Source organism: Bradyrhizobium sp. FW305-F6, assembly GCF_058782905.1.
On record NZ_JBYSYD010000002.1, the window covers coordinates 1,614,936 to 1,670,456 of the forward strand.

Consider the following 55,521-nt stretch of genomic DNA (forward strand, 5'->3'; position numbering starts at 1 on the left):
CAGCAAGATCGACGAAGCCAAGCAGGTGAACTTCAAGGCCACCAATGGCTGGCTCGGCATTACTGATAAATACTGGGCCTCCGCGCTGCTGCCGGACACCAACGCCCAGCTCCAGGCGCGTTTCTCGTCGAACCCGGTCGGCAAGGCCCACACCTACCAGACCGACTATCTGCTCGACCCCGTCACCGTCGCGATCGGCGGCACCGCGACGGCGAACGCGCGGCTGTTCGCAGGGGCCAAAGAAGCCGGCGTGGTCGGCATCAACTTCCCGCTCGTAGGCCTCGGCGGCTACAACAAGGCGCTTGGCCTCAATCAGTTCGACCTGCTGATCGACTGGGGTTGGTTCTACTTCCTCACCAAGCCGATGTTCCTCGGCCTCGACTTCTTCTTCCGCTTCTTCGGCAATTTCGGCATCTCGATCCTCCTCGTGACCGTGATCGTGAAGCTGTTGTTCTTCCCGCTGGCGAACAAGTCCTACGCCTCGATGGCGAAGATGAAGTCGATCCAGCCGCAGCTTTTGGCGCTGAAGGAGCGCTACCCCGACGACAAGGTGAAGCAGCAGCAGGAGATGATGGAGATCTACCGCAAGGAGAAGATCAATCCGGTCGCCGGCTGTCTTCCCGTGCTGATCCAGATCCCGGTGTTCTTCGCGCTCTACAAGGTGCTGTTCGTCACCATCGAGATGCGGCACGCGCCGTTCTTCGGCTGGATCAAGGACCTCTCGGCGCCGGACCCGACCAATCTCTTCAACCTGTTCGGGCTGATCCCATTCGATCCGACCACGATTCCGGTGTTCGGCCATTACCTCGCGCTCGGAATCTGGCCGATCATCATGGGCATCACGATGTGGTTCCAGATGAAGCTGAACCCGACGCCGCCGGATCCGACCCAGCAGCTCATCTTCAATTGGATGCCGCTGATCTTCACCTTCATGCTGGCCGGCTTCCCGGCAGGTCTCGTGATCTACTGGGCCTGGAACAATCTGCTCTCGGTGATCCAGCAGAGCTACATCATGCGCCGCAACGGCGTGAAGGTGGAGTTATTCGACAATCTCAAGGCGACGTTCGCACGGAAAGCGACGTAGGTCTCTCCCTCAGTCATTCCGGGGCGATGCAAAGCATCGAACCCGGAACCTCGAGATTCCGGGTCTGGTCCTTCGGACCATCCCGGAATGACGGTGCAACAAAAGAGCTTCGCATGACTGACGACAAAGATGCGAAGCTGATCGAGGCCGGGCGAAAACTGTTCGCACGCGACTGGCAGTTCATCTGGGCCTCGCCTTCGATCGAAACGCTGCCGCCGATGGCGGGGCTGGAGATCGCGTTTGCGGGGCGCTCCAATGTCGGCAAGTCGAGCCTGATCAACGCGCTCACGGGGCGCAACGCGCTGGCGCGCACTTCGCATACGCCGGGCCGCACCCAGGAGCTGATCTTCTTCGAGGTGCCCGGGAAAACCGACCTCCGCCTCGTCGACATGCCCGGCTACGGCTATGCCAAGGCGCCGAAGAGCCAGGTGGCGTCCTGGACCGAGCTGATCCACAAATTCCTGCTGGGACGCGCGTCCCTGGCGCGCGTCTACGTGCTGATCGACGCGCGGCATGGGATCAAGGATGTCGATCTCGACGTGCTGAAGACGCTCGACCGTTCCGCCGTCAGCTACCAGATCGTGCTGACCAAGACAGACCAGGTGAAGGCCGCCGAGCTGCAAGCGCGCATCGCCGAGACCGAGGCGGCGCTGGCCAAGCATCCGGCCGCGTTCCCGACCGTGCTCGCGACCTCGTCACGCAGTTCGACCGGCATGGAGAGCTTGCGCGCAGCGATGGCGAAGCTCTTGGAAGAGCGGAGCAAGTAATGGTGGCCTACCGCCTCCTGATCGGGCTTGCCGGATTGATGGGCGCCGCCGGCGTCGCGCTGGCCGCGGCCGCCGCCCACGGCGCGGATGCGAGCCGGCTCGCTTCCGCCAGCGCCATGCTGCTGTTTCATGCAAGTGCCGTATTGGCGACCGCAGCTCTGCTGGCGCGCAGCCTTCTGCACGGCGGAATTGGCCTCGTTGCGGCGTTCGGCCTCGTAACCGGCGCCGCGCTGTTCGCGGGCGACCTCACCTTGCGGCAATATGCCGGGCACGCGCTGTTTCCGATGGCGGCGCCGACCGGCGGAACGGTGATGATCGCGGGCTGGCTGGCGCTGACGCTGGCGGCGGTGGTGGCGAAAAAGTAGCTCGCTCTTTCTTACCCTCCCCTGGAGGGGGAGGGTCGGCTCATGTTGAGCATAGCGAAATATGAGCCGGGGCGGGGTGATCCCTCCACTCGGGCACTGCTCATCGCGGAGAGACCGTCACCCCACCCCGCTCGCGCTGCGCGCGATCGACCCTCCCCCTCCAGGGGAGGGTAAGAGCGAACACCACGCTTTGCGCCTCGCGTGCCAATCGGATAGAACGCGCACCATTCGACCCGCCAGCGAGACCGCGACATGACCGACATCTCCCCGCTCGACCAGGCCCGCATCCTGTCCGAAGCGCTGCCGCACATGCAGCAGTATGACGAGGAAACAATCGTCATCAAATATGGCGGCCATGCCATGGGCGACGAGGAGACCGCGAAGAACTTTGCCCGCGACATCGTGCTGCTCGAGCAGACCGCGATCAATCCGGTGGTGGTGCATGGCGGCGGGCCGCAGATCGCGACCATGCTCAAGCGGCTCGGCATCGTCTCCGAATTCGCCGCGGGCCTCCGCATCACCGATGCCGCGACCATCGAGATCGTCGAGATGGTGCTGGCCGGCTCGGTCAACAAGCAGATCGTCGGCTACATCAACGAGGCCGGCGGCAAGGCCGTGGGCCTGTCCGGCAAGGACGGCAACATGGTGAAGGCGTCGAAGACGACGCGCACCATCGTCGATCCCGATTCGAACATCGAGAAGGCCATCGATCTCGGCTTCGTCGGCGACCCCGAGAAGGTCGACCTCACGCTGCTCAACCAGCTGATCGGCTACGAGTTGATCCCGGTGCTGGCGCCGCTCGCGACCTCCAAGGATGGCCAGACGCTGAACGTCAACGCCGACACCTTTGCCGGCGCCGTCGCGGGCGCGCTGAAGGCCAAGCGCCTGTTGCTGCTCACCGACGTGCCCGGCGTGCTCGACAAGTCGAAGAAGCTGATCCCGCAGCTCTCGGTCAAGGACGCACGAAAGCTGATCGCCGACGGCACCATTTCGGGCGGCATGATCCCGAAGGTGGAGACGTGCATCTACGCGCTCGAGCAGGGCGTCGAGGGCGTCGTCATCATCGACGGCAAGATGCAGCATGCGGTGCTGCTCGAGCTCTTCACCAACCAGGGCACGGGCACGCTGATCCACAAGTGATAGACGAGAACCCGAGAGGTGCCGTGATCGCCGGGCTTGTTCCGCCTGCGCGGCCGAAGCCGCTTCGGCGGGGCGAAGGCCCGGGCATCCACGTGTCTCGTCTTACACAGTCATTCCGGAGTACCCGAAGGGCGAATCCGGAATCTCGAGATTCCGGGTCTGGTCCTTCGGACCATCCCGGAATGACGGGATCGCAGCGACCCCGCCGTTCCCCCCTCACCCGCTTCCTGATGACGCTGCCGGCCGCAGCAGTCTCGTTCCTTTTCTCCTCCGCGCCCGCGATCGCCGATCTCAAGATCTGCAACCGCATGTCCTATGTTGTGGAGGCCGCGATCGGCATCGACGACAAGGCGGCGACCGCGACGCGCGGCTGGTTCAGGATCGATCCCGCCACCTGCCGGGTGGTGGTGCAGGGTACGTTGACGGCCGACCGCATCCTGCTCAACGCCCGCGCCCTCGGCGTCTACGGCGCGTCCCCGATCCCGCAGAGCGGCAGCGACATGCTCTGCGTGGCGCAGGACAATTTCGTCATCGCCGCGGCGCGGCAGTGCCGCAGCGGCCAGACCCAGGTTCCGTTCACGCAGGTGACGCCGACCCAAGGCGCGGACGGCAACCTTATTGCCTATCTCGCCGAGAACTCGGAATATGACGACGAGCAGGCGCGCCTCGCCGGCATCCAGCGGCTGCTGGTGATCGCCGGCTACGACGCAGCGCCGATCGACGGCGTCGACGGGCCGAAGACGCAAGCTGCGCTCGCCGCGTTCCTGAAGAGCCGCGGCTTGTCGCCGGACATCGTCAGCTCGCAAAATTTCTTCAAGACCATGGTCGATGCGGTGCAGACGCCGTCCGCCAGCGGTCTCACCTGGTGCAACGACACGCCGCACAAAGTGATGGCGGCGATCGCGACCGACGACGGCAAGTCGGTGACGAGCCGCGGCTGGTATCGCATCGATCCCAGGACCTGCCTGCATCCGGACGTATCGGGCCAGCCGAAGCAGATCTTCAGTTTCGCGGAAGCGGTGGACGCCGACAACCGCGTCGTCAAGCTGAAGGACCGGCCGCTGAACTGGGGCGGCGACAGGCAGCTCTGCACGCGCGAGACCAAGTTCGAGACCAGCGAGCAGGCCGATTGCGGCGCCCGCGGATTTGCCGCGACGGGCTTCATCGCCGTGGACATGTCGAGCGGCGGCAAGACGCTGCGGTTTGCAGTGCCGTGATCGAGAGGATTCGATGAACTTGCCCCGCACTTTCGACCACGTGGACACCTGGGTGTTCGACCTCGACAACACGCTCTACCCGCATCACGTCAATCTGTGGCAGCAGGTCGATGCGCGGATCGGCGAGTTCGTGTGCAACTGGCTGAACGTCGACCGGGAGGAAGCGCGCAAGATCCAGAAGGACTACTATCTGCGCTTCGGCACCACGATGCGCGGCATGATGACCCTGCACGGCGTCTCCGCCGACGACTACCTCGCCTATGTCCATGAGATCGACCACTCGCCGCTGGAGCCGAACCCGGAGCTCGGCGCGGCCATCGCAAAGCTGCCCGGCCGCAAGCTGATCCTTACCAACGGCTCGGTCGACCATGTCGACGCCGTGCTGGCGCGGCTCGGCTTCGCCGGCCATTTCGACGGCGTGTTCGACATCATCGCCGCTGGGTTCGAGCCGAAGCCGGCGGAGCAGACCTACCGCAAATTCCTCAGCGATCATTCGGTCGATCCGACCAGCGCCGCCATGTTCGAGGACCTCGCCCGCAATCTCACCGTCCCGCACGCGCTCGGCATGACCACCGTGCTGGTGGTGCCCGATGGCACCAAAGAGGTGGTGCGCGAGGACTGGGAGCTGGAGGGCCGGGACGCCGCCCATGTCGACCACGTCACGGATGATCTGGCGGGGTTTTTGGCGGGGCTCTCGCGCTAGGTCCGTAGCCCGGATGAGCGAAGCGACATCCGGGATCGGCGCGGGCGGTCCCGCATGTCGCTTCGCTCATGCGGGCTACGAGCTCCGAGTCTTCGCCAAACGGCTGACTGTGGCTATGGGTCCCGGGCTCGCGCTTCGCGCGCCCCGGGACGACGGCGGAGTTTGCCTTGACTCCTCCCGCCAAATCCCGAAAAAGCGCTCCAATTGATGCGAAACCACGCTTCCCCAGAGGAAATCCCGATGTCCCTTGCAGCCCTCGAATCCACCATCAACAGCGCCTTCGACGCGCGTGACGGCATCTCGACCACGACCAAGGGCGAGGTGCGCGAGGCCGTGGACCAGTCGCTGGAGATCCTGGACAAGGGCGAGGCCCGCGTTGCCGAGCGCGGCACTGATGGCAAGTGGAAGGTCAATCAATGGCTGAAGAAGGCGGTGCTGCTGTCCTTCCGCCTCAGCGACATGGGCGTCATTCCCGGCGGTCCCGGCAAGGCGAACTGGTGGGACAAGGTGCCCTCGAAGTTCGAGGGCTGGGGCGAGAACCGGTTTCGCGACGCCGGCTTTCGCGCGGTGCCGGGCGCCATCGTCCGCCGCTCGGCCTTCATCGCCAAGAACGTCGTCCTGATGCCGTCCTTCGTCAATCTCGGCGCTTACGTCGATGAGAGCACGATGGTCGACACCTGGGCCACCGTCGGCTCCTGCGCCCAGATCGGCAAGCGTGTGCACATCTCCGGCGGCGTCGGCATCGGCGGCGTGCTCGAGCCGCTGCAGGCCGAACCCGTCATCATCGAGGACGACTGCTTCATCGGCGCGCGCTCCGAGGTGGCTGAAGGCGTGATCGTGCGCAAGGGCGCGGTGTTGTCCATGGGCGTGTTCCTGGGCGCCTCGACCAAGATCGTCGACCGCGAGACCGGCGAGATCTTCATGGGCGAAGTGCCCGAATATTCGGTGGTGGTGCCCGGCGCCCTGCCCGGCAAGCCCATGAAGAACGGCGAGCCCGGCCCCAGCCTCGCCTGCGCCGTGATCGTCAAGCGCGTCGACGAACGCACGCGCTCCAAGACCAGCATCAACGAGCTGCTGCGGGATTGAGTTCGCGCCGCGAACCCGAACCTTTCCCCGTCACCCTGAGGCGGCCGCTCCTTCGGCGGCCCTCGAAGGGCGACGGCTGGCGGCTGCGTCTCGGCCGTTCATCCTTCGAGGCTCCCGGCGCGATGCTTCGCATCGCGCCACTCGCACCTCAGGATGACGGGTTTGGTACTGGATCGAACCCACGTTCCCTCCATCGCGACCAATGTCCGGGCGGCCCGTTCCGCCCGGAGCCACTCGCTTGGACTGGACCTGGTACCTCTTCCGCTTCAACGGCCGCATCGGCCGCGCCAAATATTGGCTGGCCGGTCTGATCATCCTCTGCTGGATGATCTTGATGGCCGCGATCATAGCGGCGTTCGACTCCCGCCCCTTCCGCTTTTCGGTCGACGACATCTTCAAGGTCGTCGATCCCGAAACCTATCGAGATGTATCTCGGACCGACCTCCCGCTGATCCTGGTCAAGCTGATCGGCACGCCGCTTTTCACATGGGTGTTCGCCGCGACCTCCGTCAAACGGCTTCATGACCGCGACAAGAGCGCCTGGTGGGGGTTGCCCTTCTTTGTCGTGCCCGGACTCATCAACCAGTTCCTGGACCGGATCAGCAACGATCATATCGGCTTCACGCTCGGGCTGATCTCGTTCATCCTCGCGACCTGGGGCGGCATCGAGTTGCTGTTCTTCCGCGGCTCGAAGAAGACCAACCGCTTCGGCGCCGATCCGCTCCACGTCGCGCCCAAGGGAAGGCCGGGCTGGGATCAGCAACGTGAGCTCGAAATGCCGGCGCAGAAGGCTGGCCCACCGCCGCAATGGCGTGTTAAGCCGGAAGCATGACCGATGCTCTGTCCATTGCCCGCGACCTGATCCGTTGCCCCTCAGTCACTCCGGCCGATGCCGGTGCGCTCGGGGTGCTCGAAAAAGCTCTCGGCTCGGCCGGCTTCACCTGTCACCGCGTGACGTTCAGCGAGGAAGGCACCGCCGACGTCGACAATCTATACGCGCGGATCGGCAACGAAGGCCCGCATATCACCTTCGCCGGCCACACCGACGTGGTGCCACCGGGCGACGAAAGCGCCTGGAGCGTGGGCGCATTCTCCGGCGAGGTGAAGGACGGTATCTTGCATGGCCGCGGCGCGGTCGACATGAAGGGCGGCATCGCCTGCTCGGTCGCCGCGGCGCTGGAGCATCTCGCGTCAAATGGCGGCAAGCCGCGCGCGGACGGAACGGGCTCGATCTCCTTCCTGATCACCGGCGACGAGGAAGACGTCTCCATCAACGGCACCATCAAGCTGCTCAAATGGGCCGCCGAACGCGGCGAAAAATTCGATCATTGCGTGCTCGGCGAGCCCTCCAATGTCGAGACGCTCGGCGACACCATCAAGGTCGGCCGCCGCGGCTCGCAATCGGGCACGCTCGTGGTCGACGGCGTGCAGGGGCACGTCGCCTATCCGCATCGCGCGGCCAACCCGGTGCCTGACATCTCCAGACTCATCGTAGCGATCTCCGACGAGCCGCTCGACCATGGCAGCGCGCAATTCCAGGCCTCCAATCTCGAATTCGTCTCGGTCGATGTCGGCAACAAGGCCTTCAACGTGATCCCCGGCGAGGCCCGCGCCAGATTCAACATCCGCTACAACGACAACCACACCCAGGCGAGCTTGCGCGAGCTGGTCGAGACGCGCCTCGCAAAGGCCTGCGGCAACCGCATCAAGGCCCGCATCGTCTGGGAGACCTCGAACTCCAACGTGTTCGTCACCAAGCCCGGCCCGTTCACCGACCTCGCGGTCGCCGCGATCGAGGAGGTGACGGGCCGCAAGCCGGAGCTGTCGACATCAGGCGGCACCTCGGACGCGCGATTCATATCGAGTTACTGCCCCGTGATCGAGTTCGGGCTGGTCGGCCAGACCATGCACCAGATCGACGAGCGCGTGCCGGTGACGGATCTGGAGAAGCTGACGCGGGTGTATCGCGGGATCCTGACGCGGTATTTTGCTTGAGGCACTGTTGCCTCCACAAAGAGAGCTGTCATCGCCCGACTTGAATCGGGCGATCCAGTATTCCAGAGACAGTTTTGATTGAGCCGCGAGGCCGCGGCGTACTGGATGCCCCGCCTTCGCGGGGCATGACACTGAGGGTGTGGCAGCAGCGCGCCTCACCTCAATAATCCACCTGCATCAGATACAGCCCTTCCGGCGGGGCGACGATGCCGCAGGCGGCGCGGTTGCGGGCGGCGAGAGCGGCGGAGAGATCGTCTGCCGTCCAGCGGCCCTCGCCGACCCAGACCAAGGATCCCACCATCGAGCGCACCTGGCTGTGCAGGAACGAGCGCGCCGAGGTGATCACGGTGATCTCGCGGCCGTCGCGGATCACGTCGAGCTGGTCGAGCGTCTTCTCCGGCGATTTGGCCTGGCACTCGGTATCGCGGAACGTCGTGAAATCGTGCTTGCCGAGCAGGCGCTGCGCCGCCACATGCATCGCCTCAGTGTCGAGCTTGCGCGGCACGCGCCAGGCGTGGCCTATATCGAGCGCGAGATTGGCGCGGGTGTTGACGATGCGATAGCGGTAGTGGCGCTTGATGGCCGAGAAGCGCGCCTCGAAACTGTCGGGCACGATCTCGGCTTCCAGCACCGCGATCGGATGCGGGCGCAGATGCGCGTTGAGCCCGTCGCGAAAGCGTCCCGGCGGAAACTGCTTGTCGACGTCGACATGCGCGACCTGCCCGCGCGCATGCACGCCGGCATCGGTGCGGCCCGCACCATGCACGCGCAAATCCGTGCCCGTCATGGCTTTCACGGCAGCCTGTAGCGCGCCCTGCACCGACGGCAGCGTCTCCTGCACCTGCCAGCCGAAGAACGGCGCGCCGTCATATTCGATGGTGAGCTTGTAGCGGGGCATCTATCCGATCTTGTCCGGTGTCATTGCCGGGCTTGACCCGGCAATCCATCGCCGAGGAAAGACTCTTGTTAGAAGATGGATACGCGGGTCAAGCCCGCGTATGACGAGGTGGCTAGCCGAACTTCGATCCCGCCTTCAGCGGCACGCCGCGCAGGAAGTCCGCGGCCTGCATGCGGGCCTTGCCCTCGCGCTGCAGCTCGATGATGCGGATGGCGCCGTCGCCGCAGGCGACGGTAAGCTGATCGTCGAGCACGTCGCCAGGGGCGCCGGCGCCTTTCGTCAATTCACAGCGCAGGATTTTTACGCGCGCACCGTCGAGCTCGGCCCAGGCGCCGGGAAACGGCGACAGGCCATGGATGTGGCGCAGCACCGCGCGCGCCGGCTTGGTCCAGTCGATCCGCGCCTCGGCCTTGTCGATCTTGGCGGCATAGGTGACGCCGTCCTCGCTCTGCTTTTTGAGCTGGAGCCCGCCGCGGTCGAGCGCGGCCATGGCGCGCACCATCAGATCGGCGCCCAATCGGGAGAGCCGATCGTGCAAGTCTGCCGCCGTCATGCTATCGGTGATCGCGACGCGCTCGGCCATGGCAACGTCGCCGGTATCGAGGCCGACGTCCATCTTCATCACCATGACGCCGCTTTCGGCATCATCAGCCATGATCGCGCGGTTGATCGGCGCGGCGCCGCGCCAGCGCGGCAGCAGCGAGGCATGCAGATTGTAGCAGCCGAGCCTGGGCGCATCGAGGATCGCCTGCGGCAGGATCATGCCGTAGGCGACGACGACGGCGGCGTCGGCCTCGAAGGCGCGAAACTCGTCGAGCACCTCCTGCGTCTTCAGCGTCTTCGGCGTCAGCACGGGGATGCCGAGTTTTCGCGCGGCGTCCTCGACCGGGGTCGGCTGCAATTGCAGGCCGCGCCGGCCGCCCGGCTTCGGCGCGCGGGTGTAGACCGCCGCGATCTCGTGGCCATGCGCGACCAGCTCGAGCAGCGTCGGCACGGAGAAATCGGGCGTGCCCATGAAGATCAGGCGGAGGGGCATGTGGCGAGACAATCCTCGAAACGAGCAAGGTACTCGTCATGGCCGGGCTTGTCCCGGCCATCCACGTTCTTCCTGCTCGCGGCGGCAAAGAACGTGGATGCCCGGCACAAGGCCGGGCATGACGGCGAAGGACGTGGCCTACTCCACCGCGCGCTTGGCGGCTTTCTCGAACTTCTTCATGACACGGTCGCGCTTGAGCTTCGACAGATAGTCGACGAACAAGACGCCGTTGAGATGGTCGATCTCGTGCTGGATGCAGGTGGCGTAGAGGCCCTCCGCATCCTCCTCATGCACCTTGCCGTCGAGATCGGTGAAGCGCACGCGCACCTTCGCCGGACGCTCGACCTCCTCGTAATATTCGGGGATCGAGAGGCAGCCTTCCTCGTACACCGATAGTTCCTCGGACGAGGCGATGATCTCCGGATTGATGAAGACGCGTGGCAGCGGTTTGGTCTCGCCGTTCTCGTCGCGCTTGGCGAGATCCATGGTGATCAGGCGCAGCGGCTGCGCGACCTGGATCGCGGCGAGGCCAATGCCCGGCGCGTCATACATGGTCTCGAACATGTCGTCGGCAAGCTTGCGGATCTCCGAGGTGACCTTCTCGATCGGCTTGGAGACCAGACGCAGCTGCTTGTCGGGCAGGATGATGATTTCTCTGAGGGCCATGGCCGCGATTTAAGCCCCAGGCTGAATGCGGTCAATGCGGGCAGGAACCTGTTAACCTCTCGCTAACCATAAAACTTCAGACGTCGTTAACCATAAAAATTAGGGGTTGATTAACCATAAATGTTCCCTCTTCGTTCGCGAATGCCGGCGAATCGCGCTAGAAGGGCACATGAACGAGATCATCTTCCTGCTCGGCGACTGGCCGGTGCGCACGATCGATGCGCTGATCGGCTTTGGCATCCTCGTCCTCATCCTCTTGGTGGTGATTGCGGTCGTGATCGCGCGCTCGGGGCGGCGCGGCGCGGAACTCGCCATGGCGAACGCGATCCGGGCCGACGAGCTTGAGGAACGGCTGAGCGAGGTGCTGCGGGCGCAGAGTGAGTCGTCGGGCCGGGTCGATGCCATGACCCAGGCGCTCGCCGGCCGCCAAGCCGAGATGGCGCGCGCCGTCAACGAGCGGCTTGATTCGGTGACGCATCGGGTCGGCCAGTCCATGGAACATTCGACCCGCAACACCATGGACAGCCTCCGCGCGCTGCATGAACGGCTCGGCATCATCGACAGCGCTCACAAGAACCTCACCGACCTCACCACGCAAGTGACCACCTTGCGCGACGTGCTCGCCAACAAGCAGTCGCGCGGCGCCTTCGGCCAGGCGCGGATGGAGGCGATCGTCCAGGACGGGCTGCCGAAGGGTGCCTACGAGTTCCAGTTCACGCTCTCCACCGGCAAACGCCCGGACTGCGTCGTGTTCCTGCCCGATCAGCGCCCGCTTTGCATCGACGCCAAGTTCCCGCTGGAGGCGATGACGGCGCTGCACGACGCCCGCACCGACGAGGAAAAGCGCGTCGCCACGCAGCGGCTGCGCGGCGACGTGATGAAGCATGTCAGCGACATCGCGGAGAAATATCTCGTCGCCGGCGAGACCCAGGAGATGGCGCTGATGTTCGTGCCGTCGGAATCGGTTTACGCCGAGATCCATGACGGCTTCGACGACGTGATCCAGAAGGCCTATCGCGCTCGCGTCGTGCTGGTGTCGCCCTCGCTGTTGATGCTCGCGATCCAGGTGATGCAGCAGATCATGAAGGACGCGCGCATGCGCGATGCCGCCGACCAGATCCGCACCGAGGTGATCAAGCTCGGCGACGATCTCGGCCGCCTGCGCGATCGCGTGCTGAAGCTGCAGAAGCATTTTGCCGACGTGAACGAGGACGTCCGCCAGGTGCTGATCTCCGCCGACAAGATCGAGAAGCGCGCAGGCCGAATCGAAGAGCTGGATTTCAGCAAGAGCGATGCGCCGGAGGCTCCGCGGCTGGTGGCGACGGGAACGGCAGAGCTGTTCCCGCGGAAGCTTCAGGCGGGGGAGTAGGGCACACTGTCATGCCCCGCGAAGGCGGGGCATCCAGTACGCCGCAGCGGAGGTGATTGAACCGGGTCGCCGGTGAGTACTGGATCGTCCGCCTTCGCGGACGATGACGGCGGATGGGAGGCGGCAGATGGGCGCACGCTGCTACTACGTGTACATCCTTGCCAGCAAGATTGGTGGAACGCTCTATATCGGGGTGACGAACGATCTCATCCGCCGCGTGGCGCAGCACAGGTTGAAGGTCATCGAAAGCTTCACGGAGATGTACGACGTCACCCGACTTGTTTACTTCGAACAATTCGACGATCCCGAGAACGCGATCAAGCGGGAGAAGCGGCTGAAGAAGTGGAATAGAGCGTGGAAGATTCGATTGATCGAGCAGCATAACCCAAACTGGGATGATCTCTATCCCGGGATAGCCGGACCACCATAACGCCGTCATCTCCCACGACTGTCATGCCCCGCGAAGGCGGGGCATCCAGTACGCCGCGGCAGTCGTGATTGAGTCGAGACGTTGGCGATTACTGGATCGTCCGCCTTCGCGGACGATGACCGCGGTGAGGTGGAGAGAGCATCCGCCCCACTGAGCTTCGAAGAGTCTTTTCCCCCAGAATCTGCTAACACGCCCCCCATGACCGCACCCGACGCGACTTCATCCGCCGCAAGCTCGGCCCCCGCGCCCTCCTGGCGCGACAGCCTTGCCGTTTACCTGCAGCCGCGGGTGCTGATCGTGCTGTTTCTCGGCTTCTCCTCCGGCCTGCCGCTGGCGCTGTCAGGATCGACATTGCTGGTGTGGATGGCCGAGGCCGGGGTCGATCTCGGAACCATCGGACTGTTTGCGCTGGTCGGAACGCCCTACACCCTGAAATTCCTGTGGGCGCCGCTGGTCGATGCGCTGCACGTGCCGTTCTTCACCCGCGCCTTGGGACGCCGCCGTGGCTGGCTGGTGTTTTCGCAAGCCCTGCTGATCGGCGCGATCCTGCTGTTGGCGCTGACCGATCCGGCGCGCTCGCCGCTGTTCGTCGCGCTTGGCGCGCTCCTCGTCGCGACGATGTCCTCGACGCAGGACATCGTGGTCGATGCCTTCCGCGTCGAGAGCCTACCCGAGAGTGAGCAGGCCGCCGGCATGGCCGCCTATGTCGCGGCCTATCGCATCGGCATGCTGATATCGACCGCGGGCGCCTTGTTCATCGTCACCGGCTTCGAGGCGATCGTTCCCCGCGGCGCCGCCTGGATGTGGGGCTATGTGGTGATGGCGGCTCTGGTGCTGATCGGCACGGTGACGGCGCTGGCCGCCACCGAGCCCGCACAATCCGAGCGCGCCGAGGCCGCCGCGCGGGGAGAGGACGCGCTCACGCGGGTGTTCCATGCCGCGCTTGGCGCGTTCTCGGAATTCTTGCGACGCAAGGAAGCATGGGTCGTGCTCGCCTTCGTCGTGTTGTTCAAATTCACCGACGCGTTTTCCGGCAACATGACCGTGCCGTTCGTGATCGACATCGGCTTCACGCGGAACGACTATGCCGTGATCGTCAAGGGCGTCGGCATCGTGGCGACCCTGGCCGGCGGTTTTGCCGGCGGCTTCGTGGCGCGGCGCTATTCGCTCGCGACCAGCCTGTGGATCGGCGGCATCGTGCAGGCGATGTCCAATTTGTCGTTCTCGTGGCTGGCGCTGGTCGGCGTCAACGAATGGGCGCTGACCCTCGCCATCACCTCCGACAATTTCTGCAACGCCATCGGCACCGTGATCTTCGTCGCCTATCTCTCGGCGCTATGCCAGAACCCGCTGCACACCGCCACTCAATATGCGCTGCTGACGGCGCTCGCCGCCGTGGGACGCACCTATCTGTCATCGGGCGCAGGCTATCTGGCGAAGGCCACGGGCTGGCCGATGTTCTTCGCGATCTCCGTCCTCGTCGCCATCCCCAGCCTGATGCTGCTGGCTTACTTGCAGAGGCGCGGGCATTTCGAGACGCTGGAGCAGGTGCGGGTCTAGAATTCCCCTCTCTCTTTCGTCATTGCGAGCCACCGGGTCCGCGCGAACGCGCGGCCCGATGACAGGCTCCGCGAAGCAATCCAGACTGTCACCGCAGTGGCAGTCTGGATTGCTTCGTCGCAAGGGCTTCTCGCAATGACGGCGGAGACAGCGGCGCGCGCCCCTTACTGCTTCCTGACCAGACTCCATTTCGTGATCACGGCCTCGCTCATCTGGCCGGCATCGCTGGCGCAGGCGATCTCGTCGACCTTCACGGAGATTTCCTTGCCGACGAACGATTTCAGCTGCGTGGTCTGCGCTTCGCTGGAGGTGACGAGCTGGAAGGTCTCGGGGCCGGTCTCGAGATTGCACAGCCCGTTCGGCGGCGGCAGGCGCCGCGGCTCAGAGGTGATCTGGTAGGTCGCGACGCGCTTGCCGTTCTTGACGTCGCGGACCTTCATCGCGTTCAGCTCGCCTGAGAGCACGTCGCCGGTGTTGATCGGCTTGCCGGGCTTGGACGGCGGCGTCTCGTCACCCTGCTGCGCCGAGATGGCCGGGCTCACCAGCACCGTCATCATCGCGACCAAAGCCATGCGCGTGGCGAAAAGTTTCGTCATGTCGTCCGTTCCGTGAATCTATGGAGGGGAATTCTTGTTATGACGCGTTTTCTTCACGCGAACCGGTACCCACTTCGCTCGAAAACGCTCTAGAACAGGGTCCGCTGCCGCATGGCAGCCGATAGCGTACCTTCATCGAGATAATCAAGCTCGCCGCCCACCGGAACTCCATGGGCGAGCCGCGTCACCTTCACATTGGCGTCCTGAAGGAGATCGGTGATGTAATGCGCCGTGGTCTGGCCGTCCACCGTCGCATTCAGCGCCAGGATGATCTCATGCACCTGCGAATCATGCGCGCGCGCCACCAGCGCGTCGATGGTGAGGTCCTGCGGGCCGACGCCATCGAGCGGCGACAATGTCGCGCCCAGCACGTGATAGCGCCCCTGGGTGGCATTGGCCCGCTCCAGCGCCCAGAGGTCGGCGACATCGGCGACGACGACGATGATGGCAGGATCGCGCTTCGGATCGGTGCAGACGGTGCAGGGATTTTGCGTATCGATGTTGCCGCAGGTCTTGCAGACCTGGACCTTGTCCAGCGCCACCTGCATGGCCGAGGCCAGCGGCATCATCAGTGCTTCGCGCTTCTTGATCAGGTGCAGCGCCGCGCGCCGCGCCGAGCGCGGGCCGAGGCCCGGCAGCCGCGCGAGCAGCTGGACCAGCCGCTCGATTTCAGGACCTGCAACAGCGCCCATCTGCTAAACCATGTTGCGATCATTGCGCCGCAAGGACGGTCGCAAACCTCTCCCATCGGGAGAGGTCGCGCCGAAGGCGCGGGTGAGGGGTTCCGTACCCTCGTGGGAGCTGAGGCCCCTCACCCGATTTGCGCTGGACGATGCTTCGCATCGCCAGGAGCAAATCGACCTCTCCCCGATGGGGAGAGGTGAGCCGAGACCGCGGACAGATCGATTCAACGAAAAGAATCCCATTACTGGCCGAACAACCCCGGGGGCAGGCCGAGGCCGCCGGTGAGGGCCTGCATCTTCTCCTGCATCGCGGTCTCCGCCTTGCGGCGGGCATCCCCGAAGGCGGTGACGAGCAGGTCTTCCAGCACCTCGCGCTCCTCCGCCTTCATCAGCGAAGGATCGATCTTGACGCCCTTGACGTCCATCTTGGCAGTCATGCGCACGGCGACGAGACCGCCGCCGGAGATGCCTTCGACCTCGACGTTGGCGAGTTGGTCCTGCATCTCCTGCATCTTGGATTGCAGCTGCGCCGCCTGTTTCATCATGCCGAGAAAATCAGCCATGGGTGCTCGTCCTTGAATGAATGGCTCAGAGATCGTCGTCGCCGTCGGAACCGTCGGGCGGATCGTCACTGCCATAGTCGGCATTGATATTGGTCTCCGGCGCCTCTGGGGCAAGCCTGCGGACCTCGACGACCTTGGCGCCGGGGAAGCGCGACAGCACCTCCTGCACGCGCGGATCGGCTTCCGCGGTACGGGCATGCTCCTGCTTGGCGGCCTGGTTCACCGAGCGCAGCGTCGGCTGGCCCTGCTCGTTGGAGACCACGATGGTCCAGCGCCGGCCGGTCCACAGCTCGAACTTCTTCGCAAGCTCCGAGATCATGGTCTTGGAGGCATTGGGCTCGAGCGCGACCTCGAGGCGGCCCTCCTCGAAACGGACGAGGCGCATGTCGCCTTCGAGCGCGCTCTTGGTCATGATGTCGCGCTTCTGCCCCGCTAGCGCGACGAGCTGGGTGAAGCTCGTGATCCGCAACTGCGGCGCCGCCCCTTGCGTGTCAGGCGCAGGCGCTGCCATCTGCGGCCGGGCGCCACCGCCGAACGCTGATGGCGACGATGTCGCCATGCGCACAGGCGCGGCCGAGACCGGCGCTGCAGAGACCGGCGCAGCGGAAGCCATCGGAGCGGCCGGCGCACCGCTGCGCGCGCTGCCGCCGCTTGCGACCGGCGAGCCGCCGCCGTTCTGCTCCAGCATCCTGATGGCTTCATCCGGCGTCGGCAGGTCGGCGACATAGGCGATGCGCACCAGCACCATTTCGGCCGCGGCGGCGGGCCGCGTCGCGGCCTGCACCTCGGCGATGCCCTTGAGCAGCATCTGCCACATCCGCGACAGCACGCGCATCGAGATCTTCGAAGCGAAATCCTTCGCGCGCACGCGCTCGGTCTCGCCATAGGCGACGTTGTCGGCGGTCGCCGGCACGATCTTCACGCGGGTGACGAAGTTGACGAATTCGGCGAGGTCTGACAGCACGACGACGGGATCGGCACCGACATCGTACTGGTCGCGAAATTCCTTGAACGCCGCGGCGATGTCGCCGCGCGCCAGCGAATCGAAGAGGTCGATGACGCGGGTGCGGTCGGCAAGGCCCAGCATCTGCCTGACCGCGTCGGCCTTCACCTGGCCTGCCGCGTGCGCAATGGCCTGATCGAGCAGCGACAGCGAATCGCGCACCGAGCCTTCGGCGGCGCGCGCGATGATGCCGAGCGCCTCCGGTTCGATCTCGACGTTTTCCTTGGCTGCGATGTTTGCGAGGTGCGTCATCAGCACGTCGGCCTCGACGCGGCGCAGGTCGAAGCGCTGGCAGCGCGACAGCACGGTGACCGGGACCTTGCGGATCTCGGTGGTCGCGAACACGAATTTGGCGTGCTCCGGCGGCTCCTCCAGCGTCTTCAGGAAGGCGTTGAACGCCGCCGTCGACAGCATGTGGACTTCGTCGATGATGTAGACCTTGTAGCGGGCGCTGGCGGGGGCATAGCGCACGCTGTCGTTGATCTGGCGGACGTCGTCGACGCCGGTATGCGAGGCCGCGTCCATCTCCAGCACGTCCATGTGCCGGCTTTCCATGATCGCCTGGCAATGCACGCCAAGCGTCGGCATGTGAATGGTCGGGCCCTTCACCGAACCATCCGGCATCTCGTAGTTGAGCGCCCGGGCCAGGATGCGGGCGGTGGTGGTCTTGCCGACGCCGCGGACGCCGGTGAGGATCCAGGCCTGCGGAATGCGCCCGGTCTCGAACGCGTTGGAGACGGTGCGGACCACCGCCTCCTGGCCGATCAGGTCGTCGAATGAGGAGGGACGGTATTTGCGCGCCAGCACCCGGTAAGGCGCGTTGCCGGCCGGGCCGGCGCTATCAGGATTTTGGGGGGCGCCAGCGTCGGTCATCGGTCGATCCGCAATAGAAGTCTCTCTCGGCCGGCTTTTGCGGAAAGGAGCGCGCTGGCGGGAGACCCGCCGGCGCTGGTTCGCTCGGAAAAACAGGTAGGAGACTGACGAGCGACCCGATCCGGACCTCGTTAGGGCTGCTTCCTTCCGGACCTGACCCGGTTGGCGAGTGGCTCGTCCACCGCCAATCTCCCGGTGCCTATTTGGGGCCAAAGGGAGCGGAAAGCAAGCGGGTATCGGCTCGAACCATTGAGGTCTGCCCAGACTCCGGGCAATTCCCGGCTTGCCTAGCTGCCAGGCTGTGCTTTCGTCGCATGGACCAGCTTGCTAAGAACGCCCGGTGGAACTCCAGCCAACCAGAAAAGCGATAGATCCCAATGGTTACACGTCGTGATGTTGCATCGATTGTCGGACTTGGTGCCATGACCGCGGCCGCGCTGGCTGCGCCGGCCGTGGCCCAGACCGCCGATCCCAGCGAATCGACCTTCGCCCGCATCCGCCGGACCAAGAAGATGCGGATCGGCGCCGTCGGGGGCGGCGCGCCCTATTACATGAAGGACCTCACCTCAGGCCAATGGAAGGGCTTCTACATCGACATCGCCAAGGGGCTGGCCGACGACATGGAGGCCGAGCTCGAGATCACCGAGACCACCTGGGGCAATTCGGTGCTGGACCTGCAGGCCAACAAGATCGACATCTTCTTCGGCCTCAATCCGACCCCGAAGCGCGCGCTGGTGGTCGATTTCTCCGTGCCGGTGTTCAACAATGCCTTCGGCATCCTCTGCAAGAAGGACTTCAAGCCAAAGAGCTGGGCCGAATTGAACTCGCCCGACATCAAGATCGCGGTCGACCAGGGCTCCTCGCACGACCAGGTGGTGAGCCGCCTGACGCCGAAGGCGCAGATCACGCGGCTCAAGACCGCCGACGATGCTACCGCCGCGCTGCAGACCGGCCGGGTCAACGCGCAGTGCCTGATCACCATGCTGTCGCTGACCGTGCTGAAGAAGAATCCCTCGCTCGGCCAGCTGGTGCTGCCGACGCCGATCTTCGCGACCACGTCCAATGCCGGCTTCCGCCGCGAAACCGACAAGACCTGGCGCGACTACGTCAACACCTGGATCGACTTCAACAAGGGCCTCGGCTTCATCCGCAACGCGATCATCACGAATATGGAGTTGGTGGGCGTGACGGAAGCGGACATTCCGCCGGGGGTTTCGCTGTAAAGTGCGATGAGTTTGGGTCGAGCTCCGTCGGCACGCTCTGCTCCGCTCCCTCTCCCGCTTGCGGGAGAGGGCGGGGGAGAAGGTGTCTCCGCTGGAAAGACTCCCCAAGAGGATAGAGCCCTCACCCGGCGCTTCGCGCCGACCTCTCCCGCAAGCGGGAGAGGTGCGCCGAGCCCGAGGCTCGCGCTGTCCAAGCCACTTCGCGACTGAGGTCCGAATAAATATGTATCAGTGGGACTTCGGCATCCTCTGGAGCTATCGCTGGCTCTTTCTCAACGGGCTCGGCGTTACCGTCGGCTTCACCATCGTCATCGTGGTTTGCGGGCTGCTGTTCGGCCTGCTCGGCGCGTTCGGCAGCCTGTCGCGTTTCAAGGCGTTGCGCCTTCTCGCGCTCACTTTCATCGAGGCGTTTCGCTGCACGCCGATCCTGGTGCAGCTGATCTGGTTCTATTACGCGCTTCCGATCCTCGCCGGTGTCGAGATGACACCGATCACGGCTTCCGCGCTGGCGCTCTCGCTTTATGGCGGCTCGTTCTATTCGGAGATCATCCGCGGCGGCATCGTCTCGATCGACAAGGGCCAGTCGGAAGCCGGCGCCGCGCTCGGCATGACTCCGAGCCAGAGCATGCGGCGCATCGTGCTGCCGCAGGCGATCAAGCGCATGATTCCGGCGCTGATGAACCAGTCGATCATCCAGTTCAAGAACACCTCGCTGGTCTCGGTGCTGGCGGTGCCGGACCTCGTCTATCAGAGCCAGGTCGCGGCCCATGACAGCTACCGGCCGCTGGAAACCTACACCGCGGTTGCGGTCGCCTATGCGGCGATCCTGATTCCGCTCACCATCCTCGTTCGCCGCGGCGAGAAGCGATTGGCGGTCGGCGAATGAGCGAGATGCCGAAAATCGAGATCCGGTCCTTGCGCAAGAGCTTCGGCAGCAACGAGGTTCTGAAGAACATCAATCTCGATGTCGCCAAGGGCGGTGTGGTCGCGCTGATCGGCCCGTCGGGTTCCGGCAAGTCGACCCTGCTCCGCTGCATCAATCTGCTGGTCGTGCCCGACGGCGGCAGCGTCCGCGTCGGCGACACAAGCTTTGCATTCGGCGACGGAGCGAAGCTTCCTGATGTGAAGGCGCTGGCGAAATTCCGCGCCACCACCGGCATGGTGTTCCAGCACTTCAACCTGTTCCCGCACATGACGGCGCTGCAGAACGTGATGGAAGGACCGGTCACCGTGCGGCGCATGGCCAAGGCGGACGCCGAAACGCTCGCGCGCGCACAACTTGCCAAGGTGGGGCTCGCCGAGAAGGCCGACCAATACCCCGCGACGCTCTCCGGTGGGCAGAAGCAGCGCGTCGCGATCGCGCGAGCGCTCGCCATGGAGCCTGACGTGATGCTGTTCGACGAAGCGACCTCGGCGCTCGATCCTGAACTGGTCGGCGAAGTCCTGAACGTGATCCAGCAGCTGGCATCCGAAGGCATGACCATGGTGATCGTGACCCACGAGATCGCCTTTGCCCGCGAGGTCGCCGACCGCCTGATCTTCATGCGCGACGGAATCGTGGTTGAGGAAGGTCCGGCGCGGCAGGTGATCGACAGTCCCAAGGAAAGCGCGACACGTGCCTTCCTCAGCCATTTCCACCGCACCGGCGCGCTGCCGCCGGCAAATACAGTATCGTGATGTCCGAAATCGATCGCGTCTATCTCGTCACCGGCGCCGCCAGCGGCATCGGCCGCGCCACTGCAAAACTGCTCGCCGCGCCCGGCATCGGGCTTGTGCTGCACACCCGATCCAACGAGGACGGACTTAAGGCGACCAAAGCGGATGCCGAAGCACGTGGTGCGGCCGTTGCAACATGCCTCGGCGATCTCGCCAACGAAGTCGCCGTGACGCTTGCGTGCGCGACGGCGCACCTCGATTTCGGTCGGCTTGACGGATTGATCCTGATTGGAGGCCACGCCCGTCGCGGCAGCGCGATCGGCACGCCGGCCGATCAATTCATGCAGGCAATGGACGAATCCGCTCTCGCCTTCACGCGTTTCGTGAAGCTTGCGCTTCCGCAACTCCGTGCTGGGCGCGATGCGCGGATCGTCGCCGTATCTTCCTTCGTCGCGCACGCGATCCGGCCCGAATTCGCGCCCTTCGCAGCGACGGCCGCCAGCCGCTCTGCACTGGAGGCGCTGGTACGCCTCACCGCGATCGAGCTCGCGAAAGACGGCATCACCGTCAATGCGGTGTCGCCGGGCCTGATCGTCAAGGACAGACCGGGCGAGAGCCGCCTCTCGCCGGAGCAGATCGCCGCCACCGAGGCCTTGATTCCGATGGCCCGCCGCGGCCGTCCCGAGGAAGTCGCAGAAATCATCGCCTTCCTGGCGTCACCGAAGGCGTCCTACGTCACCGGCCAGGTTTGGCACGTCAATGGAGGCCTGACATGACCGAAGCAACCGTCGAACGTCTCAGGCTGTTCCTGATCGAAAGCCCGATCAGGATGGCGCGCCTGCAAGGCGTCGGCAACGTCAAGGGCACCGTGAAGCGCGTGCTGATCGAGCTCACGTCAAGCGACGGCGTGGTCGGCTGGGGCGAAGCGGCGCCGTGGGAGGTCTTTACGGGAACGCCGGAAGCAGCCTTTTCGGCGCTCGATATCTACTTGAGGCCGATCGTGCTTGGCAGGCCGGCGCGGCGTATTCGCGCGCTGATGGCCGAGCTCGACCGCGCGCTGGTCGGCCATGCCGAGGCCAAAGTCGCGATCGAGATGGCGCTGCTCGACATCGTCGGCAAATCGTCGGGCCTCTCCGTCGCCGACCTCCTGGGCGGCCGCGTGCGCGACACCATCCCCCTTTCCTTCTCGATCGCCGATCCCGATTTCGCCGCCGATCTCGAGCGCATGCGCAAGATGGTTCCGGATGGCAACGTCATCTACAAGGTCAAGACCGGCGTGAAACCGCATCGCGAGGACCTCGCGCATCTCGACGCAATCCGGAAGGAGTTCGGCGACAAGGTCGATCTGCGCGTCGACTACAACCAGGCGTTGGCGCCGTTCGGCGCCATCAAGATCCTGCGCGACGTCGAAGAGTTCGCGCCGACCTTCATCGAGCAGCCGGTGCCACGCAAATATCTCGACGTGATGGCGCAGCTCACCGCGGCGCTGGAAACGCCGGTGCTGGCCGACGAGAGCTGCTTCGACCGCCGCGACATGATGGAGGTGGTGCGCCGCGAGGCCGCCGACGCGGTCTCGATCAAGCTGATGAAGGCCGGCGGCCTGTTCGAGGCCCAGGCGATCATGGCGATTGCCGATATTGCCGGCCTGCCCGGCTATGGCGGCACGCTGTGGGAGGGCGGCATCGGGCTTGCCGCCGGCACCCAGCTGATCGCGGCAACACCGGGCATCTCGCTCGGCTGCGAATTCTACATGCCACATCACGTGCTCACCGAGGACGTGCTGGAAGAACGCGTCGCCAACCACGCAGGCCACGTGGTCGTGCCTGACGGCCCGGGCCTCGGCATTCGCGTCAGCGAAGCCTCGGTCCGCGCCAACGCAAGAGTGCTGGCGGAGGCGTAAGGGCACCCCCACGACCACAAGCTCTGTCGTCGTCCCGGGGCGCGCAAAGCGCGAGCCTGGGCGCTTGTCCGGGACGACGAGCGTGTATGCAGTTGGCAACCTTCCCCTTGCTAACGCCCTATCGTATGGTCGCTCCAAACAAAGCCCGCTCCCATCGGGCCGTCCGGAAACGCATATGCCCGAACCCGCCTGGTCGCTGCACTCCCGCCTGAAAGAGGACACGATCGACATTGGCGATCTGCCGCTGTCGAAGGTGCTGGTCATCAAGGACGCCCATTACCCCTGGCTGCTGCTGGTGCCGCGACGACCCGATGCGGTCGAGATCATCGATCTCGACGAGGTGCAGCAGGCGCAGCTGATGACCGAGATCTCCCGCGTCTCGCGCGCGCTGAAGGAGATCACCAAATGCGACAAGCTCAACGTCGCAGCCCTCGGCAACCTCGTGCCGCAGCTGCACGTCCACATCATCGCACGCCGAACCAGCGACGCGGCCTGGCCGCGGCCGGTGTGGGGCGTGATGCAGCCGCTGGCGCACGACGCCACTGAAGTGCAGAATTTCATCAGCGCGCTTCGCCGCAAGATCTGGTTAGGTTGAAAGAACGAGAAATGTCAGCATTCGATGCGTTTCCGCTGGGGCAGCCGGCCTTCGTCACCAACATTCTCGACCGCGCCGCGCATCTGCGCCGCGACGACGAGAAGCTGTTCGCGCTGGAGCAGAAGCCGTCATCGCGCGCTTACGTCGTCCATCGCGACTCGCTGCTGGTGAAGCGCGAGGGCGACAAGGTGCGCGCGCTGCTCGGGATCGACGAGGCGCTGAAATGCGGCGCAAATCCAGGCACGATCTTTCTGGGCCTGCGCGATGGCGCGGCCGTGTTCGGCATGGGGATGTCGCAGGCGGCGGCCGAGAAGCTGGTGGGACGCGAGGACTACACCACAACCGAGCTGCGCGGCATGGCGATGCAGGGCGCGATCCCACCCGAGGAGCTTTCGGCGATCGCAATGGCAAAGTCGATGGTGAGCTGGCATCAGCGCCACGGCTATTGCGCCAATTGCGGTGCGCGCAGCGCGATGAAGGAAGGCGGCTGGAAGCGCGACTGCCCGGCTTGCAAGGCCGAGCATTTTCCGCGCACCGACCCCGTCGTGATCATGCTGGTGGCGTCCGGCGACAAATGCCTGCTTGGCCGGCAGAAGCAGTTTCCGGCAGGGATGTATTCCTGCCTCGCCGGCTTCGTCGAGGCGGCCGAGACCATCGAGGACGCGGTACGCCGCGAGATCTTCGAAGAGTCCGGCATTCGCTGCACCGACGTGCAGTATTACATGACCCAGCCCTGGCCCTATCCGTCGTCGCTGATGATCGGCTGCAGCGCGCGAGCGCTGAACGACGACATCATCGTCGATCGCATGGAGCTGGAAGACGCGCGCTGGTTCACGCGCGATGAGGCGGCCAAGATGCTGACGCGGACGCATCCGGACGGGCTTGTCGGGCCGCATCCGTTCGCCATCGCTCATCATCTGCTCGGCCGCTGGGTGCACGACAAGAGCAGTTGAGTCGAACGACGATGGCCGGCACCGCGCCGCGCATCCTTTGCATCGGCATGCCGGTGCGCGACGTCATCCTGCGGGTCGAGGCACTGCCCGAACGTGGCAGCAAGGCGAACGCCAGCCATCTCGCCGAGGTTTGCGGCGGCAACGCGCTGAACGCCGCCATCGCGATGGGGCGACTTGGCGGCCGCATCGCGTTCGCAGGTCCCATGGGCGATGCGCGGGAGACGTCGAGCGCTTTCATTCTGGCGCAGATGGCGCAGGAGGGCATCGACACCACGCACATCGTGCGCATGCCTGGCCTGAGCACGCCGGTCTCGGCGATCATGATCGAGCCCTCCGGCGAGCGGACGCTCACCATCTATCGCGATCCCGCGCTGTGGACCGTGATGCTGCCCGAGGCCGATGCGTTGCTCGCCGATTGCCAGGCGGTGCTCGTCGAAAGCCGCTGCGCGGCGTTCGCGACCTCGCTTTGCGCCGAGGCCCGCCGGCGCGGCATTCCCGTCATCGTCGGCGTCGACCGCGCCATGGCGCCGCAGGACGGCCTGCTCACGGCCGCCTCGCATCTGCTTTTCGCCAGCGCGCAGCTGCAGGAGACCGCTGGCATCGCTGACGACGGCGCGGCCTTGAAGCGCCTGGCGGAGTTGACTCCGGCCGTCCTCGCGGCCACCCGGGGCCCGCGCGGCACGATCTGGCTGAACCAGGCGGGCGCGCTGGAGGAGGTGCCGGCGTTCCCGGTCCAGGCGGTCGATACGCTCGGCGCCGGCGACGTCTTCCATGGCGCATTCGCGCTCGGCCTCGCCGAGGGCAAGGGGTTGGGGGAGGCGATGCGATTCGCCGCGGCCGCCGCAGCGCTGAAATGCACCCGCCATGGCGGCGGCTTTGCCGCCCCGCAACGCCTTGACGTTGAAGAGTTTTTGCGGGGCCGCCGATAGAGCTATTCCACCGCCGCGCCGGGATTCTAGGCTTGCGGTGGAATGATTTTCTCTATATCACGGAAATCGGCCCCTGAAATGGAACAAAGTTCTTCAGATGACTGATGCCGCCGTCCAGCTCCCCGAGACCAGCCGCCGCCTCGATGCCATCGACCGTAAGATCCTGATGGTCCTTCAGGAGGATGCCTCTCTCTCGGTGGCCGAGATCGGCGACCGCGTCGGCCTGTCCTCGACCCCCTGCTGGAAGCGTATCCAGCGGCTGGAGGCCGACGGCGTGATCATCAAGCGCGTCGCCCTCGTCGACCAGAACAAGATCGGGCTCGGCATCTCCGTGTTCGTGTCGGTCGAGAGCTCCGACCATTCCGATGCCTGGCTGAAGAAGTTCGCCGAAGCCGTCAGCGCCATGCCGGAGGTGATGGAGTTCTATCGCATGGCCGGCGACGTCGACTACATGCTGCGCGTCGTGGTCGCGGACATGCAGGCCTATGACGTGTTCTACAAGAAGCTGATCAGCGCGGTGCCGCTAAAGAACGTCACCTCGCGCTTCGCGATGGAGAAGATCAAGTCCGTTACCGCGTTGCCGATTCCCGCAGTGGTGACGGCCTGACGCCGATTACCCCCCTCGACCGAAAACGCTTCAAGCCGGCTGAAACACCGGAAGGGTGACGCTGACGCGCGTGCCGCCGCCCGGCGCCGCGTCGATCGCGATCGTCCCGCCATGGGCCTCGACCAGGCTGCGAACAACGGCGAGACCAAGACCGGCGCCGCCGGTTGCGCGATTGCGCGACTTCTCCAGCCGGTGGAACGGTTCGAGCACGGTCTGACGCTGATCGGCGGGAATTCCGGGACCCTCGTCGCCGATCGACACCACGACGGCACCGTCCTTGAGGGCCGTGCGCACATGCGCGGCATGGCCATAGGCGAGCGCGTTGTCGATGATGTTGGCGAAGACCCGCCTCAAAGCGAGTTGGTCGCCGAGCACGACGACGTCGCGCGCTCGCTCGTCCGTGACCAGATCGACCGCCGCTCCCTGGGCATGCCTGTCGTTCACCTCAGCGGCCACCAGCGCGGCGAGTTCGACCATCTCCTGAGATAGTCCGCCGGCACCCGCCCGCGTCGACAGCAGCGCGTCATCGAGCAGGCGGATCATGTCGTCGATGTCGGCGACCGCCCGCTGCCGCTCGGCGTCGTCGGGAATGTGCTCGACGCGCAGCCGCAACCGTGTCGCAAAAGTCCTGACGTCGTGGGCGATGCCGCCAACCAGCGTCATGCGCGCACGCAGCATTTCGGCAAGCCGCCCCTGCAAGCGGTTGAACGCGGCGATGACGGCACGGATCTCCGGCGCACTGCGACGCGCATCCGGCAGCGGCGGCGGATCGGCCGACAGATCGACACGGTCGACGGCGGCGGCGAGCCGCGCCAGCGGCCGCGTCTCGCGCTGCATGACCAGCAGCGCCAGCAGGGCAACGATCGAGCCGAACAGGCCTGCGCCGAAACCCACGGGCAGCCCGAACTGGGTCACCGGCAGGCGGGTATAGGCGTCGATGACCAGCAGATCGCCGCTGCGCAGGCCGATGCGGAATTCGATCGCGTTGGCCATCAGCCGCGCGAGGCGGGGAAACAGCCGGCTGCCCCGATGATCCGACGGCGGCACGATCTCAACGGGGCGGCCCGCAAGGCCCGCCGCATAGGTCTCGCGCAGTTCCTGCTGATCCGGCGGCGTCTCGCCGCCGACCGGCGTGCCCGACGGCACGATCCGCACGGTGAACTGCGGCGAAGACACCGCGTCGAGCACGGCCTGCCGCGAACCCGCATCCGTTCGCTCCAGGAGCGCCGCCAGCGCATCGAGACGCGCGGGCGAAGGCCGGGTCAGCTCGTTCTCGCGGAGGGTCGTCCGGTAAAATATCGCGACGACCACGGTAGTCACCAGGGTAATCCCCACCAGTCCGATCAGGGCGAGCCGCGCCGCAAGCGTCACGCGCAGCATCACGACACCTGCTTGACGGTCGCGGTGAACAGATAGCCGCCGTTGCGCACCGTCGTGATCAGGTTGGAGCCGGGACTTGCACCGTCGAGCTTGCGGCGCAGCCGCGAGATCAGCATGTCGACCGTGCGGTCGAACGGCTCCGCCGAGCGGCCGCGGGTCCAGTCGAGGATCTGGTCGCGCGTGAGCACCCTTCGCGGCCGCTGCACGAAGCAGCCGAGCAGATCGAACTCGGCGCTGGTCAATTGCAGCTCAGGCGCCTCGGCCTCGGTCGTCTCGACACTGCGCGCGTCGAGATCGATCACGAAACGGTCGAAGGCATAACGCCGGACCAGCGGCTTGGCCGGAGCTCCGTTGGCCCTGCGCAGGATGGCGCGAACCCGCGCCAGGAGCTCGCGCGGCCCGAACGGCTTAGTCAGATAATCGTCCGCGCCCATCTCGAGGCCGACGACGCGATCGATCTCATCGCTCTTGGCGGTCAGCATCAGGATCGGCAGGGAATCGTCGGCGCGCAGGCGGCGGCAGATCGACAGCCCGTCCTCGCCCGGCAGCATCAGATCGAGGATGACGAGATCGGGCCGCAGGCGCTGGAGCATCGAATCCATGGCCTTGCCGTCGGCGACACAGGCGATCTCGAACCCCTCTCGCCGCATGAAATCGGCAACGAGGCGGCTGATCTCGGGATCGTCCTCCACCATGAGAATCGTGGCTGCTTGCGCGTTCATGGCTGCATTGTGGGCAACGGCTCGCGTCAGGCAAGGGCGCGCGCGCCGTTGTTACATAGTGTTACACGGGTCGGACAAAGCCATAAAAATCGTTTCGTTTCGGCAATGCGGCGCACACGCAGCAGCCCCAGTCTCCTCCGCACGGCTACCCCTCTCGGCAGCCCCAGAAGGAGACGACGACCATGACCAAGCTTTTCCTCACCTCCCTCGTCCTCGGCACCCTGTCGGTCGCGGCGGCGGCCGACGCCAATGCCTGGACGCGGTCGGCGACAGCGACCGGGCCGCGCGGCACCTCGCACGTCACCGCGACGGGAAGCTGCGCCAACGGCAGCTGCACGCGCAACGTGACGCGCACCGGTCCCGCCGGCAACACCTACACCCGCACCGGCACGGTTTCGCGCTGACGCAACGCAGCCGTCGCCGCGTCAGCCCCGCGCGGCGACGGCCGACCTCATCCAATCAGAAAGGATCCGCGCCGTGCCCTCGATTTTCCGTTCTCTGCCGCAAGCCGCAACCATCGTCGTCCTCGGCCTTGCAACCTCGACCCCCGTGCTCGCCCAGACGCAATTGCAGACGCAGATCACGCCGCAGATGCGCAGCGAAGCAAGGGCCATCATGCAGGCGTGCCGCACCGACCTTGACCGCCTGTGCAGCGGCATTGCACCGGGTGGGGGGCGCATCATCGCCTGCCTGCAATCCCACGCCGGCCAGCTCTCCTCGTCCTGTGCGCAAGCCCTGCCGCGCGCGCAGGCGCTGCGGGACAATGCCGTCAGTACCGGCGCGGTGCCGAAATAGGAGAATGCCGTGGGCTACGCTTCGCTTCTGCTCGACCCGATTCTCAGGCAACTGATCCTCGCAACCGCGCTCGGCCTCATGCTGCTCGAATACGGCATCGGACGGCTTGCGCATCGCGACACCCACGACTGGCGCGAAAGCGCCGCCTCGTTCGGCGTTGCGCTGGGACAGAACCTGCTTCGCGCCATCGAGGCCGGCCTCGTCGCCGTGCCGTTCGCGTTCCTGTACGAGCACCGGCTGTTCGACTTCACGCAGACCGCCCCGCCTGCGCTCGCGGGATTATTCCTGGGCAGCGAGTTCCTGTATTATTGGCAGCATCGGGCCTCGCATCGCATTCGCTGGATGTGGGCGACACATGCGGTGCATCACTCGACGACGCGGCTGAACTTGACTGCGGCGATCCGGCTCGGTTGGACCGGCAACATCTCGGGCAATTTCCTGTTCTTCCTGCCGCTTGCGCTGATCGGATTTCATCCGATCGCGATCGTGGCAATGCTCGGGATCAACCTGCTCTATCAATTCTTCATCCACAGCCAGTTCGGGCCGAAGCTCGGTGTCCTGGAATGGGTGCTCAACACGCCGAGCCACCATCGCGTGCACCATGCCTGCAACGAGACGTGCCTCGACAAGAACTACGGCGGCATCCTGATCGTGTTCGACCGCCTGTTCGGGACCTTTGCCGAACATCCCTCCGACCAGCCGCTCCGGTTCGGCCTCGTCGGCGGCGTGCAATCCTTCAACCCGATCCGGATTGCGCTCGGCGAATGGATCGCGATGCTGGGCGACGCCTGGAAGGCACGGGGAGCGGGCGCGAAGCTCCGCGCCCTGTTCGGCCCGCCCGGAGGCTGAGCGCGTTAGAGCATGATCCGGAAGAGTGCGAAGCGGTTTTCCGAAAAGACCATGCGCAAACAACAACCTAAAGCGCGATGACGATTCATCCAAATCTCATCGCGCTTTAGCGCTCAGATCTTCTGATTGTACTCGCCGACCTCGGGATGCGTGCGCAGCACGCTGTTCACCATCTCGAACATGTCGTGCATGCGCTGCTCGGAGACCGGGCTCTCGACCACGACGACGAGCTCGGGCTTGTTGGAGGAGGCGCGCACCAGGCCCCAGCTGCCGTCCTCGACCGTGACGCGCACGCCGTTGACGGTGACGAGATCTCGGATCGCCTGGCCCCCAATCTTCGCGCCTTTGGCCTGCAGGCTTTCGAAGTGCTTCACCACTTGGTCGATGACGCCGTATTTGGTCTCGTCGGCGCAGTGCGGCGACATGGTCGGCGACGACCAGGTTTTCGGCAGCGCATTCTTCAGGTCGGCCATCGACTTGCCGGGCGCACGGTCGAGCATGTCGCAGATCGCGATCGCCGAAACCAGGCCGTCGTCATAGCCGCGGCCATAGGGCTTGTTGAAGAAAAAGTGGCCCGACTTCTCGAAGCCGGCGAGCGCGCCGGTCTCGTTGGTGCGGCGCTTCATGTAGGAATGGCCGGTCTTCCAATAGGCGGTCTTGGCGCCCTGCTTCTGCAATACGGGATCGGTGATGAACAGGCCGGTCGATTTCACGTCGACGATGAACTGCGCGTCCTTGTGGATCGCCGACATGTCGCGCGCCAGCATCACGCCGACCTTGTCGGCAAAGATTTCCTCGCCGGTGTTGTCGACGACGCCGCAGCGGTCGCCGTCGCCGTCGAAGCCGAGGCCGACATCCGCCTTGTGATGCAGCACCGCATCGCGGATCGCGTGCAGCATCTCCATGTCCTCGGGGTTCGGATTGTATTTCGGGAAGGTGTGGTCGAGCTCGGTGTCGAGCGGGATCACCTCGCAGCCGATCGCCTCCAGCACCTGCGGCGCGAAGGCGCCGGCGGTGCCGTTGCCGCACGCTGCGACCACCTTGAGCTTGCGCTTAAGCTTCGGACGGGATGTGAGGTCGGCGATGTAGCGCGCCGGATAATTCTCGTGGAACTGGTAGGAGGCGCCGTCCTTGTTCTTGAACTCGGCGTTCAGGACGATCTCCTTCAGCCGCGTCATCTCGTCCGGACCGAAGGTGAGCGGACGGTTGGCGCCCATCTTCACGCCGGTCCAGCCATTGTCGTTGTGCGAGGCCGTGACCATGGCAACAGCGGGCACGTCGAGATCGAATTGCGCGAAATAGGCCATCGGCGTCACCGCGAGGCCGATGTCGTGCACCTTGCAGCCCGCCGCCATCAGGCCGGAGATCAGCGCATATTTGATCGAGGCCGAATAGCCGCGGAAATCGTGGCCGGTGACGATCTCCTGCTTGACGCCGAGCTCGGCGATCAGCGCGCCCAGCCCCATGCCGAGCGCCTGCACACCCATCAGGTTGATTTCCTTCTGGAACAACCAGCGCGCGTCGTACTCGCGAAAGCCCGTCGGCTTCACCATCGGCTCGGATTCGAAGGCGTAAGTGTTGGGCAACAAGACGGATTTCGGCTTCGGGAACATGGAAACGGTCTCGTCAAAAGAGCGGGAATTGATGCAGCCTTAGCGAATGCCGGGCCGCAGCGGAAGGCGGGAATGAAGGCTTATGGCCGATAATTGCGGCAGTTTGGTAACGAAGAAACGTTACCGCGAGGGCGGTCAGGACAAAGATATCTTCCTGATCTGACGGTCGTGCGGGCCGATGAGAGCGGCCTATTGCTCCAGCACCATCTGGCCGTTGGAATACTCGAAACGCTTCAGGCGGGACAGGAAGGAGAGGCCGAGGAGGTTCTCCGAGAGCGCCGCATCCGGCAGCACCATGGCATCGACGTCGCGCACGATGAGGCCGCCGACCTCCAACATGGCGATGCGGGTGCGCGCGGCCTTGATGGTGCCGTTGGCGGTCGTGACGGTCGCATTGTACTCGCTGCGCGACGGACGGAGCCCGAAGCGCGCGGCCGAGGTCTCGTTCAGCGCAACCACGGATGCGCCGGTATCGACCATGAAACCCATGCGCTGGCCGTCGATCCGGCCCTCGGTCTGGAAATGACCGCGGCCGTCGCGCGGGATGCTGAGGCTGCGACCACCCGCCGGTGCAGGGGTCGCGACCGCGACGGTGGTGCGAGGCGCCGAGGTTGCCGAAGCAGAGCTCATCTTGTCCGCCATCTGCGCCATGAAGGTGCCGAGGCCGATCATGATGGCCGCTAAGATCATTATGTTACGCATCACACCACATCCGGGCCGAAAGCCCGATTTCACCACGCGCCACGCCCGTCCGCGAGCGGAGCCAGGCCGGAGCCGATGTCATTTTGACGAAAAGGATGAGCGGATGGTTAACGGGCCGCCCGTGTTATCACGTTCCGCGCGGCTTCGCCCGCCTTGTCGGCACGGCGCTGGCGGGATCGTCGGGCCAGGGATGGCGCGGATAGCGGCCGCGCAGGTCGGAGCGCACGGCGGCGTAGCTGCCGCGCCAGAAGCCGGGAAGGTCGCGCGTCACCTGCACCGGACGCTGCGCCGGCGACAGCAATTCCAGCACCAGAGGCACCTTGCCGGCCGCGATCGAGGGATGGGTGTTGAGGCCGAACAATTCCTGCAGCCGCACCGCGATGGTCGGCCCCTGCTCGGCCTCGTAGTCGATCGCCAGCACGCTTCCCGTCGGCGCCTCGAAATGCGTCGGCGCCTCGCGGTCGAGCCGCGCGCGCATCTCCCATGGCAACAGCGCCATCAGCGCGTCGGAGAGATCGCCGGCCGAGATGTCCTTCAGTGCGGTCTTGTCGTAGAGCGCGGGCACCAGCCAGTCGTCGCGCCGCGCGATCAACCCGGCATCGGACAGATCCGGCCAGCTGTCGCCCTCGGCCTTGCGCAGGAACATGACACGGTCGCGCCACTGCTTGGCGGCCTTCGACCAGGGCAGCCGGTCGAGTCCCGCCGCGATCAAGCCATCCGCAAGGATGCGCGCGGTGTCCTCGGATGGCGACACGGCGAGGGTCGCTTCGGACAGCGTGATCGCATGCAGCACGCGCTTGCGCCGCGCCCGCAGCGCCATTGCGCCGCGGTCGAACGAGATCTCGTCGGCGGTCTCGATATGCTCGGTGAAATGGCTTTCGATCTCGTCCTGCGTGATTTGCGCCGCGAGCAGGACGCGTCCGCTCGCCGCGGTGCCGGTCATCTCGCCGATCGCGATATAGGGCGCGCGGGCGAGCGAGGAGGTCTGCTCGACAGACGCGCCACGGCCGTTCGCGAGCACGAAGCTGCCATTGCCCCGGTTGCGCGCGACCCGGTCAGGAAAGGCATAAGCGAGCATCAGGCCGGTCGAGAGATCCTGCGGCGGACCGGGCTGCTCCGAGGCCGCCACCTGCGAGGCCCAGCGCCGCGCGAGGTCGCGGGCGCTCGCAGCACGCGGCGAGCGGTCGCGGCGGAACTGGTCGCGCCGATGCTCGAGATCGACACTGTCGCCGCCGAGGCCGCGCTCGGTGATGATGGCGGCGATCTCGGCGGCAGCCTCGCCTTCACCCGCGCGATGCGAATCCACGATCATGCGCGCCAGCCGCGGCGGCAGCGCCAGGGCACGCAGGCTCTTGCCTTCTGCGGTGATGCGGCCGTCGCCGTCGAGCGCGTTGAGCTCGGTGAGAAGACTCTTTGCCTCCTTCCACGCGGGTCCAGGCGGCGGATCGAGGAACGACAGGGCCGCGGGATCGCTGACGCCCCATTGGGCGAGATCGAGCACCAGCGACGACAGGTCGGCGCTGAGGATTTCCGGCTGGCTGTAGGGCGCGAGCGAGGCGGTCTGCGGCTCGTCCCAGAGCCGGTAGCACACGCCCGGCTCGGTGCGGCCCGCGCGGCCGCGGCGCTGGTCCACCGCCGCGCGCGAGGCGCGCACGGTTTCGAGTCGCGTCAGCCCGATATCGGGCTCGTAGCGCGGCACGCGGGCAAGGCCGGAATCGACCACGATGCGCACGCCCTCGATGGTGAGCGAGGTCTCGGCGATCGAGGTCGCCAGCACCACTTTTCGCGAGCCCTTCGGCGCCGGCGCAATGGCACGGTCCTGCACGGCGGCATCGAGCGCGCCGAACAGCGGCACGATCTCGACGGAGGCGTCCTGCACGCGCTCGCCGAGGAAGTTCTGGGTGCGCCGGATTTCGGCGGCACCCGGCAGGAAGGCGAGCACCGAGCCGCTGTCGGCGCGCAGTGCAGAAGCGATCGCATCCGCCATCTGCCGCTCGATCGGCGCATCCGCCTTGCGGCCGAGATAGCGCGTCTCGACCGGAAAGGCGCGGCCCTCGCTCTCGACGACGGGCGCATCGCCGAGCAGCCTCGCCACGCGCGCGCCATCGAGCGTCGCCGACATCACGAGGATGCGCAGGTCCTCGCGCAGACCCGCTTGCGCATCGCGCGCCAGCGCGAGGCCCATGTCGGCATCGAGCGAGCGCTCGTGGAATTCGTCGAACAGGACGGCGGCAACGCCCGACAGTTCGGGATCGTCGAGGACCTGCCGCGTGAAGATGCCTTCGGTCACCACCTCGATGCGTGTGGCGCGCGAGATCCTGGAGCCGAAGCGGACGCGATAGCCGACGGTGTCGCCGGTGCGCTCACCCAGGGATTTCGCCATGCGGTCGGCGCTGGCACGCGCAGCGATGCGGCGCGGCTCCAGCACGATGATCTTCTTGCCCTTGGCCCAGGGCGCGTCCAGCAGCGCCAGCGGCACGCGCGTGGTCTTGCCGGCGCCGGGCGGCGCCACCAGAACGGCGGCATTGCTGGCCTCCAGCGTGCGCGAGAGGTCGTCGAGCACGGCATCGATCGGGAGGGGCGTATCGAAGCTGCGGGGCAAGATCTATCCACTCGTCATGCCCGGGCTTGTCCCGGCCATCCACGTCATCGACCAGAAAACAGACGTGGATGGCCGGGACAAGCCCGGCCATGACGAATTTATGTGGAGCTGGGAACGATCAGCCCTGCACCGGCGGCCGACCGACGCTCTCATAGGTGAAGCCCGCGGCTTCCATGTCCTCGGGGCGGTAGATGTTTCGCAAGTCGACGACGACCGGCTGCGTCATGGTTGCCTTCAGCCGGTCGAGATCCAGCGCGCGGAACTGGACCCATTCGGTGACGATGACCAGCGCATCCGCGCCCTGCGCGCAGGCATAGGCGTCCTCGCAATAGGTGATGTCAGGCAGCTCGCCCTTGGCCTGCTCCATGCCGACGGGGTCGAACGCCTTCACCTTCGCGCCCATGTCGATCAGGCCTGTGACCAGCGGGATCGACGGCGCATCGCGCATGTCGTCGGTGTCGGGCTTGAAGGTGAGGCCGAGCACCGCGACGGTCTTGCCTCGCAGATTGCCGCCGAGCGCCTGGCTCACCTTGCGCGCCATCGCGCGCTTGCGGTTCTCGTTGACCGCGAGCACGGATTCGACGATGCGCAAGGAGACGTCGTAGTCCTGCGCGATCTTAATCAGCGCCTTGGTGTCCTTCGGGAAGCAGGAGCCGCCGAAGCCGGGACCAGCATGCAGGAACTTGGTGCCGATGCGGTTGTCGAGGCCGATGCCGCGCGCGACCTCTTGGACGTTGGCGCCGGCCTTCTCGGAAAGATCGGCGATCTCGTTGATGAAGGTAATCTTGGTCGCGAGGAACGCGTTTGCGGCGTACTTGATCATCTCGGCGGTGCGGCGCGCAGTGAACATCAGCGGCGCCTGGTTCAGCGACAGCGGGCGATAGAGGTCGCTCATCACCTTGCGACCGCGCTCGTCGGAAGTGCCGACCACGATGCGATCAGGGAACTTGAAGTCGCGGATGGCCGCGCCTTCGCGCAGGAATTCGGGGTTGGAGGCAACCACGACGTCGGCGCTGGGATTGGTTTCGCGGATGATGCGCTCGACCTCGTCACCGGTGCCGACCGGAACGGTCGACTTCGTCACCACCACGGTGAAACCCTGCAGCGACTGCGCGATCTCCTTCGCAGCGGCGTAGACGTAGGAGAGATCGGCATGCCCGTCGCCGCGGCGCGAAGGCGTGCCGACCGCGATGAAAACGGCATCGGCATCGGCGACCGGCTTCTTCAGATCAGTCGTGAAGTCCAGCCGCTTGGCCCTGACATTGTTCGCAACCAGCTCGTCGAGGCCGGGCTCGTAGATCGGAATCTCGCCGCGGTGGAGCGCTGCGATCTTTTTCTCGTCCTTGTCGACGCAGGTGACGTCGTGGCCGAAATCCGCAAAGCAGGCGCCGGACACCAGTCCCACATAGCCCGTGCCGATCATCGCAATACGCATGAAAAGTCCCTGTCTTAGATTTGGTTAACGAAAATGAAACCCCGACGCGGGGCGGTTTAGCATTTTCCCGAGGGGAAGGAACAGTCCGCATGAAAAAAGGGCGGCACGGGACTTGAACCGGTAAAGAAGTCGGAAACCGTGGAGGCCCCACACTGCCCCACACCCGCACAGGACGGGCGGAACACGCCTCGAAAAGAGACATGATGGCACCATCAGGCACAATCCCAGTCAGCGGAGGCGTTAACGCCAAAGCTGCCGCACGTGTCGACTGGGTCGATTACGCCAAGGGCATCTGCATCATCATGGTCGTGATGATGCATTCGGTGCTGGGGGTCGAGCTTGCCGCTGGGCAGACCGGATTCATGCACGTGCTCGTCGCCTTCGCAAAGCCGTTCCGGATGCCGGATTTCTTCCTGATTTCGGGCCTGTTCCTGTCACTGGTGATCGATCGGGACTGGCGAACCTATCTCGACCGCAAGGTGGTGCACTTCGCCTATTTCTATGTCGTCTGGGTGACAATCCAGTTCGGCTTCAAGGCGCCGGCCTTCGCGGCGGAGACGAGCTGGGGCGCTGTCGGCTTGCTGTACCTCGAATCTTTCGTCGAGCCGTTCGGCACGCTGTGGTTCATCTATCTGCTGCCGATCTTCTTCGTCGTCACGAAACTGACACGCAAAGCTCCGCCGCTCGCGATCTGGCTCGTCGCCGCCGCACTGGAGACGGCACGGATCACGACCGGCTGGACCGTCATCGACGAGTTCTGTGCGCGCTTCGTTTATTTCTATTCGGGCTATCTGTTCGCGCCTTACGTGTTCGCGCTGTCGGATCGGGCGCGCAGTCATCCGGCACTCGCGCTTGCCGCGCTCGCGACCTGGGCACTGGTCAATGCCGGCCTCGTCGCGTCGGGCGCCAGCGAGTGGGCGATCGTCTCGCTCGTGCTCGGCTTCGCCGGCGCCTGCGCCATCATCGCGACCGGCGCGCTGCTCGCGCGCGCGCAGTGGCTGAACTTCCTTCGCTTCTGCGGCGAGCATTCGATCGTGATCTATCTCGCCTTCTTCCTGCCTATGGCGGCGACCCGAACGCTGCTGCTGCGCACCGGCGTCATCCCCGACATCGGCACCGTGTCGTTGCTCGTCACCATCGCCGGCGTGCTCGGAGCGCTGGCGATCTGGCAGGCCGCGCTACGCCTCAACGCCCGCTTCCTGTTCGAACGGCCCGACGCGTTCTGGATCGCACCGAGGAAAACGGGAGCGGTGTTGCAGGCAGCGGAGTAGCCGCACTCTTGGTGACCGGGCGATCCAGTACGCCGAGGCGCCAGCAATTGAACCGAGAAGCCGCGGCGTACTGGATTCCCCGCTTTCGCGGGGAATGACAGCGGAGGGTGCGGGAACGACGGTGGGGATAGCGGCAGCATCAAGCCAAAAATCCACCTCCGAAGGCTGTCAAAATCCGCAAAAATTCATACATTGCGGTCCATGCCCAAGACATCGCAGAAGACCACCGCCAAAGCTGACACCAAGGCCGCGCCGAAAGCTGCCGATACCAAGCCCGCCGCGACAGCTGCTGCCAAACCGGTCGCGGCGCGGGCGGCCGGCAAGGGCGACCACGTCTTCCTGGTCGACGGTTCCTCCTACATCTTCCGCGCCTATCACGCGCTGCCACCGTTGAACCGCAAATCCGACGGGCTCCAGGTCAATGCGGTGCTCGGCTTCTGCAACATGCTGTGGAAGCTGCTCCGTGAGATGCCTGAGGACAACCGGCCGACGCATCTGGCCATCATCTTCGACAAGTCGGAAATCACCTTCCGCAACAAGATCTATCCCGACTACAAGGCGCACCGGCCGCCGGCGCCGGATGATCTCATCCCGCAATTCGCGTTGATCCGCGAAGCCGTGCGCGCCTTCGACCTGCCCTGCCTGGAACAGGTCGGCTTCGAGGCCGACGATCTCATCGCGACCTATGTGCGGCAAGCCTGCGAGCGCGGCGCCAGCGCCACCATCGTGTCTTCCGACAAGGATTTGATGCAGCTCGTCACCGACTGCGTCACCATGTACGACACCATGAAGGATCGCCGCATCGGCATCCCCGAGGTGATCGAGAAGTTCGGCGTGCCGCCGAACAAGGTGGTCGAGGTGCAGGCCCTCGCGGGCGATTCCACCGACAACGTGCCCGGCGTACCCGGCATCGGCATCAAGACCGCGGCGCAGTTGATCACCGAGTATGGCGATCTCGACCAGCTGCTGTTCCGGGCCGGCGAGATCAAGCAACCGAAGCGCCGCGAGGCGCTGCTCGAGAATGCCGAAAAGGCGCGCATTTCCCGGCAATTGGTGCTGCTCGACGACAAGGTCGACCTCGAGGTACCGCTCGACGACCTCGCGGTGCACGAGCCCGATGCGCGCAAGCTGATCGCCTTCCTGAAGGCGATGGAATTCACGACGCTGACGCGGCGCGTCGCCGAATATGCGCAGATCGATCCCGCGAACGTCGATGCCGACCCCGGCTATGCCAGTGGAGCCAGCGTGTTCACGCCGCTGCCGCCCTCGGACGTCGTGCCCGCGCCGGGCGCCGACGCGCCGGTGCAAGCCCGGCCGAACCAGCCCAACAGATCGGCCGGCAAGGAAGACAAGGCCGCGAGCCCGAAGGGCGCGCCGGTCTCGCTTGCCGCCGCGCGGGAAGAGGCGCTGCGCAAGCTACCGGTCGACCGAGCCAAGTACCAGACGATCAAGTCGCTGAAGGAGCTTAACGCCTTCATCGCGCGCATCCACGATACCGGCCATGTCGCGATCGGCATCAAGGCCAATTCGATCGATCCGATGCAGGCCGATCTCTGCGGCATCGCCCTGGCGCTGGCGCCGAACGATGCCTGCTACCTGCCGCTGGCGCACAAGCAATCCGGCGGCGGAGCAGGCCTGTTCGATGCAGGCCTCGCGCCCGATCAAGTCAAGCACGCGGATGCCATCGAAGCCCTGCGGCCGGTGCTGGAATCGGCCGGCATCCTCAAGATCGGCTTCGACGTCAAGTTCACCGCCGTGATGCTGGCGCAGCACGGCATCACGCTGCGCAACATCGACGATGCGCTGCTGATCTCCTACGTGCTCGATGCCGGCCGCGGCTCGCATGCGCTGGAGCAGCTGTCCGAGCGTTGGTTCGGCCATGCCATGCTGAAGGAGGGCGAACTGCTCGGCAGCGGCAAGGGCAAGATCACCTTCGACCAGGTGCCGATCGACAAGGCCGCGCCGCTGTCGGCGGAAGCCGTCGACGTCGCCTTGCGCGTCTGGCGCGTGCTGAAGCCGCGCCTGGTCGCCGAGCACATGACCGCGGTCTACGAGACGCTGGAACGGCCGCTGGTCTCCGTGCTCGCGCGCATGGAGCGCCGCGGCATCTCGATCGACCGTCAGGTGCTGTCACGCCTCTCCGGGGACTTCGCCCAGACCGCAGCCCGCGTCGAGGCGGAGATTCAGGAACTCGCGGGCGAGCCCGTCAATGTCGGCAGCCCCAAGCAGATCGGCGATATCCTGTTCGGCAAGATGGGACTATCCGGCGGCACCAAGACCAAGACCGGCGCATGGTCGACCACCGCCCAGGTGCTCGACGACCTCGCCGAACAGGGCCACGATTTCCCGCGCAAGATTCTGGAGTGGCGCCAGGTCTCGAAGCTGAAGTCGACCTACACCGACGCGCTGCCGACCTATGTCAATCCGCAGACACATCGCGTCCACACCACCTACGCGCTGGCCGCAACCACCACTGGGCGGTTGTCATCGAACGAGCCGAACCTTCAGAACATCCCTGTTCGTACCGAGGACGGCCGCAAGATCCGCCGCGCCTTCATCGCCACGCCCGGGCACAAGCTGGTGTCGGCCGACTATTCGCAGATCGAGCTGCGGCTGCTCGCCGAGATCGCCGACATCCCCGTGCTGAAGCAGGCGTTCCGCGACGGGCTCGACATTCACGCCATGACGGCATCGGAAATGTTCGGCGTGCCGATCAAGGGCATGCCGAGCGAGATCCGCCGCCGCGCCAAGGCGATCAATTTCGGCATCATCTACGGCATCTCGGCGTTCGGCCTCGCCAACCAGCTCGGCATCGCGCGCGAGGAGGCCTCGGCCTACATCAAGAAATATTTCGAGCGCTTTCCCGGCATCCGCGCCTACATGGACGAAACGCGCGACTTCTGCCGCAGCCACGGCTACGTCACCACGCTGTTCGGCCGCAAGTGCCACTACCCCGACATCAAGGCCTCGAACGCCTCGGTCCGCGCCTTCAACGAGCGCGCCGCGATCAACGCGCGGCTCCAGGGCACCGCTGCCGACATCATCCGCCGCGCCATGACGCGCGTGGAGGAGGCGCTCGCCGAGAAGAAGCTGTCGGCGCAGATGCTCCTGCAGGTGCATGACGAATTGATCTTCGAGGTGCCGGACGCCGAGGTCGAGGCGACGCTCCCGGTCGTGCAGCGCGTGATGCAGGACGCGCCATTCCCGGCCGTGCTGCTGTCAGTGCCGCTGCATGTGGACGCGCGCGCGGCCAACAATTGGGACGAGGCGCATTGATCTTTTCTTCATCTCTCCCCGCAAGCGGCAGGGCAACCGCATATGGTTTTTCGAAAGACCTGAGCACGCGCCTCGCCCTTCGAGACGACCGCTTCGCGGTCCCTCAGGGTGAGGCTAAGCAGCACCGGTGCCGTTGAAACCAGCGAAACGCATGCGGTCCTCATCCTGAGGGCCCGCCAACGGCGGGCGTCTCGAAGGATGGCCACAGGCGAGATCACTCCCATATGCGATTGCCCTGCCGCCTGCGGTCTGAACACGGGGAGAGGTCGGATCGCCCTTGCGATCCGGGTGAGGGGGTACAGGTCTCACCATCATCTCACGTGTGGAGAGAGCCCCTCACCCCCACACTCTCGGCGCGAGCGCAGCTCGTCGCGGCCCCGTAAGAACGGGCGAGGGGGCGCACCGAGCTCGACGCACCACCACACCCGATTGTCCTCCGAGCAATTGCGCGATGGCCCGGCAAGACCTTGCATATTAGAACCGTGCCGTCCCCCGCACCGGTTCGCCCATGCCCCACACCTCCGCCCTGCTCGGCTTCGCCCTCGTCAGCCTCGGCCTCGTGCTCACGCCGGGACCGAACATGATCTACCTGATCTCGCGCTCGATCACGCAAGGGCCCGCGGCGGGCATCGTCTCGCTCGGCGGCGTCGCGCTCGGCTTCGTGTTCTACATGCTGTGCGCGGCGTTTGGCATCACGGCGCTGCTGCTGGCCATTCCCTTTGCCTATGACGCGCTGCGCTTTGCGGGCGCCGCCTATTTGCTCTGGCTGGCCTGGCAGGCGGTGAAGCCGGGAGGTCGCTCACCGTTCCAGGTCAGGAAGCTCGCAGTCGACAGCCCGCGCAAATTGTTCGCGATGGGCTTCATCACCAACCTGCTCAATCCGAAGATCGCGATGCTGTATCTGGCGCTGCTGCCGCAGTTCATCGATCCCGCCGCCGGCAGCGTGCTGACACAGTCGCTGGTGCTTGGAGCGATCCAGATCGCGATCAGCGTCAGCGTCAATGCGATGATCGCGCTGGCCGCCGGATCGATCGCGCTGTTCCTGGCGAACCGGCCGAGCTGGATGCTGGTGCAACGCTGGCTGATGGGCACGGTGCTGGCCGGGCTCGCGGTGCGGATGGCGGTCGAAGCGAAGAAGGTGTGAGGCGCAACGCTGTCATGCCCCGCGCAGGCGGGGCATCCAGTACCCCGCGGGGTCTCGGCTCAATCACTGGCGTCACGGAGTACTGGGTCACCCGCCTCCGCGGGTGACGACAACGCTCAGCGTCAATCCAGCTTTGCCTCCATGCCCCGCTTCACCGCCGGGCGCGCCATCAGCGCCTCGTACCAGCGCTTGACGTTGGGGAAATCGGCCAGATCAACCTTGTGGCGAGGATGACGCCAGGCCCAGCCCAGGATGGCAAAATCGGCAATCGAGAGCTCGCCGGCAACGAAGTCGCGCCCGTCCAGACGGCGGTCGAGCACGCCATAGAGCCGGCGCGTCTCGGCCATGTAGCGCTTCAGGCCGTAGGCGCGGTCCTGCTCGTTCTCCAGCGCGATGAAATGGTGCACCTGGCCGGGCATCGGGCCGAAGCCGCCCATCTGCCACATCAGCCATTCGTAGACAGGGATGCGCTGGCCAAGCGATTTCGGCAGGAATTTGCCGGTCTTTTCGCCGAGATAGAGCAGGATGGCGCCCGATTCGAAGATGCTGACCGGCTTGCCGTCCGGCCCCTCGAGGTCGACAATCGCTGGGATCTTGTTGTTCGGGGAGAGCTTGAGGAACTCAGGCGCCATCTGCTCCCCCTTGGTGATATTCACCGGGATCACCTTGTAGGGCAGCCCCATCTCCTCCAGCGCGACCGAGATCTTGCGGCCGTTCGGCGTGTTCCAGGTGTGCAGCTCGATGGTCATTTTGGGCACTTCCTCCCTGAGAAATCTGGGCATCCACCTAGCGCAGAAGGTCGCGCCCCCACAACCGGCGGCCGCGGGATGGCCGATCCCTGTTGACGGGGAGCGCCCCCTCTGGAATGTCGCCGCCGTGCCGGATAAATTCCGCTTCCTCCAAAAACCCTGTTCGAGGGAACGCCGTGTCGAAATCAGCCTCCCGCGCCCGCCTGTTCGAAATCATTCGCCGGCGCTCATTCGGCCGCGGCGAGGTGACGCTCGCATCGGGCCGCAAGAGCGATTTCTACTTCAACCTCAAGCCGACCATGCTCGACCCCGAGGGCGCGACGCTGCTTGCCGAGCTCACCTACGAGGCGCTGAAGGACGACCAGCTCGATTTCATCGGCGGGCTCGAGATGGGCGCGGTGCCGCTCGCCGGCGCGCTGGCGCAGATCTCCTGGATTAAGGGCCATCCGATCGCGGCGTTCTTCGTGCGCAAGAAGCCGAAGGAGCACGGCGCCAAGCTCGCGATCGAGGGCCTGCCCAAGGGCGAGACGCTGGCCGGCAAGCGCGTCGTGATCGTCGAGGACGTCACCACCACCGGCGGCTCGGCGATGAAGGCAGTGGAATCCGTGCGCGAGGCCGGCGCCAATGTGGTGCTGGTGCTGACCATGGTCGACCGCGAGGAAGGCGCCACCGACACCTTTGGCGCTGCCGACCTGCCGTTCCGCTCCCTGTACAAGGCGTCGGAATTCTTGAAGTCGTAGCGATTCTCGCTCCCGCGTCCCGGGCGCGCCGCAGAGGGCCCCGGCGCTGCCCTGCTTCCGAGGTACGACGGCGAAATCCGCGCGCGTTCAACCCTCATTTACCATCCGGTCTTATGGTGAATCATGTGCTGAGATCCTGAGGTCTCAGCCGGTTCAGTAGCGTCGGGTGGAGTGAACGTTGCGTACAGTCCTGTCCCATGCGCGCCGTCGCGCGATGCTTGTGGCCGCCAGTCTGGCAGCCCCGCTGCTCGCGGCCCCTGCCCCTGTCTCGGCCGAAGGCCTGTTCGATTTCCTCTTCGGCGGAATGCAGCAGCAGCGGCCGCAGCGCGAGGTGCCGCAGCAGACGAACTCCTATGCCGATCCCTTCACCGGCCAGCAGAATGCGGCGACACCGCAATATGTGCCGCCGACCCGCTCGGCGGCGGCCGGCGGCTCGGGCCCGGCCTTCTGCGTGCGCAGTTGCGACGGGAAGTATTTTCCGCTGATGCGCGGCCTCGTCTCGGCGGCGCAGATGTGTCAGGCGTTCTGTCCCGCCAGCGCGACCAAGGTCTATTTCGGCTCCTCGATCGATGGGGCCTATTCGCAGACCGGCGAGCGCTACGCCGACAGCGAAAACGCGTTCGCCTACCGCAAGGCGTTGCGCGCCGACTGCACCTGCAACGGCCGCGAGCCGGCCGGCCTCGCCCCGGTCGATCTCGCGCTGGACTCCTCGCTCAAGGCCGGTGACGTGATCGCCACCACCGACGGCCTTGTTGCCTATACCGGCGTTCGCGTCGGCAACGACCAGGCTGCGGATTTCACCCCGGTCGCCTCCTATCCCGGCCTCACCGCGCAGGTTCGTGCCCGGCTCGGCGAGATGAAGGTGGCACCGGTGCGCGCCGAGACGGTGTCGGCCGATGCGCCGGCCGCAGAGATCGTGCACGAGCCGCTACCGGATGTGACGGTACCGAAGACGGCGGTGCAGAAGCCGGCGAAGCGGGCGGGGTTGGAGTAGGGATGACGGCCGCCGGCCGTCACCTCCCGATGATCACCCCGATCACGTTTGGGGCGGACAGATATTTCTCCTCGATCGCCGCGCGCGCGGCGGCGCGGTTTTCCGGCGTCAGGAGACCGCGCTTCTCGGCCAGGATCATCCAGCAGAAGCCCCACCAATCGGTCAGCATGCCCTGATCGCCAACGAGGTCATAACCCTGCTCGGCCGCGAAGATGCGCGCATGCGCCTCGTCCAGCGTGTCGAGAAACAGATGGTCCTCGGTCGAGAACAGATCGTCGCTGATGTCGTCGATCGTGTAGCCCCAGATCGACTGGCACACCGCATTGAACTCGCGATCGAACTGGTCGTCGTCGACGGCGTAGCGCAGTGCCGCTTGATGCAGCCGCGACAGCGAGCGCGCGAAATCGGCGATCCGGGTGAGGGCAAATTGATCAAAGGCGATGGTGGACATGTAGTCCTCGCAAAGTCTGACAGACGCTAGATATTGTGTCGGCAACGCGCCGAATCACAATGATATATCAAAGACTTGCTAAAGTGTTCTTAATTTGTTCTGGAGAGGTACCGAACCTCAAAGGCAGCGCGACGCCGCGATGGCGTGGACGCGGCGATCGCCGAGGAGATGGGCGACAAAGCCGTTCTTCGGAAAGATCCTGGTGAAGGCGGCATCGCGGATGCTGAGGCCGCCGGCATAGGCGCCGAAGGCGGGCATCACGGCGCGCGTGCCGTCACAGGCGAAGCAGCGGCGCTCCATCGAGCGGCCGCGGGCCGAGACACGCGCCTTCGGGTGCAGATGGCCGGCGATCTCGCCGTGCGCGCCGGTCGGCTCGTGGCGGAAGGTGATCGGGCCGATCGCGACTTCGTCCGCGACGGTGCCGCCGAGATCGCGCGGCAGCTTGGGATCGTGATTGCCCGAGATCCAGATCCAGTCGCGGCCGGTCTGGAGTGCGGTGACGGCATTGCGGTCGTCCGGCGACAAGCGCTCATGCGCGCTGCGGTCGTGAAAACTGTCGCCGAGCGCAATGACGATTCGCGGATCATGGCGGGAGATGACAGCAGCGAGCCGGCCGAGCGTCGCGATGGTATCGTAAGGCGGCAGCAGCACGCCGCGCGCGGCGAAGCTCGACCCTTTCTCCAAATGCAGGTCGGAGACGACGAGCAGGCGCTGCTCGTCCCAGAACAGCGCGCCGGAAAGATCCGCCGCGAAGGTCACATCGCTAATCGTGACCCTGGAAACGCGCATGTCCTCGACATCCCCCGAAACTAGCGCGCCTGCCGTCACGTCTTACCCGCCTCGATCCATTGCCTCTTTGACGAGCTCGTCGGCGGCTTCGGCCAGGAGCTCGTCTGCAGCTTCGCCATAAACTGACTCGCGGCCGATTTCCAGCATCACGGGCACCGCGAGCGGGGAGACGCGGTCGAGTTCCCTGTGCGTGATGCGGCCGTGGATGCGCATCAACATGTCGCTGAGGCGGCGCAGATCGAGCAGGCCGGTGGCGGCGTCGGCGCGGGCGGCGCGCAGCAGCACGTGATCCGCCTGGTGCTTGCGCAGCACGTCATAGACGAGATCGGTCGAGAACAGCACCTGGCGGCGGCTTTTCTCTTCGCCGGTATGCCGCCGCGCGATCAGGCCGGAGATGATCGCGCAGTTACGGAAGGTGCGCTTCATGAGCGCGGATTCGGCAAGCCAGGCTTCGAGGTCGTCGCCGAGCATGTCGGGATCGAACAGTGCGTTGAGATCAATCCGGCCGCCCCGGATCATGAAGGAGAGATCGCCGAGCCCCCAGATCGCCACCGCATATTCATTGGCGACAAACCCGAGCGGCCGCGCACGGGCGCGCTCCAGCCGGCGCGTCAGCAGCATGCCGAGGGTCTGATGCGCAAGACGCCCCTCGAAGGGATAGCAGACCAGATAGTGCTTGTTGGCGCGGGGAAAGCTCTCGACCAGGAGCTCGCGCACGGCCGGCACCTGGCTGACGTCCTTCTGCAGCGACAGCCAGTCGCGCACCTGCTCCGGCAGGCCGCCCCATGCGCGGCCATCGTCGAGCAGGCGGCGCACGCGCTCGGCGAGATAGGTCGAGAGCGGAAACTTGCCCCCCATATAGGACGGCACCTTGGGGTCCTTGTCATGCGCACGCGAGACATAGACCTGGTCCTCGACCAGCGTTTCGTAGCGCACCACCTCGCCCGAGAACACGAAGGTGTCCCCGGGCGAGAGGCCCTCGATGAAGGCCTCCTCGATCTCGCCGAGCAGCCGGCCGCCGCGCGCGATCACGCCGGTCGAGCCGCCGGATTTTCCGGTCCCGCCGCCGCGCGAGCGCACCAGGCGCACCTTCAGCATGTCGTCCTCGACGATGGTGCCGACATTCATCCGGTAGCTCTGCCGTACCTTGGGATTGGCGACGCGCCAGCGCCCCTCCTTGTCCTGCTTGATGCGGGCGAAGCGCTCATAGGTCTTCAGCGCGTAGCCGCCGGAGGCGACGAAATCGACGACGTCATCGAAATCCTGCCGCGACAGGTCTGCATAGGGCGCGGCCGTGCGGACCTCGTCGTAGAGCTCATCGCTGAAAAAAGGCTCGCCGCAGGCGCAGCCGAGCACGTGCTGTGCCAGCACGTCGAGCGCGCCGGTGCGCAAGGGCGGCGTGTCCTGCGCGTTCTCGGCGATGGCATCGATCGCGACGCGGCACTCCAGCACTTCGAACCGGTTGGCCGGCACCAGCACCGCGCGCGAGGCTTCGTCGAGCCGATGGTTGGCGCGGCCGATCCGCTGCATCAGGCGCGAGGAGCCCTTGGGAGCGCCGATATTGACGACGAGATCGACATCACCCCAATCGACACCGAGGTCGAGCGAGGAGGTGCAGACCACGCCGCGCAGCCGGCCCGCAGACATCGCGTCCTCGACCTTGCGGCGCTGGGCGACATCGAGCGAGCCGTGATGCAGCGCGATGGCGAGGCCGTCGTCGTTCATGCTCCAGAGATTCTGGAACAGCATCTCGGCCTGGCTGCGGGTGTTGACGAAGACCAGCGTGGTCTTGTTGGCCTTGATCAGCTCGTAGATCTCGGGGAGCGCGTGGCGCGCGCTGTGGCCGGCCCAGGGCAGGCGTTCGCGCGTATCGAGCATCTCGACCAAGGGCGGGGCAGCACCGCCGGCGACGACGATGTCGGCCGCTCGCTCCTGGCCGCCGGGCTGCGGCACCAGGAAGCGCGCGAGCTGATCCGGCTCGGCGACGGTCGCCGACAGGCCGATGGCGCGCATCTGCGGCGCCAGCCGCCATAGCCGCGCGAGGCCGAGCGACAGCAGGTCGCCGCGCTTGGACGTCACCAGCGCATGCAATTCGTCGAGCACGATGCGTTTCAGCGAGGAGAACAGGAACGGCGCGTCGTCGGACGAAAGCAGCAGCGCGAGCTGCTCGGGCGTCGTCAGCAGCACGTCCGGCGGATAACGCCGCTGCCGCTGGCGGCGCGAGACCGGCGTATCGCCGGTGCGGGTCTCGACCCTGATCGGCAAGCCCATCTCGGCGATCGGCCGCTCCAGATTGCGTGCGATGTCGACGGCCAGCGCCTTGAGCGGCGAGATGTAGAGCGTGTGCAGGCCGCCGGCGCGTTGCAGATCGCGGCCGGCCGAGACGAGCCTTTGCTTCGCACCCGCGGTTCGTTCCGCCGTCTCCGTCGAAAGCTCCACCAGGGTCGGCAGGAATCCCGCCAGGGTCTTGCCGGCGCCGGTCGGCGCGATCAGCAGCGCCGAGCGGTCCTCGCGGGCCTTTTCCAGCAGCGCCAATTGATGGGCGCGCGGCGACCAGCCGCGGGCCGCGAACCACGCCTTGAAGCGGCCGGGCAGCAGCGCGGCCGGCTCGGCCGATTTTGGGAGGATACGGGGCGGCACGGCATGACAGGTAAGCCGTAGGAATGGCTTCGTCGAGGGGTGCCGCCCTCCCCGCCTGCACGAGGAGGATTATCGCATAGGCATCTTCCCCGCTTCGAGCGCACGCCTCGCCCTTCGAGAAGACCGCTTCGCGGTCTCCTCAGGGTGAGGTTAAGCAGCATTGCGCCCGTTGCGACTGCTGCCGCGCATTCCGCCCTCATCCTGAGGGCCCGCCAAGGGCGGGCGTCTCGAAGGATGGCCACAGCGGAGGTCCCTCTTACACGAAGAGGGCGAGCGCTCTCACGCCGTGACCGGCACCTGATCGAGGAATCCGGTCACGCTTCTGATGCGCCCGTTCTTCAACGCGACGAAATCTGTTCCCTTGATCGGGCTGTCGGCGCCTTCGGGACCGAGGCCCCAGGAAAAGCGGATGTGGTCGCCGTAACCGTTGGGCTCGCCGATCAGGTGGAATCTGAAATCGGGAAAGCGCTGCTGCACGCCGGATATCAGAGCGTCGATGCCGTCGGGCCCGTCGCCCTTCATCAGGGGATCGACATAGCTCGCATCCGGCGTCCAGTTTTCGCCGAGCAGCTCGCGGCGCCGGCCGGCCGAGCGCTCGTTCCAGAGCTCGATATAGTTGCGGGCGATGGTGACGGGATCGGTCATGTTGCTCTCCTTCGATGACGCCGTGTCCGGCTGACCGTCACTATCGAAGGTCCACGCGCGTTGATCGATTACCTCGGAGGTCATCAACGCGCGTGAAGATTTCGCGAGAATTACTTCGCGGCCGTCACCATGATCTCGACGGTGTATTGCGGCGCCGCCAGCTTGGCTTCGACGGTGGCGCGCGCAGGCGTATTGCCGGGCGAGACCCAGGCATCCCACACTGCGTTCATCTCTGCGAAGGTCTTCATGTCGGTGATGTAGATCGTGGCCGAGAGCAGCTTCGACTTGTCGGTGCCGGCCTTGGCAAGGTGGCCGTCGATGGTCGCCAGGATGTCCTGGGTCTGCTTCGTCACGCTTTCGCCGGCCGCCTTGTTGGCGACGACACCGGCGAGATAGACGGTGTTGCCGTGCACGACGACCTGGCTCATGCGCGGGCCGGTTTCGAAACGCTGGATGCTCATTGGGGATCTCCTCACTGGAATGGCGGCCCTGTCTAGCCCAGCACCTCGCGCTCTGCCACCCCAGGCGCGCATGCATCTGAAACGATGCATGCGCCATTCGCGACAAATCAGCCCACCGCCTTCGCTGCGGCGCGGCCGGCATTGCGGCCCGAGAACAGGCAGCCGCCGAGAAAGGTACCTTCCAGCGAGCGATAGCCATGCACGCCGCCGCCGCCGAAGCCGGCGGCTTCGCCGACGGCGTAGAGGCCGGGAATGACGCTGCCCTCCTCGCCGAACACGCGGGAGTCGAGGTCGGTTTCGAAGCCGCCCAGCGTCTTGCGGGTAAGGATGTTGAGCTTCACCGCGATCAGCGGCCCATGCGCGGGATCGAGGATGCGGTGCGGCGATGCGGTGCGGATCAGCTTGTCGCCGATATAGCGGCGCGCATTGTGAATGTTCATCACCTGCGCGTCCTTGACGTAAGGGTTGGCGATCTCGCGGTCGCGTGCCTCGATCTGCATCCTGATATGGTCGAGCTTGAGCAGGTCGCTGCCGGCCAGCTTGTTCATGGCGGCAACGAGGTCCTCGAGCTTGTCGCGCACGATGAAGTCGACACCATAGCTCTTGAACGCCTCCACCGGCGCCGGCGCGCCCTTGTTGGTGGCGCGGCGCAGGGTCATGCGCCAGCTCTTGCCGGTGAGATCGGGGTTCTGCTCCGAGCCCGACAGCGCAAACTCCTTTTTGATGATGCTCTGGGTCAGGATGAACCAGGAATAGTCGTAGCCGGTCGACATGATGTATTTGAGCTGGCCAAGCGTGTCGGAGCCGGGGAACAGCGGTGCCGGCAGCCGCGTGCCGGTGGCGTCGAACCACATCGAGGACGGGCCGGGCAGGATACGGATGCCGTGGCGCGGCCAGATGGGATTCCAGTTCTGGATGCCCTCGACATAGTGCCACATGCGGTCGCGGTTGATCAGCCGCGCACCGGTCTTTTCCGTGATGCCGATCATGCGGCCGTCGACATGCTCGGGAACGCCGGAGATCATGAACTTTGGCGGCGTGCCGAGCCGCTGCGGCCAGTTCTGCCGCACCAGCTCGTGATTGCCGCCGATGCCGCCGGAGGCGACGATGACGGCCTGCGCCTTCAACGCGAACTCGCCGATCACGCTGCGCGAGGAGCTCTTGCCGCGCTCGACATTGTCAGGCGCGAGGACGGCGCCGCTGACGCCATCCACCGTGCCGTTGGTGAGGGATAGCGCATCGACGCGGTGACGGAATTTGAACACGAGCCGGCCGCTCTTCACCGCCCCGCGCGCGCGGCGCTCGAACGGTTCGACGATACCCGGGCCGGTGCCCCAGGTGACGTGAAAGCGCGGCACGGAATTGCCATGGCCCATCGCATCGTAACCGCCGCGCTCGGCCCATCCGACCACGGGAAAGAAGCGATGGCCCATCGCGCGCAGCCAGCTGCGCTTCTCGCCGGCCGCGAAGGCGACATAGGCCTCCGCCCATTGGCGGGGCCAAAAGTCCTCGTCGCGGTCGAAGCCGGCGGTGCCGAGCCAGTCCTGCATGGCGAGGTCGAAGGAGTCCTTGATGCCGAGCCGGCGCTGCTCCGGCGAATCGACCAGGAACAATCCGCCGAACGACCAGAATGCCTGACCGCCGATCGACTGCTCGCCTTCCTGGTCGACCACGATCACGCGCTTGCCTGCGTCGGCAATCTCGGTGGCCGCCACCAGGCCCGACAGCCCCGCGCCGACGACGATGACGTCCGTTTCTTCAGCCATGCGTTCCCCCCTCCACCCTGTAATTGCCCGGATTGAAGCCAGCGGTTGCAACTGAGATCAAGAGTATGATCCGTAAGACCTCGTTAACTTGTTCCACTTCGGGAAAGAGACCGGCCGGGTGCAGCGCGGACGCAACACTGGATTTGAATTTGTTTTGAGGCGGCCAGCCTGCCTAGACAAAACCTCGGTTACGACCGACGCTAGCCGTGCATCACCACCTGACACGCAGATTCGAATTCGACTGGGGCGGGGGACAATGAGGTTTCTGACGGGGTTGCTTGCGTCGGTTCTCCTGATCGCGGGCATGGGGGCTTCTCACGCGGTGGTTCGGATCGCGGATGACCGCGGCGGCCGGATTGGAACCTACGTCGACAAATACCAGGACCTCAGGCAATCAGGCGAAACCGTCATCATCGACGGCCTCTGTGCCTCGGCCTGCACCATCGTCCTCGGTGCCATTCCGCACGACCGGATCTGCGTGACCTCGCATGCGACGCTCGGCTTCCACGCCGCCTGGGATTTCGGCGCCAATGGCCGCGCCGTCACCAATCCCGAAGCAACCCAGATGCTCTATGCGATGTATCCGTCGCAGGTGAAGCGCTGGATCGGCCAGCGGGGCGGACTCACCCACCGCATGCTTTTCCTGAAGGGCAAGCAGCTCGAGGCCATGTACAAGCCCTGCTACATGGACGCACAGGCCTCGACGGCCAAGCCGGCCCGGCGATCGCTCCCGCAGGCGGAGCCACTCGAATCCGCCCGCGGCCAGCTGCTGCACTGATCTTCGTGGCCTGACGGAAGTCTTTTCCCCCTGCCGGCGGCGTCTTGCCGGCAGGCGGGGCAAAGCCTATCTGAAAGCCTGGGAACCGGGGCCTTCGCCCCGATCGTCGTCATGGCTCGACCACTGCATCCAGCGCATCGACTATCGGACAATTCGCCCAATGCCGGCCGGATGCCATTCGTGCTGCTGTGGGCTGGCGCAGTCATCGGCGGTCTCGCCGTGACTGGAGCGCTGGCGCTCTGGTTCCACTACGGCAGCCAGGTGTTCTTCGAAATGATCAGGACCGGCCTGGCCGCCTGCTTCTGACCGCGACAGGAAGTTTTCCGCCCATGAGCTCCGCCACCCGTCCGCTGGTGATCGCGACCGCCTTCGCCGCAAGCCTCGTTGCCGGGCTGCTGATCATGTTCTGGGCCATGGGAGGGGTCAGCAAGGTGGCGCAGCCGGCCGCGATCGGCGGGCCATTCCAGCTGACCGACCAGAACGGCAAGGCCGTCACGGACAAGAGCCTGAGGGGCAAGCCGACCCTGATCTTCTTCGGCTACACCCATTGCCCCGACGTCTGCCCGACCTCGCTGTTCGAGATCTCGGAAGTGCTGCGCGCGATGGGCAAGGATGCCGACAAGGTCAATGCCATCTTCATCTCGGTCGATCCCGAGCGCGACACGCAGGCCGCGATGAAGGACTATCTGTCGAGCTTCGACCCGCATCTTCAGGGCCTGTCCGGCGATCCCGCCGAGACCGCCAAGGTCATCAGCTCCTACCGGGTCTATGCCAAGAAGATCCCGACCAAGGACGGCGACTACACCATGGACCACACCGCGCTGATCTATCTGATGGACCGCGAGGGGAGGTTCGTCTCGCCCTTCAACCTGAAGCGCACGCCTGAAGAGGCGGCGGCGGATCTGAAGAAGTATCTTTGAAGGCCTCGGCCGCGCGCGGCTGCTTCTCTGTCGTCATGGCCGGCCTTGACGGCGGAGTGAGCTTCACCTTGGCCACAATCGGCGCTCGCGTTCCCGGCGGGATGGTCTATAACGCCCTCCGATCCCAACCAAATTCTTTCATTCCCAGCCGATGGCTCCATCGCAACAGGCGAAATCGTCCAAATCTGCCCGTGGCTTGCTGGCGGGGCTGGCGGCCAGCCTTTGCCTGCTCGGCGGCCTCACCGAGGCGGGCGCGCAAGCCCCCGCCAAGCAGGCCCCGGCGGCCCCTCAGGCCACGCCGCAGGTTGTGCCTCAGGCCGCCCCGCAGGCCGTCCCCGGGTTCTGGGACCCAAGGCGGCGCCCCGAACGGCCGGACCTGTCGCGCCTGACCGTGATCCGCTTTTTGACCGAGACCGACTATCCGCCGTTCAACTTCACTGGTGCCGACGGCAACCCGGCCGGCTTCAACGTCGATTTCGCCCGCGCGCTGTGCGAGGAGATCAAGGTCACCTGCACGGTGCAGATGCGCCGCTTCGAGACGCTGGTCGACGCGCTCACCTCCAACCGGGGCGATGCCATCATCGCCTCGATGGCGGTGAGCCCGCAGCTGCGCGCCCGCGTCGACTTCACCGATCCCTATTACCGCGTGCCGGCGCGCTTCGTCTCGCGCAAGGACGCGGTGATGCCGGAGATCCGGCCCGAATATCTCGAGGGCAAGAAGGTCGGCGTCGTCGCCGGCTCCGCGCATGAGGCGTATCTGAAGGCGATGTTCACCGACGCCGAGTTGCATGCCTATCCCAATGACGATGCGTTGCGCGCAGCTTTGCGCAAGGGCGAGGTCGATTTCATCTTCGGCGATGCCATCTCGCTGGCGTTCTGGATCAACGGCACGGATTCCGGCGATTGCTGCGCCTTCTCCGGCGGTCCCTTCGTCGAGAGCCGCTTCTTCGGGGAAGGCATCGGCATCGCCGTGCGCAAGGGCAACGACGTGCTGCGCCAGGCCCTGAACTGGGCGATGTTCCGCGTCTGGGAGAAAGGCCGCTACACCGATCTGTGGCTGCGGTATTTCTCGGTGAGCCCGTTCTAGCCATCGTCGTTGCTCCTTCCGCCGTCATTGCGAGGAGCCCTTGCGACGAAGAAATCCAGACTGTCGCCGCAGAAGCAGCCTGGATTGCTTCGCGGAGCCTGTCATCGGGTCGCGCTCTGCGCGGGCCCGTTGGCTCGCAATGACGGTGCAAGAGGCAATAGCGCCCGCAAAATTGCATTTGGCCCGGAAATCGCTATTTTCCGCGGCCCGGAGGCCCCTGATGTCCGTTATCGATCTAGCCGCGAACCCGAGCGATTTGCGTGCGCTCGCCGAACAATCCAACGCCTGGCCGTTCGAGCAGGCGAAGGCCATTGTCGCGCGGCTGAAGAAGAACCCGAAGGACGAGGTGCTGTTCGAGACCGGCTACGGTCCGTCCGGACTGCCGCATATCGGCACGTTCGGCGAGGTCGCGCGCACCTCGATGGTGCGCCACGCCTTCCGCGTGCTCACCGAGGACAAGATCAAGACCCGCCTGCTCGCCTTCTCCGACGACATGGACGGCTTCCGCAAGGTGCCGGACAACGTGCCCAACAAGGAGATGCTGGCTGAACACCTCGGCAAGCCGCTGACGCGCGTGCCGGATCCGTTCTCGAATGAGTACCCATCGTTCGGCCACCACAACAATGCGCGGCTGCGCGCCTTCCTCGATCATTTCGGCTTCGACTACGAGTTCGCGAGCTCGACCGACTACTACACGTCGGGCCGCTTCGACGCGACGCTGCTGAAGATGCTCGCCGCCTACGACAAGGTGATGGAGATCATCCTGCCGACGCTCGGCCCCGATCGCCGCGCGACCTATTCGCCGTTCCTGCCGATCAGCAAGACGACCGGTGTCGTGCTACAGGTGCCGATGATCAGCCGCGACGTCGCGGCCGGCACGGTGACCTATGTCGATCCTGATACGAACCAGGAGGTCGAAACGCCCGTCACCGGCGGCAACGTCAAGTGTCAGTGGAAGGCCGATTGGGCGATGCGCTGGGTCGCGCTCGGCGTCGACTACGAAATGGCAGGCAAGGATCTCATCGACTCGGTCAAGCTCTCCGGCGCGATCGCCAGGGCGCTCGGCGCAACTCCGCCCGAAGGCTTCAACTACGAGCTCTTCCTCGACGAGAAGGGCCAGAAGATCTCGAAGTCGAAGGGCAACGGCCTCACCATCGACGAATGGCTGCGCTACGCCTCGCCGGAATCGCTGTCGCTGTTCATGTATCGCGAGCCGAAGGCGGCCAAGCGGCTGTATTTCGACGTCATCCCGCGCAACGTCGACGATTACCAGCAGTTCCTCGACGGCTTTCCCAAGCAGGACGGCAAGCAGCAGCTCGGCAATCCGGTATGGCACATCCACACCGGCAAGCCGCCGAAGGGCGACATGCCCGTCACCTTCCAGTTGCTCTTGACGCTGGTGTCGTCGTCGAACGCGGAGAACGCCGAGACGCTGTGGGGCTTCATCGGCCGCTATCGGCCCGGCGTGAGCCCACAAACGCATCCGAAGCTGGATGCGATGGTCGGCTACGCCATCAACTACTATCGCGACTTCGTCGCGCCGACGAAGCAGTTCCGCGTGCCCACCGACACAGAACGCGCGGCACTCCAGGATCTGCGCGATGCGCTGTCGCAGCTCGCGCCGGACGCCTCGGCCGAGGACATCCAGAACGTCGTCTACGAGATCGGCCGCCGCGAGCCGTTCCTCGACCAGGTCAAGAAGGGCAAGGACGGCCGCCCCGGCGTGACGCTGGACTGGTTCAACATGCTCTACCAGGTGCTGCTCGGCCAGGAAAAGGGCCCGCGCTTCGGCTCCTTTGTCGCGGTGTATGGCGT

Annotated in this window: 54 protein-coding genes and 1 other RNA gene (2 of these 55 running past the window's edge); 34 read left to right on the top strand and 21 right to left on the bottom strand. The window is 65.4% G+C overall.

Features of this window, described 5'->3' with window-relative positions:
* From yidC to dapE, 9 genes are all read left to right on the top strand, one after another.
* Nucleotides 1–1,084, top strand: partial view of a membrane protein insertase YidC gene (yidC, locus tag AC3WLX_RS18990; protein WP_492337093.1) — the 3' portion only. 788 nt of this gene lie to the left of the window's left edge; 1,084 of the gene's 1,872 nt are visible here — the last part of the coding sequence; its start codon lies beyond the left edge, outside the window; the stop codon is at nt 1,082–1,084.
* A 113-nt stretch (nt 1,085–1,197) separates the two neighbouring features.
* Complete coding sequence (yihA, locus tag AC3WLX_RS18995) at nt 1,198–1,851, top strand: ribosome biogenesis GTP-binding protein YihA/YsxC (RefSeq protein ID WP_291629114.1); 654 nt, start codon at nt 1,198–1,200, stop codon at nt 1,849–1,851.
* Complete coding sequence (locus AC3WLX_RS19000) at nt 1,851–2,216, top strand: DUF423 domain-containing protein (RefSeq protein WP_492337094.1); 366 nt, start codon at nt 1,851–1,853, stop codon at nt 2,214–2,216. Before yihA ends, AC3WLX_RS19000 begins: the two co-directional genes overlap by 1 nt.
* Before the next feature lie 252 nt (nt 2,217–2,468).
* On the top strand, nt 2,469–3,356 hold the full coding sequence (argB, locus tag AC3WLX_RS19005) for an acetylglutamate kinase (protein ID WP_492337095.1): 888 nt from the start codon (nt 2,469–2,471) through the stop codon (nt 3,354–3,356).
* A 230-nt stretch (nt 3,357–3,586) separates the two neighbouring features.
* A complete protein-coding gene (locus AC3WLX_RS19010; protein ID WP_492337321.1) occupies nt 3,587–4,573 on the top strand; it encodes a DUF1036 domain-containing protein in 987 nt (328 codons plus the stop codon).
* Nucleotides 4,574–4,586: 13 nt separating this feature from the next.
* Entirely contained in the window at nt 4,587–5,276 is a 690-nt protein-coding gene (locus AC3WLX_RS19015) for a pyrimidine 5'-nucleotidase (RefSeq protein ID WP_492337096.1), read from the top strand.
* Nucleotides 5,277–5,516: 240 nt separating this feature from the next.
* Nucleotides 5,517–6,362 (top strand): 2,3,4,5-tetrahydropyridine-2,6-dicarboxylate N-succinyltransferase, encoded by an 846-nt coding sequence (gene dapD, locus AC3WLX_RS19020; protein ID WP_492337097.1) that lies wholly within the window; start codon nt 5,517–5,519, stop codon nt 6,360–6,362.
* A 238-nt stretch (nt 6,363–6,600) separates the two neighbouring features.
* A complete protein-coding gene (locus tag AC3WLX_RS19025; protein ID WP_492337098.1) occupies nt 6,601–7,194 on the top strand; it encodes a DUF805 domain-containing protein in 594 nt (197 codons plus the stop codon).
* On the top strand, nt 7,191–8,357 hold the full coding sequence (gene dapE / locus AC3WLX_RS19030) for a succinyl-diaminopimelate desuccinylase (protein ID WP_492337099.1): 1,167 nt from the start codon (nt 7,191–7,193) through the stop codon (nt 8,355–8,357). Before AC3WLX_RS19025 ends, dapE begins: the two co-directional genes overlap by 4 nt.
* Before the next feature lie 160 nt (nt 8,358–8,517).
* Here the strand turns inward: dapE and truA are convergent, their stop codons facing one another.
* The 3 genes from truA to def form a co-directional block, all read right to left on the bottom strand.
* Entirely contained in the window at nt 8,518–9,255 is a 738-nt protein-coding gene (gene truA, locus AC3WLX_RS19035) for a tRNA pseudouridine(38-40) synthase TruA (RefSeq protein WP_492337100.1), read from the bottom strand.
* Nucleotides 9,256–9,367: 112 nt separating this feature from the next.
* Entirely contained in the window at nt 9,368–10,291 is a 924-nt protein-coding gene (gene fmt, locus AC3WLX_RS19040; RefSeq protein ID WP_492337101.1) for a methionyl-tRNA formyltransferase, read from the bottom strand.
* Between the two features lie 138 nt (nt 10,292–10,429).
* A complete protein-coding gene (gene def, locus AC3WLX_RS19045) occupies nt 10,430–10,957 on the bottom strand; it encodes a peptide deformylase (RefSeq protein ID WP_492337102.1) in 528 nt (175 codons plus the stop codon).
* Nucleotides 10,958–11,126: 169 nt separating this feature from the next.
* Between def and AC3WLX_RS19050 the strand changes: the two genes are divergently transcribed.
* The 3 genes from AC3WLX_RS19050 to AC3WLX_RS19060 all read left to right on the top strand — a co-directional run bounded on the left by AC3WLX_RS19050 (nt 11,127) and on the right by AC3WLX_RS19060 (nt 14,316).
* Nucleotides 11,127–12,326, top strand: coding sequence for a DNA recombination protein RmuC (locus AC3WLX_RS19050; protein ID WP_492337103.1), 1,200 nt, complete (start codon nt 11,127–11,129; stop codon nt 12,324–12,326).
* 127 nt (nt 12,327–12,453) lie between these two features.
* Nucleotides 12,454–12,756: a GIY-YIG nuclease family protein gene (locus AC3WLX_RS19055; protein ID WP_492337104.1), complete on the top strand. Its 303-nt coding sequence runs from the start codon at nt 12,454–12,456 to the stop codon at nt 12,754–12,756.
* A gap of 198 nt (nt 12,757–12,954) precedes the next feature.
* Complete coding sequence (locus tag AC3WLX_RS19060) at nt 12,955–14,316, top strand: AmpG family muropeptide MFS transporter (protein ID WP_492337105.1); 1,362 nt, start codon at nt 12,955–12,957, stop codon at nt 14,314–14,316.
* 164 nt (nt 14,317–14,480) lie between these two features.
* On the opposite strand, the gene AC3WLX_RS19065 is transcribed toward AC3WLX_RS19060, so the two are convergent.
* The 5 genes from AC3WLX_RS19065 to ffs all read right to left on the bottom strand — a co-directional run bounded on the left by AC3WLX_RS19065 (nt 14,481) and on the right by ffs (nt 18,227).
* Complete coding sequence (locus AC3WLX_RS19065; RefSeq protein ID WP_291626744.1) at nt 14,481–14,912, bottom strand: hypothetical protein; 432 nt, start codon at nt 14,910–14,912, stop codon at nt 14,481–14,483.
* An 89-nt stretch (nt 14,913–15,001) separates the two neighbouring features.
* Complete coding sequence (gene recR / locus AC3WLX_RS19070; RefSeq protein WP_028138898.1) at nt 15,002–15,604, bottom strand: recombination mediator RecR; 603 nt, start codon at nt 15,602–15,604, stop codon at nt 15,002–15,004.
* Between the two features lie 233 nt (nt 15,605–15,837).
* Nucleotides 15,838–16,158, bottom strand: coding sequence for a YbaB/EbfC family nucleoid-associated protein (locus tag AC3WLX_RS19075; protein ID WP_291626742.1), 321 nt, complete (start codon nt 16,156–16,158; stop codon nt 15,838–15,840).
* Nucleotides 16,159–16,183: 25 nt separating this feature from the next.
* Entirely contained in the window at nt 16,184–18,034 is a 1,851-nt protein-coding gene (locus AC3WLX_RS19080) for a DNA polymerase III subunit gamma/tau (protein WP_492337106.1), read from the bottom strand.
* A gap of 96 nt (nt 18,035–18,130) precedes the next feature.
* Nucleotides 18,131–18,227, bottom strand: an RNA gene (ffs, locus tag AC3WLX_RS19085) — signal recognition particle sRNA small type.
* A gap of 184 nt (nt 18,228–18,411) precedes the next feature.
* On the opposite strand from ffs, the gene AC3WLX_RS19090 reads away from it, so the two are divergent.
* The 9 genes from AC3WLX_RS19090 (at nt 18,412) to AC3WLX_RS19130 (ending at nt 25,897) form a co-directional block, all read left to right on the top strand.
* A complete protein-coding gene (locus tag AC3WLX_RS19090; RefSeq protein ID WP_492337107.1) occupies nt 18,412–19,257 on the top strand; it encodes a transporter substrate-binding domain-containing protein in 846 nt (281 codons plus the stop codon).
* 223 nt (nt 19,258–19,480) lie between these two features.
* On the top strand, nt 19,481–20,143 hold the full coding sequence (locus AC3WLX_RS19095; protein ID WP_291621230.1) for an amino acid ABC transporter permease: 663 nt from the start codon (nt 19,481–19,483) through the stop codon (nt 20,141–20,143).
* Nucleotides 20,140–20,934, top strand: coding sequence for an amino acid ABC transporter ATP-binding protein (locus AC3WLX_RS19100; protein ID WP_492337108.1), 795 nt, complete (start codon nt 20,140–20,142; stop codon nt 20,932–20,934). Before AC3WLX_RS19095 ends, AC3WLX_RS19100 begins: the two co-directional genes overlap by 4 nt.
* Nucleotides 20,934–21,689, top strand: a complete 756-nt coding sequence (locus tag AC3WLX_RS19105; RefSeq protein WP_492337109.1) for an SDR family NAD(P)-dependent oxidoreductase — start codon at nt 20,934–20,936, stop codon at nt 21,687–21,689. The genes AC3WLX_RS19100 and AC3WLX_RS19105 overlap by 1 nt, the downstream gene beginning before the upstream one ends.
* Entirely contained in the window at nt 21,686–22,813 is a 1,128-nt protein-coding gene (locus AC3WLX_RS19110; protein WP_492337110.1) for a muconate cycloisomerase family protein, read from the top strand. Before AC3WLX_RS19105 ends, AC3WLX_RS19110 begins: the two co-directional genes overlap by 4 nt.
* A gap of 175 nt (nt 22,814–22,988) precedes the next feature.
* Nucleotides 22,989–23,408 (top strand): HIT domain-containing protein, encoded by a 420-nt coding sequence (locus AC3WLX_RS19115; protein ID WP_061879605.1) that lies wholly within the window; start codon nt 22,989–22,991, stop codon nt 23,406–23,408.
* An 11-nt stretch (nt 23,409–23,419) separates the two neighbouring features.
* On the top strand, nt 23,420–24,361 hold the full coding sequence (gene nudC / locus AC3WLX_RS19120) for an NAD(+) diphosphatase (RefSeq protein WP_492337111.1): 942 nt from the start codon (nt 23,420–23,422) through the stop codon (nt 24,359–24,361).
* Nucleotides 24,362–24,372: 11 nt separating this feature from the next.
* The gene (locus AC3WLX_RS19125; RefSeq protein ID WP_492337322.1) at nt 24,373–25,290 is read left to right on the top strand and encodes a sugar kinase; all 918 of its coding nucleotides are present in this window, start codon (nt 24,373–24,375) and stop codon (nt 25,288–25,290) included.
* 97 nt (nt 25,291–25,387) lie between these two features.
* A complete protein-coding gene (locus AC3WLX_RS19130) occupies nt 25,388–25,897 on the top strand; it encodes an Lrp/AsnC family transcriptional regulator (RefSeq protein ID WP_492337112.1) in 510 nt (169 codons plus the stop codon).
* A gap of 30 nt (nt 25,898–25,927) precedes the next feature.
* On the opposite strand, the gene AC3WLX_RS19135 is transcribed toward AC3WLX_RS19130, so the two are convergent.
* Nucleotides 25,928–27,277 (bottom strand): sensor histidine kinase, encoded by a 1,350-nt coding sequence (locus AC3WLX_RS19135; protein WP_291621216.1) that lies wholly within the window; start codon nt 27,275–27,277, stop codon nt 25,928–25,930.
* On the bottom strand, nt 27,277–27,999 hold the full coding sequence (locus AC3WLX_RS19140) for a response regulator (protein WP_492337113.1): 723 nt from the start codon (nt 27,997–27,999) through the stop codon (nt 27,277–27,279). Before AC3WLX_RS19140 ends, AC3WLX_RS19135 begins: the two co-directional genes overlap by 1 nt.
* 182 nt (nt 28,000–28,181) lie before the next feature.
* On the opposite strand from AC3WLX_RS19140, the gene AC3WLX_RS19145 reads away from it, so the two are divergent.
* From AC3WLX_RS19145 to AC3WLX_RS19155, 3 genes are all read left to right on the top strand, one after another.
* Nucleotides 28,182–28,403 carry a hypothetical protein gene (locus AC3WLX_RS19145; RefSeq protein ID WP_492337114.1) on the top strand — a complete coding sequence of 74 codons (222 nt, stop codon included), beginning with the start codon at nt 28,182–28,184 and terminating at the stop codon, nt 28,401–28,403.
* Nucleotides 28,404–28,476: 73 nt separating this feature from the next.
* Entirely contained in the window at nt 28,477–28,794 is a 318-nt protein-coding gene (locus AC3WLX_RS19150) for a cysteine rich repeat-containing protein (RefSeq protein ID WP_492337115.1), read from the top strand.
* A 9-nt stretch (nt 28,795–28,803) separates the two neighbouring features.
* On the top strand, nt 28,804–29,643 hold the full coding sequence (locus tag AC3WLX_RS19155; protein ID WP_492337116.1) for a sterol desaturase family protein: 840 nt from the start codon (nt 28,804–28,806) through the stop codon (nt 29,641–29,643).
* Between the two features lie 113 nt (nt 29,644–29,756).
* Here the strand turns inward: AC3WLX_RS19155 and AC3WLX_RS19160 are convergent, their stop codons facing one another.
* The 4 genes from AC3WLX_RS19160 to AC3WLX_RS19175 form a co-directional block, all read right to left on the bottom strand.
* The gene (locus tag AC3WLX_RS19160) at nt 29,757–31,256 is read right to left on the bottom strand and encodes a phosphomannomutase/phosphoglucomutase (protein WP_492337117.1); all 1,500 of its coding nucleotides are present in this window, start codon (nt 31,254–31,256) and stop codon (nt 29,757–29,759) included.
* A gap of 189 nt (nt 31,257–31,445) precedes the next feature.
* Nucleotides 31,446–31,958, bottom strand: coding sequence for a TIGR02281 family clan AA aspartic protease (locus AC3WLX_RS19165; protein ID WP_291621205.1), 513 nt, complete (start codon nt 31,956–31,958; stop codon nt 31,446–31,448).
* 127 nt (nt 31,959–32,085) lie between these two features.
* Complete coding sequence (hrpB, locus tag AC3WLX_RS19170) at nt 32,086–34,560, bottom strand: ATP-dependent helicase HrpB (RefSeq protein WP_492337118.1); 2,475 nt, start codon at nt 34,558–34,560, stop codon at nt 32,086–32,088.
* Nucleotides 34,561–34,678: 118 nt separating this feature from the next.
* On the bottom strand, nt 34,679–35,995 hold the full coding sequence (locus AC3WLX_RS19175; RefSeq protein WP_291621201.1) for a UDP-glucose dehydrogenase family protein: 1,317 nt from the start codon (nt 35,993–35,995) through the stop codon (nt 34,679–34,681).
* Between the two features lie 203 nt (nt 35,996–36,198).
* On the opposite strand from AC3WLX_RS19175, the gene AC3WLX_RS19180 reads away from it, so the two are divergent.
* The 3 genes from AC3WLX_RS19180 (at nt 36,199) to AC3WLX_RS19190 (ending at nt 41,686) form a co-directional block, all read left to right on the top strand.
* Nucleotides 36,199–37,266 carry an acyltransferase family protein gene (locus AC3WLX_RS19180; RefSeq protein WP_492337323.1) on the top strand — a complete coding sequence of 356 codons (1,068 nt, stop codon included), beginning with the start codon at nt 36,199–36,201 and terminating at the stop codon, nt 37,264–37,266.
* A 201-nt stretch (nt 37,267–37,467) separates the two neighbouring features.
* Nucleotides 37,468–40,542, top strand: coding sequence for a DNA polymerase I (gene polA / locus AC3WLX_RS19185; RefSeq protein ID WP_492337119.1), 3,075 nt, complete (start codon nt 37,468–37,470; stop codon nt 40,540–40,542).
* Between the two features lie 508 nt (nt 40,543–41,050).
* Nucleotides 41,051–41,686, top strand: a complete 636-nt coding sequence (locus tag AC3WLX_RS19190) for a LysE family translocator (protein ID WP_492337120.1) — start codon at nt 41,051–41,053, stop codon at nt 41,684–41,686.
* Nucleotides 41,687–41,808: 122 nt separating this feature from the next.
* Here the strand turns inward: AC3WLX_RS19190 and AC3WLX_RS19195 are convergent, their stop codons facing one another.
* Nucleotides 41,809–42,435: a glutathione S-transferase family protein gene (locus AC3WLX_RS19195; protein ID WP_492337121.1), complete on the bottom strand. Its 627-nt coding sequence runs from the start codon at nt 42,433–42,435 to the stop codon at nt 41,809–41,811.
* A gap of 176 nt (nt 42,436–42,611) precedes the next feature.
* Here AC3WLX_RS19195 and pyrE point away from each other — a divergent pair, with 176 nt between their 5' ends.
* Nucleotides 42,612–43,175: an orotate phosphoribosyltransferase gene (gene pyrE, locus AC3WLX_RS19200; RefSeq protein WP_492337122.1), complete on the top strand. Its 564-nt coding sequence runs from the start codon at nt 42,612–42,614 to the stop codon at nt 43,173–43,175.
* Nucleotides 43,176–43,389: 214 nt separating this feature from the next.
* Nucleotides 43,390–44,169: a DUF2865 domain-containing protein gene (locus tag AC3WLX_RS19205; RefSeq protein WP_291630799.1), complete on the top strand. Its 780-nt coding sequence runs from the start codon at nt 43,390–43,392 to the stop codon at nt 44,167–44,169.
* A 19-nt stretch (nt 44,170–44,188) separates the two neighbouring features.
* Here the strand turns inward: AC3WLX_RS19205 and AC3WLX_RS19210 are convergent, their stop codons facing one another.
* The 6 genes from AC3WLX_RS19210 to AC3WLX_RS19235 all read right to left on the bottom strand — a co-directional run bounded on the left by AC3WLX_RS19210 (nt 44,189) and on the right by AC3WLX_RS19235 (nt 50,921).
* On the bottom strand, nt 44,189–44,620 hold the full coding sequence (locus AC3WLX_RS19210) for a hypothetical protein (RefSeq protein WP_291630796.1): 432 nt from the start codon (nt 44,618–44,620) through the stop codon (nt 44,189–44,191).
* A gap of 117 nt (nt 44,621–44,737) precedes the next feature.
* Nucleotides 44,738–45,409 carry a ligase-associated DNA damage response endonuclease PdeM gene (gene pdeM / locus AC3WLX_RS19215; protein WP_492337123.1) on the bottom strand — a complete coding sequence of 224 codons (672 nt, stop codon included), beginning with the start codon at nt 45,407–45,409 and terminating at the stop codon, nt 44,738–44,740.
* 42 nt (nt 45,410–45,451) lie between these two features.
* Nucleotides 45,452–48,049 carry a ligase-associated DNA damage response DEXH box helicase gene (locus tag AC3WLX_RS19220; protein WP_492337124.1) on the bottom strand — a complete coding sequence of 866 codons (2,598 nt, stop codon included), beginning with the start codon at nt 48,047–48,049 and terminating at the stop codon, nt 45,452–45,454.
* Between the two features lie 279 nt (nt 48,050–48,328).
* Entirely contained in the window at nt 48,329–48,694 is a 366-nt protein-coding gene (locus AC3WLX_RS19225; RefSeq protein WP_492337125.1) for a nuclear transport factor 2 family protein, read from the bottom strand.
* Between the two features lie 110 nt (nt 48,695–48,804).
* Complete coding sequence (locus AC3WLX_RS19230) at nt 48,805–49,155, bottom strand: RidA family protein (protein ID WP_025032572.1); 351 nt, start codon at nt 49,153–49,155, stop codon at nt 48,805–48,807.
* A gap of 107 nt (nt 49,156–49,262) precedes the next feature.
* Nucleotides 49,263–50,921: an FAD-binding dehydrogenase gene (locus AC3WLX_RS19235; protein ID WP_492337126.1), complete on the bottom strand. Its 1,659-nt coding sequence runs from the start codon at nt 50,919–50,921 to the stop codon at nt 49,263–49,265.
* Nucleotides 50,922–51,177: 256 nt separating this feature from the next.
* On the opposite strand from AC3WLX_RS19235, the gene AC3WLX_RS19240 reads away from it, so the two are divergent.
* From AC3WLX_RS19240 to AC3WLX_RS19260, 5 genes are all read left to right on the top strand, one after another.
* Entirely contained in the window at nt 51,178–51,699 is a 522-nt protein-coding gene (locus AC3WLX_RS19240; RefSeq protein ID WP_291627718.1) for a hypothetical protein, read from the top strand.
* A gap of 111 nt (nt 51,700–51,810) precedes the next feature.
* The gene (locus tag AC3WLX_RS19245; RefSeq protein WP_291627720.1) at nt 51,811–52,005 is read left to right on the top strand and encodes a hypothetical protein; all 195 of its coding nucleotides are present in this window, start codon (nt 51,811–51,813) and stop codon (nt 52,003–52,005) included.
* 23 nt (nt 52,006–52,028) lie between these two features.
* Nucleotides 52,029–52,619 (top strand): SCO family protein, encoded by a 591-nt coding sequence (locus AC3WLX_RS19250; RefSeq protein ID WP_492337127.1) that lies wholly within the window; start codon nt 52,029–52,031, stop codon nt 52,617–52,619.
* Nucleotides 52,620–52,770: 151 nt separating this feature from the next.
* Nucleotides 52,771–53,706 (top strand): ABC transporter substrate-binding protein, encoded by a 936-nt coding sequence (locus AC3WLX_RS19255; RefSeq protein WP_492337128.1) that lies wholly within the window; start codon nt 52,771–52,773, stop codon nt 53,704–53,706.
* 220 nt (nt 53,707–53,926) lie between these two features.
* A protein-coding gene (locus AC3WLX_RS19260) for a lysine--tRNA ligase (protein ID WP_492337129.1) crosses the window boundary here: on the top strand, nt 53,927–55,521 show its 5' portion. The gene runs 49 nt beyond the window's last position; the window shows 1,595 of its 1,644 coding nt (coding positions 1–1,595); its start codon is at nt 53,927–53,929; the stop codon falls past the right edge of the window.

Excerpts from the sequence above, each read along its gene's own strand:
- yihA (WP_291629114.1), top strand. The coding sequence starts at position 1,198 with ATGACTGACGACAAAGATGCGAAGCTGATCGAGGCCGGGCGAAAACTG.
- AC3WLX_RS19000 (WP_492337094.1), top strand. The coding sequence starts at position 1,851 with ATGGTGGCCTACCGCCTCCTGATCGGGCTTGCCGGATTGATGGGCGCC.
- argB (WP_492337095.1), top strand. The coding sequence starts at position 2,469 with ATGACCGACATCTCCCCGCTCGACCAGGCCCGCATCCTGTCCGAAGCG.
- AC3WLX_RS19010 (WP_492337321.1), top strand. The coding sequence starts at position 3,587 with ATGACGCTGCCGGCCGCAGCAGTCTCGTTCCTTTTCTCCTCCGCGCCC.
- AC3WLX_RS19015 (WP_492337096.1), top strand. The coding sequence starts at position 4,587 with ATGAACTTGCCCCGCACTTTCGACCACGTGGACACCTGGGTGTTCGAC.
- dapD (WP_492337097.1), top strand. The coding sequence starts at position 5,517 with ATGTCCCTTGCAGCCCTCGAATCCACCATCAACAGCGCCTTCGACGCG.
- dapE (WP_492337099.1), top strand. The coding sequence starts at position 7,191 with ATGACCGATGCTCTGTCCATTGCCCGCGACCTGATCCGTTGCCCCTCA.
- truA (WP_492337100.1), bottom strand. The coding sequence starts at position 9,255 with ATGCCCCGCTACAAGCTCACCATCGAATATGACGGCGCGCCGTTCTTC.
- fmt (WP_492337101.1), bottom strand. The coding sequence starts at position 10,291 with ATGCCCCTCCGCCTGATCTTCATGGGCACGCCCGATTTCTCCGTGCCG.
- def (WP_492337102.1), bottom strand. The coding sequence starts at position 10,957 with ATGGCCCTCAGAGAAATCATCATCCTGCCCGACAAGCAGCTGCGTCTG.
- AC3WLX_RS19050 (WP_492337103.1), top strand. The coding sequence starts at position 11,127 with ATGAACGAGATCATCTTCCTGCTCGGCGACTGGCCGGTGCGCACGATC.
- AC3WLX_RS19055 (WP_492337104.1), top strand. The coding sequence starts at position 12,454 with ATGGGCGCACGCTGCTACTACGTGTACATCCTTGCCAGCAAGATTGGT.
- AC3WLX_RS19060 (WP_492337105.1), top strand. The coding sequence starts at position 12,955 with ATGACCGCACCCGACGCGACTTCATCCGCCGCAAGCTCGGCCCCCGCG.
- AC3WLX_RS19065 (WP_291626744.1), bottom strand. The coding sequence starts at position 14,912 with ATGACGAAACTTTTCGCCACGCGCATGGCTTTGGTCGCGATGATGACG.
- recR (WP_028138898.1), bottom strand. The coding sequence starts at position 15,604 with ATGGGCGCTGTTGCAGGTCCTGAAATCGAGCGGCTGGTCCAGCTGCTC.
- AC3WLX_RS19075 (WP_291626742.1), bottom strand. The coding sequence starts at position 16,158 with ATGGCTGATTTTCTCGGCATGATGAAACAGGCGGCGCAGCTGCAATCC.
- AC3WLX_RS19080 (WP_492337106.1), bottom strand. The coding sequence starts at position 18,034 with ATGACCGACGCTGGCGCCCCCCAAAATCCTGATAGCGCCGGCCCGGCC.
- AC3WLX_RS19090 (WP_492337107.1), top strand. The coding sequence starts at position 18,412 with ATGGTTACACGTCGTGATGTTGCATCGATTGTCGGACTTGGTGCCATG.
- AC3WLX_RS19095 (WP_291621230.1), top strand. The coding sequence starts at position 19,481 with ATGTATCAGTGGGACTTCGGCATCCTCTGGAGCTATCGCTGGCTCTTT.
- AC3WLX_RS19100 (WP_492337108.1), top strand. The coding sequence starts at position 20,140 with ATGAGCGAGATGCCGAAAATCGAGATCCGGTCCTTGCGCAAGAGCTTC.
- AC3WLX_RS19105 (WP_492337109.1), top strand. The coding sequence starts at position 20,934 with ATGTCCGAAATCGATCGCGTCTATCTCGTCACCGGCGCCGCCAGCGGC.
- AC3WLX_RS19110 (WP_492337110.1), top strand. The coding sequence starts at position 21,686 with ATGACCGAAGCAACCGTCGAACGTCTCAGGCTGTTCCTGATCGAAAGC.
- AC3WLX_RS19115 (WP_061879605.1), top strand. The coding sequence starts at position 22,989 with ATGCCCGAACCCGCCTGGTCGCTGCACTCCCGCCTGAAAGAGGACACG.
- nudC (WP_492337111.1), top strand. The coding sequence starts at position 23,420 with ATGTCAGCATTCGATGCGTTTCCGCTGGGGCAGCCGGCCTTCGTCACC.
- AC3WLX_RS19125 (WP_492337322.1), top strand. The coding sequence starts at position 24,373 with ATGGCCGGCACCGCGCCGCGCATCCTTTGCATCGGCATGCCGGTGCGC.
- AC3WLX_RS19130 (WP_492337112.1), top strand. The coding sequence starts at position 25,388 with ATGACTGATGCCGCCGTCCAGCTCCCCGAGACCAGCCGCCGCCTCGAT.
- AC3WLX_RS19135 (WP_291621216.1), bottom strand. The coding sequence starts at position 27,277 with ATGCTGCGCGTGACGCTTGCGGCGCGGCTCGCCCTGATCGGACTGGTG.
- AC3WLX_RS19140 (WP_492337113.1), bottom strand. The coding sequence starts at position 27,999 with ATGAACGCGCAAGCAGCCACGATTCTCATGGTGGAGGACGATCCCGAG.
- AC3WLX_RS19145 (WP_492337114.1), top strand. The coding sequence starts at position 28,182 with ATGACCAAGCTTTTCCTCACCTCCCTCGTCCTCGGCACCCTGTCGGTC.
- AC3WLX_RS19160 (WP_492337117.1), bottom strand. The coding sequence starts at position 31,256 with ATGTTCCCGAAGCCGAAATCCGTCTTGTTGCCCAACACTTACGCCTTC.
- AC3WLX_RS19165 (WP_291621205.1), bottom strand. The coding sequence starts at position 31,958 with ATGCGTAACATAATGATCTTAGCGGCCATCATGATCGGCCTCGGCACC.
- AC3WLX_RS19175 (WP_291621201.1), bottom strand. The coding sequence starts at position 35,995 with ATGCGTATTGCGATGATCGGCACGGGCTATGTGGGACTGGTGTCCGGC.
- AC3WLX_RS19180 (WP_492337323.1), top strand. The coding sequence starts at position 36,199 with ATGGCACCATCAGGCACAATCCCAGTCAGCGGAGGCGTTAACGCCAAA.
- polA (WP_492337119.1), top strand. The coding sequence starts at position 37,468 with ATGCCCAAGACATCGCAGAAGACCACCGCCAAAGCTGACACCAAGGCC.
- AC3WLX_RS19190 (WP_492337120.1), top strand. The coding sequence starts at position 41,051 with ATGCCCCACACCTCCGCCCTGCTCGGCTTCGCCCTCGTCAGCCTCGGC.
- AC3WLX_RS19195 (WP_492337121.1), bottom strand. The coding sequence starts at position 42,435 with ATGACCATCGAGCTGCACACCTGGAACACGCCGAACGGCCGCAAGATC.
- AC3WLX_RS19205 (WP_291630799.1), top strand. The coding sequence starts at position 43,390 with ATGCTTGTGGCCGCCAGTCTGGCAGCCCCGCTGCTCGCGGCCCCTGCC.
- AC3WLX_RS19210 (WP_291630796.1), bottom strand. The coding sequence starts at position 44,620 with ATGTCCACCATCGCCTTTGATCAATTTGCCCTCACCCGGATCGCCGAT.
- pdeM (WP_492337123.1), bottom strand. The coding sequence starts at position 45,409 with ATGCGCGTTTCCAGGGTCACGATTAGCGATGTGACCTTCGCGGCGGAT.
- AC3WLX_RS19225 (WP_492337125.1), bottom strand. The coding sequence starts at position 48,694 with ATGACCGATCCCGTCACCATCGCCCGCAACTATATCGAGCTCTGGAAC.
- AC3WLX_RS19230 (WP_025032572.1), bottom strand. The coding sequence starts at position 49,155 with ATGAGCATCCAGCGTTTCGAAACCGGCCCGCGCATGAGCCAGGTCGTC.
- AC3WLX_RS19235 (WP_492337126.1), bottom strand. The coding sequence starts at position 50,921 with ATGGCTGAAGAAACGGACGTCATCGTCGTCGGCGCGGGGCTGTCGGGC.
- AC3WLX_RS19240 (WP_291627718.1), top strand. The coding sequence starts at position 51,178 with ATGAGGTTTCTGACGGGGTTGCTTGCGTCGGTTCTCCTGATCGCGGGC.
- AC3WLX_RS19245 (WP_291627720.1), top strand. The coding sequence starts at position 51,811 with ATGGCTCGACCACTGCATCCAGCGCATCGACTATCGGACAATTCGCCC.
- AC3WLX_RS19250 (WP_492337127.1), top strand. The coding sequence starts at position 52,029 with ATGAGCTCCGCCACCCGTCCGCTGGTGATCGCGACCGCCTTCGCCGCA.
- AC3WLX_RS19255 (WP_492337128.1), top strand. The coding sequence starts at position 52,771 with ATGGCTCCATCGCAACAGGCGAAATCGTCCAAATCTGCCCGTGGCTTG.